This window comes from Kitasatospora sp. NPDC050543 (assembly GCF_044457565.1).
Taxonomy (GTDB): domain Bacteria; phylum Actinomycetota; class Actinomycetes; order Streptomycetales; family Streptomycetaceae; genus Kitasatospora.
Genome location: NZ_JBITGZ010000014.1, coordinates 124,461 through 182,131 on the forward strand (window position 1 = coordinate 124,461; position 57,671 = coordinate 182,131).

General features: G+C 71.0%; 44 protein-coding genes and 2 pseudogenes (1 of these 46 only partly in view). 19 read left to right on the forward strand and 27 right to left on the reverse strand.

What is annotated here, in order from left to right; genetic code table 11:
* Positions 1–239 precede the first annotated feature (239 nt).
* A complete protein-coding gene (locus ACIBH3_RS19230; RefSeq protein ID WP_396313184.1) occupies positions 240–974 on the forward strand; it encodes a MerR family transcriptional regulator in 735 nt (244 codons plus the stop codon).
* Positions 975–1,088: 114 nt separating this feature from the next.
* Here the strand turns inward: ACIBH3_RS19230 and ACIBH3_RS19235 are convergent, their stop codons facing one another.
* The 4 genes from ACIBH3_RS19235 to ACIBH3_RS19250 form a co-directional block, all read right to left on the reverse strand.
* Complete coding sequence (locus ACIBH3_RS19235; RefSeq protein WP_396313185.1) at positions 1,089–3,263, reverse strand: 3-hydroxyacyl-CoA dehydrogenase NAD-binding domain-containing protein; 2,175 nt, start codon at positions 3,261–3,263, stop codon at positions 1,089–1,091.
* Between the two features lie 193 nt (positions 3,264–3,456).
* The gene (locus ACIBH3_RS19240; RefSeq protein ID WP_396313186.1) at positions 3,457–4,674 is read right to left on the reverse strand and encodes an acetyl-CoA C-acetyltransferase; all 1,218 of its coding nucleotides are present in this window, start codon (positions 4,672–4,674) and stop codon (positions 3,457–3,459) included.
* Between the two features lie 68 nt (positions 4,675–4,742).
* On the reverse strand, positions 4,743–5,885 hold the full coding sequence (locus ACIBH3_RS19245; RefSeq protein WP_396313187.1) for an acyl-CoA dehydrogenase family protein: 1,143 nt from the start codon (positions 5,883–5,885) through the stop codon (positions 4,743–4,745).
* Between the two features lie 48 nt (positions 5,886–5,933).
* A complete protein-coding gene (locus ACIBH3_RS19250; RefSeq protein WP_396313188.1) occupies positions 5,934–7,064 on the reverse strand; it encodes a CaiB/BaiF CoA transferase family protein in 1,131 nt (376 codons plus the stop codon).
* 331 nt (positions 7,065–7,395) lie between these two features.
* Between ACIBH3_RS19250 and ACIBH3_RS19255 the strand changes: the two genes are divergently transcribed.
* The 3 genes from ACIBH3_RS19255 to ACIBH3_RS19265 all read left to right on the forward strand — a co-directional run bounded on the left by ACIBH3_RS19255 (position 7,396) and on the right by ACIBH3_RS19265 (position 10,202).
* Positions 7,396–8,658 carry a sensor histidine kinase gene (locus ACIBH3_RS19255; RefSeq protein ID WP_396313189.1) on the forward strand — a complete coding sequence of 421 codons (1,263 nt, stop codon included), beginning with the start codon at positions 7,396–7,398 and terminating at the stop codon, positions 8,656–8,658.
* 98 nt (positions 8,659–8,756) lie between these two features.
* Positions 8,757–9,410: a response regulator gene (locus ACIBH3_RS19260; RefSeq protein WP_396313252.1), complete on the forward strand. Its 654-nt coding sequence runs from the start codon at positions 8,757–8,759 to the stop codon at positions 9,408–9,410.
* Between the two features lie 126 nt (positions 9,411–9,536).
* On the forward strand, positions 9,537–10,202 hold the full coding sequence (locus ACIBH3_RS19265; RefSeq protein ID WP_396313190.1) for a Pr6Pr family membrane protein: 666 nt from the start codon (positions 9,537–9,539) through the stop codon (positions 10,200–10,202).
* A gap of 16 nt (positions 10,203–10,218) precedes the next feature.
* Here ACIBH3_RS19265 and ACIBH3_RS19270 read toward each other — a convergent pair whose 3' ends face one another.
* The 3 genes from ACIBH3_RS19270 to ACIBH3_RS19280 form a co-directional block, all read right to left on the reverse strand.
* Positions 10,219–10,590: a toxin Doc gene (locus ACIBH3_RS19270; protein ID WP_396313191.1), complete on the reverse strand. Its 372-nt coding sequence runs from the start codon at positions 10,588–10,590 to the stop codon at positions 10,219–10,221.
* Entirely contained in the window at positions 10,590–10,817 is a 228-nt protein-coding gene (locus tag ACIBH3_RS19275; protein ID WP_396313192.1) for a hypothetical protein, read from the reverse strand. The genes ACIBH3_RS19270 and ACIBH3_RS19275 overlap by 1 nt, the downstream gene beginning before the upstream one ends.
* Before the next feature lie 161 nt (positions 10,818–10,978).
* The gene (locus ACIBH3_RS19280) at positions 10,979–12,586 is read right to left on the reverse strand and encodes an ABC-F family ATP-binding cassette domain-containing protein (RefSeq protein ID WP_396313193.1); all 1,608 of its coding nucleotides are present in this window, start codon (positions 12,584–12,586) and stop codon (positions 10,979–10,981) included.
* 528 nt (positions 12,587–13,114) lie between these two features.
* Here ACIBH3_RS19280 and ACIBH3_RS19285 point away from each other — a divergent pair.
* Complete coding sequence (locus ACIBH3_RS19285; protein ID WP_396313194.1) at positions 13,115–14,302, forward strand: trypsin-like serine peptidase; 1,188 nt, start codon at positions 13,115–13,117, stop codon at positions 14,300–14,302.
* A 260-nt stretch (positions 14,303–14,562) separates the two neighbouring features.
* Here the strand turns inward: ACIBH3_RS19285 and fabV are convergent, their stop codons facing one another.
* Positions 14,563–15,768, reverse strand: coding sequence for an enoyl-[acyl-carrier-protein] reductase FabV (gene fabV, locus ACIBH3_RS19290; RefSeq protein ID WP_396313195.1), 1,206 nt, complete (start codon positions 15,766–15,768; stop codon positions 14,563–14,565).
* A 396-nt stretch (positions 15,769–16,164) separates the two neighbouring features.
* Between fabV and ACIBH3_RS19295 the strand changes: the two genes are divergently transcribed.
* Positions 16,165–17,802 carry an ABC-F family ATP-binding cassette domain-containing protein gene (locus ACIBH3_RS19295; protein ID WP_396313196.1) on the forward strand — a complete coding sequence of 546 codons (1,638 nt, stop codon included), beginning with the start codon at positions 16,165–16,167 and terminating at the stop codon, positions 17,800–17,802.
* Between the two features lie 243 nt (positions 17,803–18,045).
* Positions 18,046–18,627, forward strand: a complete 582-nt coding sequence (locus tag ACIBH3_RS19300; RefSeq protein WP_396313197.1) for a GNAT family N-acetyltransferase — start codon at positions 18,046–18,048, stop codon at positions 18,625–18,627.
* A gap of 79 nt (positions 18,628–18,706) precedes the next feature.
* Here the strand turns inward: ACIBH3_RS19300 and ACIBH3_RS19305 are convergent, their stop codons facing one another.
* Complete coding sequence (locus tag ACIBH3_RS19305; protein ID WP_396313198.1) at positions 18,707–19,663, reverse strand: aldo/keto reductase; 957 nt, start codon at positions 19,661–19,663, stop codon at positions 18,707–18,709.
* A 137-nt stretch (positions 19,664–19,800) separates the two neighbouring features.
* Complete coding sequence (locus ACIBH3_RS19310) at positions 19,801–20,451, reverse strand: LysE family translocator (RefSeq protein WP_396313199.1); 651 nt, start codon at positions 20,449–20,451, stop codon at positions 19,801–19,803.
* Positions 20,452–20,789: 338 nt separating this feature from the next.
* On the opposite strand from ACIBH3_RS19310, the gene ACIBH3_RS19315 reads away from it, so the two are divergent.
* Positions 20,790–21,392, forward strand: a complete 603-nt coding sequence (locus ACIBH3_RS19315) for an NUDIX hydrolase (protein WP_396313200.1) — start codon at positions 20,790–20,792, stop codon at positions 21,390–21,392.
* Between the two features lie 93 nt (positions 21,393–21,485).
* Here ACIBH3_RS19315 and ACIBH3_RS19320 read toward each other — a convergent pair whose 3' ends face one another.
* Together ACIBH3_RS19320 and ACIBH3_RS19325 are read right to left on the reverse strand one after the other, a co-directional pair.
* Positions 21,486–24,011, reverse strand: a complete 2,526-nt coding sequence (locus tag ACIBH3_RS19320; protein WP_396313201.1) for a Tex family protein — start codon at positions 24,009–24,011, stop codon at positions 21,486–21,488.
* 472 nt (positions 24,012–24,483) lie between these two features.
* Positions 24,484–25,243, reverse strand: a pseudogene (locus tag ACIBH3_RS19325) (transposase); the annotation flags it as partial.
* A gap of 33 nt (positions 25,244–25,276) precedes the next feature.
* On the opposite strand from ACIBH3_RS19325, the gene ACIBH3_RS19330 reads away from it, so the two are divergent.
* Positions 25,277–25,501, forward strand: coding sequence for a helix-turn-helix domain-containing protein (locus tag ACIBH3_RS19330; protein WP_396313202.1), 225 nt, complete (start codon positions 25,277–25,279; stop codon positions 25,499–25,501).
* A complete protein-coding gene (locus tag ACIBH3_RS19335; protein ID WP_396313203.1) occupies positions 25,501–26,808 on the forward strand; it encodes a tyrosine-type recombinase/integrase in 1,308 nt (435 codons plus the stop codon). The genes ACIBH3_RS19330 and ACIBH3_RS19335 overlap by 1 nt, the downstream gene beginning before the upstream one ends.
* A gap of 135 nt (positions 26,809–26,943) precedes the next feature.
* On the opposite strand, the gene ACIBH3_RS19340 is transcribed toward ACIBH3_RS19335, so the two are convergent.
* The 4 genes from ACIBH3_RS19340 to ACIBH3_RS19355 form a co-directional block, all read right to left on the reverse strand.
* Positions 26,944–27,333, reverse strand: coding sequence for a hypothetical protein (locus ACIBH3_RS19340; RefSeq protein WP_396313204.1), 390 nt, complete (start codon positions 27,331–27,333; stop codon positions 26,944–26,946).
* A gap of 1,279 nt (positions 27,334–28,612) precedes the next feature.
* A complete protein-coding gene (locus ACIBH3_RS19345; protein WP_396313205.1) occupies positions 28,613–28,948 on the reverse strand; it encodes a hypothetical protein in 336 nt (111 codons plus the stop codon).
* A 179-nt stretch (positions 28,949–29,127) separates the two neighbouring features.
* Positions 29,128–30,354, reverse strand: a complete 1,227-nt coding sequence (locus ACIBH3_RS19350) for a helix-turn-helix domain-containing protein (protein WP_396313206.1) — start codon at positions 30,352–30,354, stop codon at positions 29,128–29,130.
* Between the two features lie 111 nt (positions 30,355–30,465).
* Positions 30,466–31,359 carry a GntR family transcriptional regulator gene (locus tag ACIBH3_RS19355; RefSeq protein WP_396313207.1) on the reverse strand — a complete coding sequence of 298 codons (894 nt, stop codon included), beginning with the start codon at positions 31,357–31,359 and terminating at the stop codon, positions 30,466–30,468.
* A gap of 203 nt (positions 31,360–31,562) precedes the next feature.
* Here ACIBH3_RS19355 and ACIBH3_RS19360 point away from each other — a divergent pair, with 203 nt between their 5' ends.
* The 4 genes and pseudogenes from ACIBH3_RS19360 to ACIBH3_RS19375 all read left to right on the forward strand — a co-directional run.
* Complete coding sequence (locus ACIBH3_RS19360) at positions 31,563–31,892, forward strand: hypothetical protein (RefSeq protein WP_396313208.1); 330 nt, start codon at positions 31,563–31,565, stop codon at positions 31,890–31,892.
* A gap of 2 nt (positions 31,893–31,894) precedes the next feature.
* The gene (locus ACIBH3_RS19365) at positions 31,895–32,287 is read left to right on the forward strand and encodes a hypothetical protein (RefSeq protein ID WP_396313209.1); all 393 of its coding nucleotides are present in this window, start codon (positions 31,895–31,897) and stop codon (positions 32,285–32,287) included.
* Positions 32,284–32,745, forward strand: coding sequence for an FtsK/SpoIIIE domain-containing protein (locus tag ACIBH3_RS19370; RefSeq protein ID WP_396313210.1), 462 nt, complete (start codon positions 32,284–32,286; stop codon positions 32,743–32,745). Before ACIBH3_RS19365 ends, ACIBH3_RS19370 begins: the two co-directional genes overlap by 4 nt.
* Positions 32,746–33,196: 451 nt before the next feature.
* Positions 33,197–34,420: pseudogene (locus ACIBH3_RS19375) on the forward strand (tyrosine-type recombinase/integrase); the annotation flags it as partial.
* Positions 34,421–34,499: 79 nt separating this feature from the next.
* Here the strand turns inward: ACIBH3_RS19375 and ACIBH3_RS19380 are convergent.
* Positions 34,500–35,042: a hypothetical protein gene (locus ACIBH3_RS19380; RefSeq protein ID WP_396313211.1), complete on the reverse strand. Its 543-nt coding sequence runs from the start codon at positions 35,040–35,042 to the stop codon at positions 34,500–34,502.
* Positions 35,042–42,652 (reverse strand): polymorphic toxin-type HINT domain-containing protein, encoded by a 7,611-nt coding sequence (locus ACIBH3_RS19385; protein WP_396313212.1) that lies wholly within the window; start codon positions 42,650–42,652, stop codon positions 35,042–35,044. Before ACIBH3_RS19385 ends, ACIBH3_RS19380 begins: the two co-directional genes overlap by 1 nt.
* Positions 42,653–43,201: 549 nt before the next feature.
* Here ACIBH3_RS19385 and ACIBH3_RS19390 point away from each other — a divergent pair.
* A complete protein-coding gene (locus tag ACIBH3_RS19390; RefSeq protein WP_396313213.1) occupies positions 43,202–47,449 on the forward strand; it encodes a ricin-type beta-trefoil lectin domain protein in 4,248 nt (1,415 codons plus the stop codon).
* Between the two features lie 87 nt (positions 47,450–47,536).
* Here the strand turns inward: ACIBH3_RS19390 and ACIBH3_RS19395 are convergent, their stop codons facing one another.
* Positions 47,537–48,436: a carbon-nitrogen hydrolase family protein gene (locus tag ACIBH3_RS19395; protein ID WP_396313214.1), complete on the reverse strand. Its 900-nt coding sequence runs from the start codon at positions 48,434–48,436 to the stop codon at positions 47,537–47,539.
* A gap of 219 nt (positions 48,437–48,655) precedes the next feature.
* Between ACIBH3_RS19395 and ACIBH3_RS19400 the strand changes: the two genes are divergently transcribed.
* On the forward strand, positions 48,656–49,324 hold the full coding sequence (locus ACIBH3_RS19400; RefSeq protein ID WP_396313215.1) for a hypothetical protein: 669 nt from the start codon (positions 48,656–48,658) through the stop codon (positions 49,322–49,324).
* A 95-nt stretch (positions 49,325–49,419) separates the two neighbouring features.
* Here ACIBH3_RS19400 and ACIBH3_RS19405 read toward each other — a convergent pair whose 3' ends face one another.
* Positions 49,420–49,758 carry a DoxX family protein gene (locus ACIBH3_RS19405; protein WP_396313216.1) on the reverse strand — a complete coding sequence of 113 codons (339 nt, stop codon included), beginning with the start codon at positions 49,756–49,758 and terminating at the stop codon, positions 49,420–49,422.
* Between the two features lie 197 nt (positions 49,759–49,955).
* Between ACIBH3_RS19405 and ACIBH3_RS19410 the strand changes: the two genes are divergently transcribed.
* Positions 49,956–50,690, forward strand: a complete 735-nt coding sequence (locus ACIBH3_RS19410) for a maleylpyruvate isomerase family mycothiol-dependent enzyme (protein WP_396313217.1) — start codon at positions 49,956–49,958, stop codon at positions 50,688–50,690.
* 87 nt (positions 50,691–50,777) lie between these two features.
* On the opposite strand, the gene ACIBH3_RS19415 is transcribed toward ACIBH3_RS19410, so the two are convergent.
* Together ACIBH3_RS19415 and ACIBH3_RS19420 are read right to left on the reverse strand one after the other, a co-directional pair.
* Entirely contained in the window at positions 50,778–51,728 is a 951-nt protein-coding gene (locus tag ACIBH3_RS19415) for a hypothetical protein (RefSeq protein ID WP_396313218.1), read from the reverse strand.
* Between the two features lie 93 nt (positions 51,729–51,821).
* Positions 51,822–52,535, reverse strand: a complete 714-nt coding sequence (locus tag ACIBH3_RS19420; protein ID WP_396313219.1) for a TetR/AcrR family transcriptional regulator — start codon at positions 52,533–52,535, stop codon at positions 51,822–51,824.
* A gap of 75 nt (positions 52,536–52,610) precedes the next feature.
* Between ACIBH3_RS19420 and ACIBH3_RS19425 the strand changes: the two genes are divergently transcribed.
* Positions 52,611–54,293: an FAD-dependent monooxygenase gene (locus ACIBH3_RS19425; RefSeq protein ID WP_396313220.1), complete on the forward strand. Its 1,683-nt coding sequence runs from the start codon at positions 52,611–52,613 to the stop codon at positions 54,291–54,293.
* 58 nt (positions 54,294–54,351) lie between these two features.
* On the opposite strand, the gene ACIBH3_RS19430 is transcribed toward ACIBH3_RS19425, so the two are convergent.
* The 5 genes from ACIBH3_RS19430 to ACIBH3_RS19450 form a co-directional block, all read right to left on the reverse strand.
* On the reverse strand, positions 54,352–55,014 hold the full coding sequence (locus tag ACIBH3_RS19430; RefSeq protein WP_396313221.1) for a hypothetical protein: 663 nt from the start codon (positions 55,012–55,014) through the stop codon (positions 54,352–54,354).
* Between the two features lie 91 nt (positions 55,015–55,105).
* Complete coding sequence (locus tag ACIBH3_RS19435; RefSeq protein WP_396313222.1) at positions 55,106–55,261, reverse strand: hypothetical protein; 156 nt, start codon at positions 55,259–55,261, stop codon at positions 55,106–55,108.
* Positions 55,262–55,358: 97 nt separating this feature from the next.
* Positions 55,359–56,423: a helix-turn-helix domain-containing protein gene (locus ACIBH3_RS19440; RefSeq protein WP_396313223.1), complete on the reverse strand. Its 1,065-nt coding sequence runs from the start codon at positions 56,421–56,423 to the stop codon at positions 55,359–55,361.
* Positions 56,424–56,540: 117 nt separating this feature from the next.
* The gene (locus ACIBH3_RS19445) at positions 56,541–56,978 is read right to left on the reverse strand and encodes a hypothetical protein (protein ID WP_396313224.1); all 438 of its coding nucleotides are present in this window, start codon (positions 56,976–56,978) and stop codon (positions 56,541–56,543) included.
* The gene (locus ACIBH3_RS19450) at positions 56,975–57,421 is read right to left on the reverse strand and encodes an ATP-binding protein (RefSeq protein WP_396313225.1); all 447 of its coding nucleotides are present in this window, start codon (positions 57,419–57,421) and stop codon (positions 56,975–56,977) included. The genes ACIBH3_RS19445 and ACIBH3_RS19450 overlap by 4 nt, the downstream gene beginning before the upstream one ends.
* 139 nt (positions 57,422–57,560) lie before the next feature.
* On the opposite strand from ACIBH3_RS19450, the gene ACIBH3_RS19455 reads away from it, so the two are divergent.
* Positions 57,561–57,671, forward strand: the start of a protein-coding gene (locus ACIBH3_RS19455; protein WP_396313226.1) for a Scr1 family TA system antitoxin-like transcriptional regulator. Its footprint extends 1,002 nt past the window's final position; only the first 111 of its 1,113 coding nucleotides appear in the window; the start codon lies at positions 57,561–57,563; its stop codon lies off the right edge, out of view.

Consider the following 57,671-nt stretch of genomic DNA (forward strand, 5'->3'; position numbering starts at 1 on the left):
GCGCGGGGGTGGCGCCTCCGCGTCATACCGCCCCCCGCCCCCCCCCCGCCCCCGCCCGCCCCCCCCCCCGCGGGGGGGGGCCCCCCACGCCGTTCACCGCCCAGGCGCGCACACGCCCACCCACCCGTCAGCCCGCGCGCTCCCCGTGGAGTGGACCGCCGCGGAGCGTCACTGTCACACTGTTGCTGTCACAGCAGGAGTGCTACGGCACCATCCCCGACCGGCGGAGGCGCCGCACCATGACAGCGACAGCGGGAGCGACCCCGCCCAGGCTGACGGTGGACGAACTGGCCGCGCGCGCCGGGGTCACCGTCCGCACCCTGCGCTTCTACAGCACCCGGGGCCTGCTCCCACCGCCCGAGCTCGGCCCGCGCCGGGTCGGTCTGTACGGGGTGGAGCACCTGGACCGGCTGGAGCTGATCGAGGAGCTCCAGCGGCAGGGCCTCACCCTGGCCGCGATCGAGCGCTACCTCGCCCAACTCCCGGAGGACATCAGCTCCCTGGACCTGGCCATCCACCGCGCCCTGGTGGCGTCCTGGACGCCGGAGGCCGCCGAGGAGGCGAGCCGGGCGCAGCTGGAGCGCCGGGCCGGGCGGGCGCTGTCGGACGCGGACCTGGACCGGCTGGCCGCGATGGGCGCCCTGGAGCGGACCGCCGACCCGGAGCTGTTCCAGGTGGACCCGGGGCTGCTGCCGCTGGGCGTACGGGTGCTGGACGTGCCGATCCCGCTGGAGACGCTGGTGGCGACCCGGGCCGTGGTCCGGCGGCACAGCCAGGCCACGGCGCACGAGCTGCACCGGCTGTTCCGCGAGACGGTGTGGAAGCCGTACCGCGAGAGCGGGCCGCCGCCGGAGGAGCTGGAGCGGATGAAGGCGCTCACCGACCACATCCAGCCGATGATCGCGCAGGCGCTGGTGACGGCCTTCCAGCGTTCGCTGCGCGAGGAGCTGGGCGGGGCCGCCCGCGGCGAGTAGCCCGCCCCGCCCGCGGAACTCCACCCCCGGACCGCCCAGAGCACCGCCCCGGAGCCGCCACGCCCGTCGGCGCCGCGCACCGGGAGCAGCCCCCGGTGCGCGGCGTCGGCCAGGTCAGTCGGTGAAGCGCCCGCCCTCGGCGGCGAGCCGCTCCAGCAGCGCCGGCGGGGCGAAGCGCTCGCCGTACGCCGCCGCCAGCTCGCGGGCCCGGGCGGTGAAGCCGGGCAGGCCGCCCTCGTACCCGTTGATGTACTGGAGGACGCCGCCCGTCCAGGCCGGGAAGCCGATGCCCAGGATGGAGCCGACGTTGGCGTCCGCGACGGAGGTGAGCACGCCCTCCTCCAGGCAGCGCACCGAGTCCAGTGCCTCCGCGAAGAGCATCCGCTCCTTCATGTCCTCGAACGGGATCTGCGCCTCGGCCTTGGTGAAGTGCTCGCGCAGGCCCGGCCAGAGGCGGGTGCGGCGGCCGTCCTCGCCGTACTCGTAGAAGCCGGCGCCGCCGCTGCGGCCGGGGCGGGCGAACTCGTCGACCATCCGGTCCACCACCGCGTCCGCCGGGTGCGCGGTCCAGCTGCCGCCGGCCTCCTCGATGGCACGCCGGCCCTCGTTGCGGATCTTGCGCGGCAGGGTGAGGGTGAGCTCGTCCAGCAGCGAGAGGACCTTGGCGGGGTAGCCGGCCTGGGCCGCGGCCTGCTCGACGGAGACCGGGTCGACGCCCTCGCCGACCATCGCGACGCCCTCGTTGATGAACTGGCCGATGACCCGGGAGGTGAAGAACCCGCGCGAGTCGTTGACCACGATGGGCGTCTTGGCGATCTGGCGGACCAGGTCGAAGGCGCGGGCCAGCGCCTCGTCGCCGGTCTCCGGGCCGCGGATGATCTCCACCAGCGGCATCTTGTCCACCGGGGAGAAGAAGTGCAGGCCGACGAAGTCGGCGCGGCGGGTGACGCCCTCGGCGAGCAGGCCGATCGGGAGGGTGGAGGTGTTGGAGCAGAGCAGGGCGTCGGGCGCCACCACCTCCTGCACCTCCTGGAACACCTTGTGCTTGAGCTCCGGGTTCTCGAAGACGGCCTCGATCACCGCGTCGCAGCCCGCGAGGTCCGCGGCATCGGCGGTCGGGGTGATCCGGGCCAGCAGCTCCTCCCGCTGGGCCTCGGTGGAGCGGCCGCGGGCCACGGCCTTGTCCAGCAGGCCCGCTGAGTAGGCCTTGCCGCGCTCGGCGGCCTCGGCGCTGACGTCCTTCAGCAGCACCTCGATGCCGGCCTTCGCACAGGCGTAGGCGATGCCCGCGCCCATCATGCCCGCGCCCAGTACGGCCACCTTGCGCACCCGGCGCGCGGGAACGTCCTTCGGGCGCCCGGCGCCGGAGTTGACTGCCTGCATGTCGAAGAACAGCGCCTGGATCATGTTCTTGGAGGTCTGCCCGCAGGCCAGCTCGGTGAAGTAGCGCGACTCGATGCCCATCGCGGTGTCCACGTCCACCTGGGCGCTCTCCACGGCCGCGGCGAGCACGTTGCGCGGCGCGGGGTAGGGCGCGCCGGCGAGCTGCTTGCGCAGGTTGGCCGGGAAGGCGGGCAGGTTGGCGGCCAGCGCCGGGGTGGCGGGGGTGCCGCCGGGGATCCGGTAGCCCTTGACGTCCCAGCGCTGCACGGACTGCGGGTTGGCGTCGATGAACGCGCGCGCCTTGGCGAGCATCTCCTCGCGGGTGCCGGCGAGTTCGTCGACCAGGCCGACCTCCAGCGCCTGCGCCGGGCGGTACTGGCGGCCCTGGAGCAGCACCTTGAGCAGGGCGTCGGCGATGCCGAGCATCCGTACGGTGCGGACGGTGCCGCCGCCGCCCGGGAGCAGGCCGAGGGTGACCTCGGGCAGCCCGATCTTGCTGCCGGGCGCCTGGAGCGCGATCCGGTGGTGGCAGGCGAGCGCGATCTCCAGGCCACCGCCGAGCGCACTGCCGTTGATCGCGGCGACGACCGGCTTGCCGAGCGTCTCCAGGGTGCGCAGGGCGCGCTTCATCCTCATCGAGGAGTCGAAGAGCTCGGCGGCGTCCTCGGGGCGGGCGGCGGACAGCAGCCGCAGGTCGCCACCGGCGAAGAAGGTCTTCTTCGCCGAGGTGACGATGACGCCGCGGATGCCCTCGGCCTCGGCGGTGATCCGCTCGATGACGGTGTCGAGGGCGTCGCGGAAGGCCGCGTTCATGGTGTTGACGGACTGCGCGGGGTCGTCGAGGACGAGCGTGACCACGCCGTCCTGGTCCTGCTCCCAGCGGATGGCGGGGGTGTTCTCGGACATGTGAGGTTCTCCAGGAAGCCGGAATGCCGGGCGGCCGCAGGTGCTGTGCTGGCACGGCCGGAAGGACTGGGTGGTCGCGCGGACTGGAACGGCCGGGATGTCGGGGCGGGCCGGAGGGCGGGCGGGCCGCCGGGGCCGGGCCGGCCCCGCCGCTCGGGCCGGGACCCGAGGTCGGGTAGGGCCGGGGGTGAGGTCAGGTGAGGCGCTCGACGACGGTGGCGACGCCCATGCCGCCGCCCACACAGAGGGTCGCCAGGCCGTACCGCAGGTCGCGCCGCTCCAGCTCGTCGATCAGGGTGCCGAGGATCATCGCGCCGGTCGCACCGAGCGGGTGGCCGAGCGCGATGGCACCACCGTTGACGTTCACCTGGTCGTGCCGGAAGCCCAGTTCGCGCATGAAGCGCAGCACGACGGCGGCGAAGGCCTCGTTGATCTCGACCAGGTCGATGTCCGCGGCCGTCAGCCCGGCCTTGGCCAGCGCCTTGTGGGTGGCGGGGGCCGGGCCGGTGAGCATGATGGTGGGCTCGGAGCCGGAGACGGCGGCCGAGACGATCCGGGCGCGCGGGCGCAGCCCGTACCGCTCGCCGATCTCCGGCGAGCCGATGGCGACCAGTGCGGCGCCGTCGACGATGCCGGAGGAGTTGCCGGCGTGGTGGACGTGGTCGATGGCCTCCACCCAGTGGTACTTCTGCAGGGCGACGGCGTCGAAGCCGCCGGCCTCGCCGATGGCGGCGAAGGAGGGCTTGAGCCCGGCGAGGGTCTCCACGGTGGTGCCGGGGCGGATGAACTCGTCGTGGTCCAGGATGACGAGTCCGTTGCGGTCCCGGACCGGTACGACCGAGCGGTCGAACAGGCCGTCGGCCACGGCCTTGGCGGCGCGGGCCTGGGACTCGGCGGCGAAGGCGTCCACGTCGGTGCGGGTGAGGCCTTCGAGGGTGGCGATCAGGTCGGCGCCGACGCCCTGCGGGACGAAGCCGGTCTCGTAGCTGGTCATCGGGTCCATCGCCCAGGCGCCGCCGTCGGAGCCCATCTTCACCCGGGACATCGACTCGACGCCGCCGGCCAGGACGAGGTCCTCCCAGCCGGAGCGGACCTTGGCGGCGGCCAGGTTGACGGCCTCCAGGCCGGAGGCGCAGAACCGGTTCTCCTGGACGCCCGCGACGGTGTCGGGCAGGCCGGCGGCGATCGCGGCGATCCGGGCGATGTCGGAGCCCTGGTCGCCGATCGGGCTGACCACACCGAGCACGATGTCGTCGACGGCGGCGGGGTCGAGGCCGGGCAGGCGGCGGCGCAGCTCGTGGATCAGGCCGACGACCAGGTCGATCGGCTTGGTGCCGTGCAGCGAGCCGTTGGCCTTGCCCCGGCCACGCGGGGTGCGGATAGCGTCGTAGACGTACGCTTCGGTGGTCACGGTGGGTGCCTTTCGAGGGGTTGTCCGAGGGCTGGGTGGGTGAGGGGGAGCCGGGGTGGAGGGGGTGCTCAGCCGAGCAGGGAGCGGCCGATGATCTCCTTCATGATCTCGGTGGTCCCGCCGTAGATGGTCTGGATCCGGCCGTCGGCGAACGCCTTGGCCACCGGGTACTCGGCCATGTAGCCGTAGCCGCCGTGGAGTTGGAGGCAGCGGTCGGCGGTGCGCTTCTGCAGTTCGGTGGCCCACCACTTGGCCATCGAGGCGTCCACCGGGGTGAGCGCCAGGCGGTTGTGCTCGGTGATGCAGCGGTCGACGAACGCGCGGGTGACGGCGCACTCGGTGGCGAGCTCGGCGATCTCGAAGCGGATGTGCTGGAGCTTGGCGAGCGGACGGCCGAAGGCCTCGCGCCGCTTGACGTAGTCGGTGGTGATCTCGACCAGGTGCTCGGCCCCGGCGATCGCGGCGACGGCGATGGCCAGCCGCTCCTGGGCGAGGTTGCGCATCAGGTAACCGAAGGCGGCGTTCTCCTCACCCAGCAGGTTGGCCTTGGGCACCCGTACGTCGGTGAAGAACAGCTCGGCGGTGTCCTGGGCCTTCTGGCCGATCTTGTCGAGATTGCGGCCACGCTCGAAGCCGGGCATGCCGCGCTCGACGACCAGCAGGCTCAGGCCGTGCGCGCCGCCCTCGGGGGTCGTCCTGGCCACGACCACCACCAGGTCGGCGAGGATCCCGTTGGAGATGAAGGTCTTGGCGCCGTTGAGCAGGTAGTGGTCGCCCCGGTCGACCGCGTGGGTGCGGATGCCCTGGAGGTCGGAGCCGGTGCCCGGCTCGGTCATCGCGATGGCGGTGATGAGCTCGCCGCTGCAGAAGCCGGGCAGCCAGCGCCGGCGCTGCTCCCCGTCGGCGAAGGCGGTGAGGTACGGGCCGATCATGTCGTTGTGCAGGGCGAGGGCCAGGCCGGAGGCGCCGGCCCGGGTGAACTCCTCGGCGAGGACGGCGCTGTAGCGGAAGTCCGCGCTGCCCCCGCCGCCGTACTCCTCGGGGACGGCCAGGCCCAGCAGGCCCTGCCGCCCGGCGGCGAGCCAGGCGGAGCGGTCGACGATGCCCTCGCGCTCCCAGCGGTCGTGGTGCGGGAGCACCTCCTTGGCCAGGAAGGCCTGCACGCTCTCGCGGAAGGCCTCGTGCTCCCGGGTGTAGATCTCGCGTTGCACCGGTCGTCTCTCCTCTGCGATCTGCGGTCTGCGATCAGCGGTCGGCAGTCAGCGGTCCAGCCCGGGTACGGACCAGTCGCGGGCGACCTCGGCGGTGTGCGCGCCGGGCCGGGCCGGCGGGCGGCGCAGCGTCCCCGGGGTGGCGGAGAAGCGCGGGGCGGGGGCGGGCTGGGTGATGCCGTCGATCTCGGCGTAGGTGCCGCGCGCCACCAGGTGTTCGTGACCAGCGGACTGACGCAACGTCAGCACGGGCTCCACGCAGGCGTCGGTGCCGGCGAAGACGGCCGTCCACTCGGCCAGCGTGCGGGTGGCGAACCGGGCGGCGATCCGGGCCCGCAGTTCGGGCCAGCGGGCGGTGTCGAACTGGCCGGGCGCCTGCGGGTCCAGCTCCAGCAGCCTGGTGAACTCGGCGTAGAACTGCGGCTCCAGCGCGCCGACCGCCAGATGCCCGCCGTCGGACGCCTGGTACACGGCGTAGCAGGGCGCGCCGCCGTCCAGCAGGTTGACGCCCCGCCGGTCCTGCCAGAGCCCGGCGGCGAGCAGCCCCCAGAGCATGGACGTCAGGTGGGCGGCGCCGTCCACGATGGCGGCGTCGACGACCTGGCCGGTGCCGCTCTCGCGGGCGTGGTGCAGGGCGGCGAGCAGCCCGACGACCAGGTAGAGGGAGCCGCCGGCGTAGTCGCCGAGCAGGTTGGCGGGGATGGCCGGCGGCCCGTCGGGGCGGCCGGGCTCGCCGATCAGGCCGAGGACGCCGGCGACGGCCGAGTAGCCGATGTCGTGGCCGGCGGTGGGGGCGAGCGGCCCGTCCTGGCCCCAGCCGGTCATCCGGCCGTACACCAGGGCGGGATTGCGGGCGAGGCAGGCGTCGGGGCCGACGCCGAGGCGCTCGGCGACACCGGGGCGGTAGCCCTCGATCAGCAGCTGGGCTCGCTCGACCAGGTCCAGGACGAGCCCCGGCCCGTCCGGGTCCTTGAGGTCGATCAGCACCGAGCGCTTGTTGCGGTTGGTGACGTCGTACGCCGGGTCCGGGCCGAGCGGGGAGGGGCCCGGCCGGTCGACGCGGACCACGTCGGCGCCCAGGTCGGCGAGCAGCATGGCGGCGAACGGCCCCGGGCCGATGCCCGCCAGTTCCACCACCCGCACCCCGGCCAGCGGCCCGGGGCTGGTCGTGCCGTTCACCCACTGCCCCCTTCATCGGTTTGACAGTAAAGCTGTAACACTGGCGATGATAGACAGGCGACCGGCCGGTAACAAGGCTCACCCCGGATCGCCCCAGCCGGCTTCCCGGCCCTCGATCTCAGTCTGCGGCGGTCGCCGGTGGCCAGGTGCGGGGATGAGCGCCCCGGGGCCCGCTCCCCCGCGCGGGGGAGGCGGATCACGAGTCAGGGGGACGACCCGGCGGGGTGCGGCCCGGGAGAGTGGCGGGTATGACGACGACACCCGCCCTGACGGCCGGCGCGATGGCGCCGGTCGAGCGGGCACCCGCCGGTACTGACGTAGAGTCAACCGCGTGAGGGCGGGGATTCGGGGGATCGCGAGCGCACTGCTGGGGCGGCGCGCCCGGCGGCGGTGGGTGCACCTGGTGCTGGGCGGCGCGCTGTTGATGCCGTACTGGCTGCTGTCGACCGTCGTGCTCGGGGTGGTCAGCCCCGGCGAGGGCCCGCTGCACACCGTGGTGCTCCAGCTCGCCGCCCTGGTCACCGCACTGCCGATGGCCGCGGTCACCGCGCTGCTGCCGGTGGTCCGGGTCCTTGAGGGCACTGCGGCCCGGGCGCTGTGCGCGGGCGCGGCCGGGGAGCTGTCCACCGGGCCGTCCCGCTCCTGGGCGGCGCGGCGGCGCACCGCGGCCTGGTACGTCCTGCACCTGTTCCTGGGCGGCGTGGTCAGCGGTATGACGCTGGCCGGCACGCCGGCGGCGGCGGTGCTGCTGCTCCCCGACCGCGGAGTGCTGACGGAGCTGGACACCTGGTGGCAGCAGCACGGCCACGGCATCGAGCTGCCGCCCGCCCCCGTGCTGGGCGCGGCGCTGATCCTGCTGATCATCGGCACCAACGCCGCGGCCGGCTCGCTGCTGGCCCGCTCGGCGCCGGCGCTGCTCGGCCCGACACCGGACGAGCGGCTGCTGGCGGCCGAGCGGCGCGCGACCGTCCTGGCCCAGCGCAACCGGCTGGCCCGGGAGCTGCACGACTCGGTCGGGCACGCGCTCAGCGCGGTGGGCATCCAGGCCTCCGCCGCCACCCGGGTGCTCACCACCGACCCGGGCTTCGCCGCCGAGGCGCTGCACGCGATCGAGGAGACGGCCCGCGCGGCGGTCGCCGAACTCGACGCCGTGATCGGCCTGCTGCGCGAGGAGGACGGCGTCGCGGAGCCCGCCGGGCCGACCCTCGCCGGCCTGGACGACCTGCTGCGTCAGCTGGCCGTGACGGGCGTGCGGGTGGAGGCCTCGCTCGCGCCGGGCCTGGGCCGACTGCCGACGGCGGTGTCACGGGAGGCGTACCGGATCGTCCAGGAGGGGCTCACCAATGTGCTGCGGCACGCCGGACCGGCCCCGGCCGGACTGCGGGTGGACCTGTGGGAGGACCGGCTGGAGCTGGAGCTCACCAACCCGCTGGGCGCCACCCGCCCCAGCCGCCCCGGTGGCGGCCGGGGCCTGCGCGGGATCGGGGAGCGGGCGGCGGCGCTGCGCGGCGGCTACGAGGCCGGGCCGAGCGCCGACGGGACGGCCTGGCGGCTGGCGGTGTGGCTCCCGGTGAGCAGCGCCGGTGCGCGGTGAACGGCGGGCCGGACGGCGGAACAGAGTGGCAGAGCAGCGGGACAGCAGGACACCGGGACACGGAGCATGGGGACGCGGGGAGGCGTGCGGTGACGCAGATCAGGGTGGTCGTCGCGGACGACGAGCGGCTGGTGCGGATGGGCCTGCGGGTGGTGATCGACGCCGAGCCGGACCTGTCGGTGGTCGGCGAGGCGGCCTCGGGCGCGGAGGTCGTGCCGCTGGTGCGCGAACTGCGGCCGGACGTGGTGCTGATGGACGTCCGGATGCCCCAGATCGACGGCATCAGGGCCACCGAGCAGCTGCTCGCCACCATGGCCGACCCGCCGAGGGTGCTGGTGGTGACGACGTTCGAGCACGACGACCACGTGTACGACGCGCTGCGCGCCGGGGCCGCCGGCTTCCTGCTCAAGCGGGCCAGGGCGGAGGAGATGGTGCAGGCCGTCCGGCTGGTGGCGCGCGGGGACTCGCTGCTCTACCCGGCCGCCGTCCGGGAGCTCGCGCTGCGCCAGCTGCCCGCCGCCAGGACGGCCGACCGCGACCCCGGGCCGGTCGGGCGGCTGACCGAGCGGGAGGGCCAGGTGCTGCGGCTGATGGCGGCCGGGCTGAGCAACGGGGAGATCGCCGCCCAGCTGGTGGTCAGCCCGGAGACGGTCAAGACGCACGTCGGCAGCGTGCTGGCCAAGCTCGGGGCCCGGGACCGGACCCAGGCGGTGATCACGGCGTACGAGTCGGGGTTCGTCCTGCCGGGGTGAGCGCACCGAGGAGCTACGGCCGGTCACCTCCCGATCACACCCTGGATGATCATTTCATCTCACCGCTACCAGCTAGTAGAGTGCGTCGATCATTTCCGTCCGATACCTCCGAAACCTGGTGACTCCATGTCAGTCTGGACCAAACCCGCACTCTGGTGGCGCGCGGCCATCGTGCTCTCGGCTTGGCTCGGGCTGACCCTGGGCACAGGGGAACTGGTCTACTTCACCGTCCAGAGCAACGTGATCGTGCTCGGCTACTTCGCCGGCGCCGTGTACTGGATGATCAAGCGCGGCACCACGGACGCACCCGCGCCCCGGCTGCGCGGGGCCGCCACCCTCTACATCGTGATCACCGGGCTGGTCTCGCACGTCCTGCTCCAGCACGGCGCCAACCCGCTGCCCGGCCTCTTCTCCGGCCCGGACCGCCTCCAGCACTGGTCCTCGTTCTTCCTGCACTACACCACGCCGCTGCTGGTGATCAGCGAGTGGCTGGTGCTGCGCCCGCGCAACGCCTCCCGCTGGCGCGACATCCCGCTCTGGCTGGCCTTCCCGCTCGGGTACGCCGCGGTCGTGCTGACCCGCAACGCGCTGTTCTCCACCTACCCGCTGAAGTACCCGTACTTCTTCTTCGACCCGACCACCGAGGGCTACGGCTACGTCTGGGGTCAGATCGCGCTGCTGACGGTCGAGTTCGTGGTGCTGGCGGCGGCCGTGGTCGGTCTCGACCGGCTCGGCACCCTGGTCGCCGGCAAGCTCCGTCCGGCCTCGGCGGCCGAGCCGACGAAGGCGTGAGGGCCGCGGCGGCCGGTCAGATCCGCCAGTCGCGGATCCGGCCGGCCGCCGCGAACACGTCGGCCGCACCCGCCGCCACGTCCCGGGCCAGCTCCACCAGGGCGCCGTACGGCGGGTCGATGCCCTCCTTGGCGGCGTGCATGTACGCCGCCGTCGCCATGCAGGCGTAGAGGTTGTTGCGCACGGGCAGCGGGCGCAGCAGCACGATGGTGTGCATCAGCGTCGCCGCGCACCAGGCGGCGTCCGCACTGTGGCCGAGCTGCGCGGTGTTCACCCGGTGCCGGGCCACCGCCGCCTGGAGCGCCGAATAGTCGCGGACGCTGAGATCCTCCGGCGAGGCCTGCTCCTGGACGTCGAGCAGCCAGCGGATGTCGACGTGCAGGATCATCAGGCGGCGGTGCGCTTGGACGCCGGCGCGTCCTCCGGGAAGGCGGCGTCAAACTCCGCCACGTGCTCGTTCCAGAACGCCACCGCGTGGTTGACGAACGTCCGCCGCTGCTGCTCACGCACGCTGAGGTCGTGGACGTAGGCCTTGACGCTCTTTCCGTCGGCGGCGGCGGCCTCGCGGATCGCGGCGAGTTCGTGCTCCGTGTACTCGATGTTGAGCGCTGGCATGCTGGCGATGGTACCGGAGGGGTACCTGCGCCGGTACCTCCCCTGCACCTCTCCGACACCTCTCCGGCACGCACCAACGGTGCGGCCCCGCCCCGCCGTTGACCGCCCCGCCCCGCCGTCGACCACGCCGACGGCCCGGGTGGTCAACGGCGGAGGTTCCCTCACATCGGATCCACCGCCCGCAGCCCGCCGTCCAGCTCCAGCCAGCGGGTGATGCCCAGCCCGCGCAGGAACGGCAGGTCGTGGCTGGCCACGATCAGTGCGCCCTGGTACGCGGCGAGCGCCTGGGTGAGCTGGCGGACGCTGGCGAGGTCGAGGTTGTTGGTCGGCTCGTCCAGCATCAGCAGCTGCGGCGGCGGGTCGGCGAGCAGCAGGGCCGCCAGGGCCGCCCGGAAGCGCTCACCGCCGGAGAGGGTGGCCGCGAGCTGGTCGGCCCGGGCCCCGCGGAACAGGAAGCGGGCCAGCCGGGCCCGGATCGCGTTCTCCCCCGCCGCCGGGGCGAAGGCCCGGACGTTCCCCGCCACGCTCAGCGAGTCGTCCAGCACGTCGAGCCGCTGCGGCAGGTGGCGCAGCGGGACGGGTGTGCCGATCTCCCCCGCCAGCGGCCGCAGTTCGCCCGCGATGGTGCGCAGCAGGGTGGACTTGCCCGCGCCGTTGCGCCCGACCAGCGCGATCCGCTCCGGGCCCCGCAGCTCCAGGCTCACCGTGCCGCCGTACGCCAGGCGCACGGCGTCCAGGCTGAGCACGGTGCGGCCGGCGGGGACGGCGGTGCGCGGCAGGTCGATCCGGATCTCGGCGTCGTCGCGGACGGCCTCCTCGGCGTTGGTCAGCCGCTGCCTGGCCTCGTCGAGCCGCTCGGTGTGCAGGCCCTGGAGCCGGCCGGCGGTCTCCTGGCCCTGGCGCTTGAGCTTGCCGGAGACGATCTTCGGGTCGTGGCGGCAGATCGAGCGCTTCTTGCCGTAGCTGGCGCTGCGCTCCTGCCGTGTCCTGGCGTCGATCAAGTCCCGTTGCTGGCGCTGGACCTCGGCTTCGGCGGCCCGGACCAGCCGCTCCGCGCTCTCCTGCTGGGCGGCGACGGCCCGCTCGTAGTCGGCGAAGTTGCCGCCGTACCAGGTGACGGCGCCGTCCCTGAGGTCGGCGATCTGGTCGACGTGCTGGAGCAGTTCGCGGTCGTGGCTGACGATCAGCATCACCCCGCTCCAGCCCGCCACCGTCTCGTACAGGCGCTCGCGGGCGGCCAGGTCGAGGTTGTTGGTGGGCTCGTCCAGCAGCAGGACGTCCGGGCGGCGCAGCAGCAGCGCGGCCAGGCGCAGCAGCACGGCCTCGCCGCCGGAGAGCTCGCCGGTGGTGCGGTCCAGGCCCAGCCGGGCGAGGCCGAGCCGGTCGAGGGTGGCGCGGGCTCGCTCCTCGACGTCCCAGTCCTCGCCGACGGCGTCGAAGTGCCGCTCGTCGCTGTCACCGGACTCAATGGCGTGCAGGGCCTCGCGGGCGGCCCGGATGCCGAGTGCCTCGTCGACCCGAAGGGTGGTGTCCAGGGTCAGGCCCTGCGGCAGGTAGCCGAGTTCGCCGCCGACCCGGACGGTGCCGCCGGCGGGGGTGAGCTCGCCGGCGATCAGCCGCAGCAGGGTGGACTTGCCCGCGCCGTTGAGGCCGATCAGGCCGGTGCGGCCGGGGCCGACCGCGAGGTGGAAGCCGTCCAGCACTCGGGTGCCGTCGGGCCATTCGAAGCCGAGGTCGGTGCAGAGGACGGAGGTGGTGGGTTGCGCCATGGTTGGCCTCCCGGGTGGTTGCCGTGGTGGGTGAGGTAGCAACACGGGAGACACCGCGCGGTGCGGCTGGACGACTCGGCGGCTCGGCGGCTCCGGGAGGAGCGCGAGAAGTGGGCGGCCCTGGTACGGGCAGCAGGCTCACCACTGAGGTCGGCACGCACGCTCACACGCCGCGCCCGGACGTCGTCCGGCGCGGGGGGCGGTGTCTCAAGACCTCAGTAGCGCAATGGCCTGCTCCTGCTCTTTCGGTTCCAGGGCCGTGGTCACCACCGTACGGAGCGCCTCCCCGCCCCCGCAAAGGGATTTCCGCGCCGGCGCGCCCCGCCCGGACGCCGTCGGCGCCGAGGCCCGGCCGACCGGGGTCGTGGCGGTCCTGCGGCCTGGTCGTGAAAGGCGTGCGGGCGGGTCATGGAGGGCCGTGAGGACGCGGGGGGTGTGCGCGGCGCGGTGATCAAGCATGGGAGGATCCCTGCTGCCGCGGAAGCGGCAGCGGCCGTACGGCCGTGTTCATCAGGGGGAACTGATCTCATGTCATCCATATCCCGCGTCACGCGCGCCGCGCTGGGCGCCTCCGTCGCCGCGCTGACGCTCGTCGCCGCGACCGGCTGCGGCCCGGACAACTCCTCGCAGGACATCGCGGATCCGGCGCCGGCCACCACCGCCGCTACCACCGCCACCGCCACCCCGGCCGCCTCGGCCTCGGCCACCAAGCCGGGCGGACCGATCCCCCAGCTGCCCAGCCTCGACGAACTGAAGAAGTGGAAGTTCGACGACTGGGACAAGTGGGCTCAGAAGAACATCATCACGCCGGCCGTCAAGGGCTACTGGGACATCCAGCGGATGCTCAACGCCAAGCCGCCCGCGCAGGCGCCGGTGACCCCGCCGTCCCCGACCGCCAAGCCGAGCACCAAGCCCGGGGACGACGGCAACGACCCGATGCCCACCCCGATCGACGCCAAGGCCGAGGCGCACCCGTACACCAAGCAGCTCCACGTCGATGGCAAGATCTTCTTCGAGGCCAACGGCAAGGACTACGTCTGCTCCGGCACGGTGATCTCCGACCCGGCCCACCCCGGCAAGAGCAACCTGGTGTGGACCGCGGGCCACTGCGCGCACGACGGCAAGGGCGCCGGGTTCCACCAGAACATCGTCTTCGCCCCGGCCTTCAACAGCACCGCGACGCTGAGCGGCGGCAAGAAGGGCACCATCGAGCAGGCCGAGCCGTACGGCGAGTGGGGCACCGTCGACGCCGTCACCTCGCCGCAGTGGAGCGCCGAGGCCGACATCCACACGCCCAACTCGGCGGCCCACTACGACTTCGCGATCCTCAAGGTGGCCAACCCAGCCGCGGGCGGCAAGTCGCTGGAGGAGACCGTCGGCGGCTCCGTGCCGGTCTGGTTCAACGCCCCGCGCGAGCAGGTGAGCATCACCGCCTACGGCTTCCCGGCGGGCAAGCCGTACGACGGCGCGGAGCTGGAGCGCTGCGACTCCGGCAAGCCCTCCCGCTTCTCGATGGACCCGGCGCGCCCGTCGATGTACGCCATCGGGTGCACCTCGACCGGCGGGAGCAGCGGCGGCGGCTGGTTCAGCAACCGTGACGGCAAGCCCGCGCTGGTCAGCAACACCTCGGTCGGCAACGACGCCGGCTGGCAGACCGGCCCGTACCTGGACGACGTGGCGGCGCACGCGCTGGACTACCTCTCCAAGAAGAAGTGACACCGAGGGGGCGGTGACCGGCACAGCCGGTGACCGCCCCCGGTCGTGACCCCGGCGGTGCCTGCGGATGTGACCGACGGCCGTGACTGCCGGATGTCACCACCGGGAAGCACCGCCGGATGTCACCGCCCCCGGCGGTGACGTCCGGCGCACGCCCGGCCGGGGTCCCGGGGCCGCAGGCACCACGGCAATGCCGTTGCCTCTGGAGGCCGTCCCGCTGCGCCTCGGCACCCGACCCCGGGCGCTTGGGTCACGTGTGGTCAGGCGTCCGCTGACGGGGAAGCCGGCCACGGAACGGTGGTCTCGGCCGGGGTCACGTAGTCGACGCCGGGGACGTTCCAGCCGTAGAGCTGGCCGACCTGGTCGCGGAACCACTCCGTGTCCGTGCTGACCGCGAGGTCGTCGCTGCCCACCCGGTCCCACACCGCGCGGACGGCCGCCTGGACCTCAGGGTTCATCTCCCAGTCGTCCAGCCGGATGCGGCCCTGGTCGTCCAGGCCGAGGTCCGCATGGCCGGTCATCCGGTTCCACAGCGCTTCGGCCTGGTCAACGGTGGTCTGCCAGCGGTCGGCGGTGACGCGGTGCAGGATGCTGGTGTAGAGCGCGATGCTCGGGATGGCAGTGGATGCCTGGGTGACGGCTGCGCCGGCGACGACGGTGTAGGCGTGACCGACGCCCTTGAGCCGGGTGTTGATGGCGCGGGCGGTGTCTTCGAGGTGCTGCTTGGCCGCGCCGATGGTGCCGGCTCGGTAGATCGGTGCGGTGATGTCGGAACCGACGTAGGACAGCGCGACGGTCTGGAAGCCGTCGGCGAGCAGGCCCTTGGACTGCAGGGCGTTGATCCACATCTGCCAGTCGGCGCCGCCCATGACCTGCACGGTCGCGTCGCGCTCGGCATCGTCGGCCGCCTGCAGGTGCAGTTCGCCGAGCTGCGGGACGCCGTCCTCGAACACGAGGGTCTTGGCCCGGTAGTCGGCGCCGAGCGGCTTGATGACGGAGTGGTGGACCTCGCCGGTCAGCGGGTCGGTGCGGCGCGGGGCGGCGATGCTGTAGATGAGCAGGTCGATCTTGCCGAAGCGGTCGGCGAGCTGATCGGTGGCCGCGTCCTTGACGACGTCCGAGAAGGCGTCGGCGTTGAGGAACGAGAAGGCGGCGCCGGCCTCGGCGGCGAGCCCGGCCGTCCGCGCGGTGCGGTACCAGCCCGCGCCGGCGGTGCGGCGCTCGGTCTCGGCGGACTCGAAGGCGATGCCGAGCCCGCGCATCCTGTGGGCGCGCAGGCCGACCACGGTCGCGGCCAGCCCGTAGCCGGCGCTGGAGCCGATGACCAGGGCGACCGGGCCGGGCTCGTCGGCAGTAGCCTCGGGGATCTGCTGCCACATGCGGTCGACGACGGCCGCGCACCCGGTCGGGTGGCTGTTCACGTACAGGTAGCCGCGGTTGCCGGGCTTGATCTCGCGGATGCTCACTCGTGGGGTCCTTCGGTGCGGGGACGGCGGTGCAGAGCGTGCCCTGCCGGGCGGTGACCCGGCCGGTCCGGGCGGGGCTGTCGACGCCCGGACCTGCTTCGGGTGGGCCCGGTTCACATCCTCGGTGGGCGGGCGCCGGCCGGTGGTGGCGACGTGCGTCAGAAGTCGCGGCGGAATCTTGTGGGTTCGGCCTCGGCCATGGGTGGTGGCTGCCGAGTGCATCACCGTGCGCAGGGCATGGCGGACGGCCGGGAAGGCCCGGACCTCCTGGCAGGTGCCGCCGGCGGTCCGGGAGCGGAGCGGGGGGATTCCGAGGTGGTTCTTGATCTCGTCGAAGGCCGGCCGCACCACGGCCCCGGGACCCTCGCGTCCCGCCCCCGATAGAATCGGCGCATCATGAGCGCCACTCTCGTAGTCAAGGATCTGAGCGCCGGCCACGGCGACCGCACCCTCTTCTCCGGCCTGGACCTGGTCGTCGCCCCCGGCGACGTCATCGGCCTGGTCGGGGCGAACGGGGCGGGCAAGTCGACGCTGCTGCGTCTGCTGGCCGGGCTGGACACCCCCGAGGGCGGCTCGCTGCGCCTCAGCCCGCCCACCGCCAACATCGGGCACCTCCCGCAGGAGCCGGAGCGGCGCGAGGGCGAGTCCGTCCGCGACTTCCTGGCCCGCCGGACCGGGGTGGCCGCCGCGCAGGCGGCGCTGGACGAGGCCACCGAGGGCCTGGTCGAAGGCCGCGCGGGCGCCGACGACGCGTACTCCGCGAGCCTGGACCGCTGGCTGGACCTGGGCGGCGCCGACCTGGAGGAGCGCGCCGAGGAGGTCGCCGACTCGCTGGGCCTCAAGGTCGGCCTCGACCTGCCGATGACGGCCCTCTCCGGCGGCCAGGCCGCCCGCGCCGGGCTCGCCTCGCTGCTGCTCTCGCGCTACGACGTCTTCCTGCTGGACGAGCCGACCAACGACCTCGACCTGGACGGCCTGGAGCGCCTGGAGTCCTTCGTCAAGGGCCTGCGCGCCGGCACCGTGGTGATCAGCCACGACCGCGAGTTCCTGACCCGTACCGTCACCCGGGTGCTGGAGCTGGACCTCGCCCAGCAGCAGGTCAACCTCTACGGCGGCGGGTACGAGGCGTACCTGGAGGAGCGGGCGGTGGCGCGTCGGCACGCCCGCGAGGAGTACGAGGAGTTCTCGGACACCAAGGCCGGCCTGGAGGCCCGGGCCCGGATGCAGCGCGGCTGGATGGACAACGGCGTGCGCAACGCCCGTCGCAAGGCCGGCGACAACGACAAGATCGGCCGCAACATGCGCTCCGAGTCCTCGGAGAAGCAGGCCGCCAAGGCCCGCCAGACCCAGCGGATGATCGAGCGGCTCGACGTGGTCGAGGAGCCCCGCAAGGAGTGGGAGCTGCGGATGGAGATCGCCGCCGCGCCGCGCTCCGGCTCGGTGGTGGCCACCCTGCGCGGGGCGTCGGTGCGGTGCGGCGAGTTCGCCCTCGGCCCGGTGGACCTGCAGATCGACTGGGCGGACCGGGTGGCCATCACCGGCGCCAACGGCGCGGGCAAGTCCACCCTGCTGGCCGCCCTGCTGGGCCGGCTCACCCTCGACGCCGGCAGCGCCGCGCTGGGCTCCGGCGTGGTGGTCGGCGAGGTGGACCAGGCGCGCGGACTGTTCCTGGGCGGCGAGCCGCTGGCGGACGCCTTCGCGGCCGCCGTGCCCGAGCTGTCCCCGGAGGAGGTCCGCACCCTGCTGGCCAAGTTCGGGCTGAAGGCGGCGCACGTGCTGCGCCAGGCCGGCACCCTCTCCCCCGGCGAGCGGACCAGGGCCGCGCTCGCGCTGCTCCAGGCCCGCGGGGTGAACCTGCTGGTGCTGGACGAGCCCACCAACCACCTGGACCTGCCGGCGATCGAGCAGCTGGAGTCGGCGCTCGCCTCGTACACCGGGACGCTGCTGCTGGTCACCCACGACCGGCGGATGCTGGAGGCGGTGACGGTCAACCGGCGGCTGGAGGTCAGGAGTGGACTGGTCCACGAGAGCTGACCGGCCCCATCTCCTGGCGCATCGTCATGTGCTGCGCCGGCACCCACGGTTGACAGCGCTGACAGCACGGCGGCCGGGGCGGAGGAGCGCGAGTTCCACGCCCATCGCGGAGCTCGACGAGGTGCCGATCAGGCTCTGACGGCCGGCTGCCCGCGGGCCGGCCTCCCACGCGCCCCGGGCAGGCCTGCGACGCCACGCCGAATCGGTTGGGCAGTGGCATGACCGGCGGTCATAATCACTGTCATGAGCGATTCACGCAGTGGACCTGTCACGCTCGGCCGTCCGCCAGAGCTGATCCCGCTGGCCGGCGGGGTGTCACTGCAGCGCCGTTCGGTCGCGCACGCGGCGGCCCTGAACGCGACGGTCTGCGCCAACCTGGCGCACCTGCGGCCCTGGCTGCAGTGGGCGGCCCAGGCGCCGAGCCTGGCGCACACCACCGAGCTGGCCGGCGCCGGCGTCGCCGCCTGGGACGCCGGCACCGACTTCATGTACCTGGTCGTCCCGGACGCCGAGCCCGGCAGCGTGGTCGGCGCCTTCGGCCTGCACGGCCGGATCGGCCCGGGCGCGCTGGAGATCGGCTACTGGGTCGGCGCGGACCACGGCCGGCGCGGCATCGCCACGGCCGCCGCCGGGGCACTGACGGCGGCCGCGCTCGCCCTGCCGGGCATCCGGCGGGTGGAGATCCACTGCGACGAGACCAACACCCCCAGCGCCGCGGTGCCGCGCCGGCTCGGCTACCGGCTCGACCGGGTCGCGGACACCGTGGTCCGGGCCCCGGCCGAGACCGGCCGGACGATGATCTGGGTGATGGAGAGCCCGGCGTGATCCGGCCCTCCGGGTGAGGCCCCGGCGGGCCGGGCGGCGCCAGCGGACGGGCCGGGCCCGGCGTCCGGGCAGCCCGCCGTCAGTACCTGGTGCCCGTCGGCGCGGGCAGCGCGTCGAGTTCGGCCAGGTCCTCGGCGCTCAGCGTCACGTCCGCCGCCGCCGCGTTGTCGGCCAGGTACTCGGGTGTCTTGGTGCCCGGGATCGGCAGCACGTACCGCCCCTGCGCCAGCACCCAGGCGAGCGCCACCTGCGCCGGCGTGGCGCCCACCCGCCCGGCCACCGCCCTGACCCGCTCGACGATGGCCAGGTTCGCCGCCAGCGCCTCCTGCTGGAAGCGCGGCAGCGCCCGGCGGAAGTCGTCGGCCGGCAGATCGTCGGAGGAGGCGAAGCGCCCCGCGAGGAAGCCCCGGCCGAGCGGCGAGAAGGGCAGGAAGGCGATGCCCTGCTCCTCGGTGTACGGGAGCACCTCCGCCAGCGCGTCCCTGGTCCACAGCGACAGCTCCGACTGCACCGAGGCCACCGGGTGCACGGCCTGCGCCCGCCGGATCTCCTCGACCGTCACCTCGGAGAGCCCGATCCGCCGGGCCTTGCCCGCCGTCACCGCCTCCGCGAGCGCGCCCCAGGTCTCCTCGATCGGCACCTCGGGGTCGACCCGGTGCAGCTGGTAGAGGTCGACGTGGTCGGTGCCCAGCCGGCGAAGGCTCTCGTCGATCGAACGCCGGACGTGCTCGGGGCGGCCGTCACGCACCACCCGCTCGTCCCCCCGGCCCTCCACCAGGCCCACCTTGGTGGCCAGGAACGCCCGCTCACGGTACGGCCCGGCCAGCGCCGCGCCGACCACCTCCTCGTTGGTGTACGGGCCGTAGACGTCGGCGGTGTCGATCAGCGTGACACCGAGGTCCAGCGCCGTCCGGATCACGGCCACCGAGGTCTCGTCATCCCGCCCGGCGGGGTCGTACGCGAAGGTCATCCCCATGCAGCCGAGGCCGATCACGCCGACCTCCGGGCCACTGCTGCCGAACGTACTGGTGCGCATAGCTGGTGCTCCTTCGACTGTCTCGCTCCTGATGGACCCCAGCCTGCCGCTTGGAGTGCACTCCAGGTCAAGCCGCCGCCCAGGCGCCCCTCCGGCGCCCGTCCGGCACCCCTTCGGCCCGGCGGCTCCGTACCGGCTCAGGGCGCCAGCGCGACGGCCCGCGAGCGGTCGGCGGCGATCCGCAGCGCGAAGCCCGCCAGCGCCATACCCATCAGGTAGCGGTGCACCCTGGCCCAGAGCGGCCGGCCCGCGAAGAAGCGTGACACCGAGCCGGCCGCCAGTACGAAGACGCCGTTCATGGTCAGCCCGACCGCGATCTGGGTCAGCCCCAGCAGCAGGCTCTGCACACCGACGTGTCCCCGTGCGGGGTCGACGAACTGCGGCAGCAGCGACACGTACAGGATCGCGATCTTCGGGTTCAGCAGGCAGGTGAGCAGCCCCATCACGAACAGCCTGACGGGCGGGTCGGCCTTCAACTCGCGCGGCGAGAAGGCGGATTCACCGCCGGGGCGGACGGCCTTCCAGGCCAGCCGGAGCAGGTAGGCGGCGCCGGCCAGCTTGATGGCCAGGTAGACCTCGGGGACGAGCGCGAAGACGGCGGCGATGCCGGCCGTCGCCGCGACCAGGTACGTCAGGAAGCCCACGCCGACACCCGCCAGCGAGATCAGGCCGGCCCGGCGGCCCTGGGCGACCGAGCGGGAGACCAGGTAGATCATGTTCGGCCCCGGTGTGAGCACCATCCCGAACGCCACCACCGCGATACCGGCTATCGCACTCACGTCGATCATCGTGCCTCCCCCTGGGTCGGCGTCCACCGTACCCGGCCCGGTCAGCGTCCCTGTCGGGAGGCCCGGTGATGGTCGCGGTCGGCGCGGGTCAACCGGAGGGTGTCGTCCTGCTGCGCCGCCTTGCGGCGGCGGCGGACGACGTGCCGACCCGCTCGGCAACAGGGTGGCGGCCGCGCGGTCCGCCCCGGCCGGACGCCAACTACCGCCGGATGCCGGGCATTCGACGCCGGTGGCGGCACGCCCGACGCGTTGCACGCCCGCCGCGCCCTTGACACGCTGGAGCCGTCCGATCTCGCGCGCACCACCGCCCCCGCGCCGCCGCGGACTACGATCACCTGATGACGGACACCACGCACACGACGGACACCGACAGCACCGACCTGACGGCCGGCCGCGCCGCCGAACTCGCCGATCTGGCGGCCCGGTTCCCGCACCTGCACGCCCCGCAGCGCTGGGCCTGGGGCGGCTACGACGCCCAGTTCTCGGCGGTGCTGCCGCCGGACGAGCTGATCACCAACATCCATGTGGTGGGCTTCTCCCAAGGCAGAGTGGTGCTCTGCCGGGACGTCCGCGGCCACTGGTTCCTCCCGGGCGGCACCCGGGAGGCGCAGGAGAGCGTCGAGGCCTGCCTGGAACGGGAGTTGCGCGAGGAGGCCGGCGCCCGGCTGACGGGCGGGCCGGTCTGGATCGGCGCGCACCGCTGCGTCACCGACAACCCGGTGCCGTACCGCCCGTGGCAGCCGCACCCGGAGAAGGCCTGGCTGTGGGGCTGGGCCGAGGTCGACGTCGACTCCGAGCCGACCAACCCGGACGACGGCGAGGAGGTCGTCGAGGTCCGCGCCGTCGACCCCGACGAGGCCTGCCGGCTGCTGGTGCGCGACCGCGAGGAGTGGTGGGCCGAACTCATCCACCTCGCCGTGGAGTCGTACGCCCGGCGGTGAGCCCGACGGCTGCGGGCCGGCGGACGTGTCGTCCACCGGCCCGCTGGTTCCGTCGGCTCACCCGATCCTCGGGCTCACACCCCGGGTGATCGCTCAGCGGCGCCCGGACCTGCCACCCGAGCCCGAACCGGAGCCGGAGCCGGCGGCCCCGCCGCCGGCCAGGCCCGCGCGGCGCAGCGCGTCGGCCATCGCGCTGTTGCCGACCGGGGCGGGGGCGCTGCCGCCACCGCCGCCGCCCGAGCCGCGCCGGTCCTGGCGCGGCGGACGGGCCCCGCGGTCGCCACCGCGGTCACCACCGCGCTCGCCACCACCCTGGCCACGCCGTTCACCGCCGCCACCGCCGGCCGGCCGGCCAGCGCCGACCTCGTCGTCCAGGCGCAGCGTCAGCCCGATCCGCTTGCGCGGCACGTCCACCGTGGTGACCCGGACCCGCACGATGTCGCCGGGCTTGACCACCTCACGCGGGTCCTTGACGAAGTTCTTCGACAGCGCGGAGACGTGGACCAGGCCGTCCTGGTGCACACCCACGTCGACGAAGGCCCCGAACGCGGCGACGTTCGTCACCACGCCCTCCAGCACCATGCCGACCTCCAGGTCGCCGATCTTGTCGACGCCCTCCTTGAAGGTGGCGGTCTTGAAGGCCGGACGCGGGTCACGGCCCGGCTTGTCCAGCTCTCCGAGGATGTCGGTGACGGTCGGGATGCCGAAGGTCTCGTCCGCGAAGTCGCCGGGCCGCAGCGCCCGCAGCGCGGCGCCGTTGCCGATCAGTCCGCGCAGGTCCCCGCCGGTGGCGGCCAGGATGCGCCGCACCACGGGGTATGCCTCGGGGTGCACGCTGGAGGCGTCCAGCGGGTCGTCGCCGCCGGGGATCCGCAGGAAGCCCGCGCACTGCTCGAACGCCTTCGGGCCGAGCCGCGCGACGTCCTTGAGCGCCCGGCGGGTGCGGAACGGCCCGTTGGCGTCCCGGTGGGCGACGATGTTGTCGGCGAGCGTGCCGGTGATGCCGGACACCCGGGTCAGCAGCGGCGCCGAGGCGGTGTTCACGTCCACGCCGACGGCGTTGACGCAGTCCTCCACCACCGCGTCCAGCGAACGCGACAGCTTCACCTCGCTCAGGTCGTGCTGGTACTGCCCGACACCGATCGACTTGGGGTCGATCTTCACCAGCTCGGCCAGCGGGTCCTGGAGCCGGCGCGCGATGGAGACCGCGCCACGGATCGAGACGTTGAGCTCCGGCAGCTCCTGCGAGGCGAACGCCGAAGCCGAGTAGACGGACGCACCGGCCTCCGACACCATCGCCTTCGTCAGCTTCAGCTCCGGGTGACGCTTGACCAGGTCCTCGGCCAGCTTGTCCGTCTCGCGCGAGGCCGTGCCGTTGCCGATCGCGATCAGGTCGACGCCGTGCGCCCTGGCGAGCGCGGCGAGGGTCGCGAGCGCGGCGTCCCACTTGTTGGCGGGCTGGTGCGGGTAGATGGTGTCGTGCGCGAGCACCTTGCCCGTCGCGTCCACGACCGCCACCTTCACGCCCGTACGGAAGCCCGGGTCCAGCCCCATCGTGGCGCGGGTGCCGGCCGGCGCGGCCAGCAGCAGGTCGCGCAGGTTCGCCGCGAAGACCCGGACGGCCTCGTCCTCGGCCTCCTGGCGCAGCCGCGTCCGCAGGTCGATGCCCAGCCGCACCAGGATGCGGGTCCGCCACGCCCAGCGGACGGTGTCCCCGAGCCACCTGTCGCCCGGGCGCCCGTGATCGGCGATCCCGAAGCGCGCGGCGATCCGCTGCTCGTAGTCACCGGGACCGGGGAGGTCTCCGGCCGCCTCGCCGTCCTCCGGAGAGAGCTCCAGGTCGAGGATCTCCTCCTTCTCCCCGCGCAGCATCGCGAGGATCCGGTGCGAGGGCAGCCTGGTGTACGGCTCGGCGAAGTCGAAGTAGTCCGAGAACTTGGCGCCGTCCTGCTCCTTGCCCGCCCGTACGGTCGCCACCAGCCGGCCGCGCGTCCACATCCGCTCGCGCAGCGTGCCGATCAGGTCCGCATCCTCGGCGAACCGCTCCACCAGGATCGCGCGGGCCCCCTCCAGCGCGGCGGCCTGATCCGCCACCGCCTCGTTCAGGTACCCGGCGGCCGTCGCCTGCGGATCCAGACCGGGGTCGGCCAGCAGCGCCTGCGCCAGCGGCTCCAGCCCGGCCTCCCTCGCGATCTGCGCCTTCGTCCGCCGCTTGGGCTTGAACGGCAGGTAGATGTCCTCCAGCCGCGCCTTGGAGTCGGCGCCCAGGATCTGCGCCCGCAGCGCGTCGTCCAGCTTGCCCTGCGCCTCGACCGACTCCAGGACGGCCGCCCGCCGCTCCTCCAGCTCCCGCAGGTAGCGCAGCCGTTCCTCCAGCGCGCGCAGCTGCGCGTCGTCGAGCTCCCCGGTGGCCTCCTTGCGGTAGCGCGCGATGAACGGCACCGTCGCACCGCCGTCGAGCAGGTCGACGGCCGCCTTCACCTGCCCGTCCCGGACGCCCAGCTCTTCAGCGATCTTGCGCTCTACTGCCCGCTGGGCCGCCTGTTCGACTGCCGTGCTCACGAAGCCGGTCACCTTCTCCAGAGTTGCCAAGCGGTACTCCCCGCCTACCCCCAGCATTCTGGCAGCTCCCCACCCCACCACCCCGCTCCCCCCAACCCCGGGGGCGTCGCGCCGGGTAACGAGAACACCCGCCCGCCGGCGAGGCCGGCGGGCGGGCGGGTGAGGGGTGACCCCGGCGGTCGTCCAGGATCAGCTGAGTCCGGTGTTACAGCGCCGGCCAGGGGGCGCGGCCCGATTCGGCATGCACACACACCGCACGCGTCCGTTCCGATCTCCCAGACCAGACGGTCGAACCAGGAGTAGACGTGCCCCGACCTGGAGATGTAGATGTGCGCGTTGCTCAGCCATCGGCAGAGCGGTGAGCACTCCTCTCCGAAGAGAGACTCAAGCCGCAGCGCTTCTTCTCAGTGTCGGGCCCCCAGCCTGCCGAGAATTGAACCGGGTCAGGATTCATGAACCTGGCATCCGGATGGTCCACCGGCTGAACGGACAGCCCGTAGACGTTCCGGTAGAGCCCGGCCACCTGCTCGTCGATTCGATATCCGGCTTCCCGGAGAGAGCGCACCACGAGATTGTGGACGTGCTGCCAGCGCTCGCGGGTGGTCTGTTCGCGGATGCCTCCGGGCCGGGCGGGGTTTACGGCGGTAGCCCAGCAGACGGCGTGGGAGCGGACCTCGGCCAGGATCTTGCCGCACAGGTTGGACCACAGGTGCCATCGGTCGCTGACCTGCACCGCTTCGGGGAGGGCCTGGCGGATCGCCTCGCCGTAGGAGCCGGAGCCGTCCCGGCAGACGTACTCGGCCCCGGGGTGCTCGCGCAGCCACGCGACCAGCGTCTGGGCGGTGCGATCGGGCAGGACGTCGATCCGCTCGCCGGTCTCGGCGTCGATGATCACGGTGGCGTAGCGGTGCCGGCGCTTGAGGGCGAAGTCGTCGATGCCGAGCACGCGCGGGACGCGTCGTGGCGGTGTCGCCCTGCGCGTGGTCCGTCAGGCGGTCGGTGCGGCGCTGATAGCGTGCCACGACTCCGGGAACCTGCTCGCGGAACGTCTGCCGCTTGCAGCCCAGCACTGGGCAGGTTAGGCGGCGGACGCGTACTGCCACAAGCACTCGCCGCCCGTCCGCCGGCACGTCCGCCACCGTCCGATGGTGGAAGCCGTGCACCCGGTCCGTCGGCGCTCCGCAGACCGGGCAGGGCACCGAAACGTCCTGGGTTCGGGCCAACACCCGGATCACCTCGCCCTCGTCGAGCACCTCCTCGATCACCAGTGGCGACAGCCCCGAAAACACCGTACCTACAAGCTCGCTGACATCTCGCACACCATGCCAACGAGGCCAGTCACCCTTGGTTACCGCCGATTACAGGCCAGAGCCGAACTGCTGACAGTCCCCCAGGTCATAGCCTGCCTCCAACTCGGCCGCTCAGCCGTCTACGACCTGCTCCGCACCCGACAGCTCGGCTCGATCACCCTCGGCCGCTCCCGCCGCATCCCGACTCACGCCCTCGCCGACTTCATCCGCACCCGCCTCGAACAGGAAGCCGCCTGATGACCACACCCCGCGACACCCCCGCCTCTCGCCGCAGCCGCGCCAACGGGGACGGCACCGTCTACCAGCGCAAGGACGGACGCTGGGAAGCCGCCGGATACGTGCTGGCCGTCGGTGACACCCGCCAGCGCGTCCGCGTCTACGGCACCACCCGCAAGGAGGCGTTGGCCAAGCTCACCGAGAAGGTCGCCACCAGCAACCGCGGCGTCCCCGCCCCCTCCGCGCAGGGCAGCGTCGCCGCGTTCCTCACGTACTGGCTGGAGACCGTCGCCGTCCACCGGCTCCGCGAGAACACCCACACCCGCTACACCGCCTGCGTCCGCCTCTACCTCATCCCCGGCCTGGGACGGAAGAAGCTCTCCAAGCTCACCGCCAAGGACGTCCGCACCTGGCTCGACCAACTCCGCACCACCTGCCAGTGCTGCGCACGCGGCCTCGACACCGCCCGCCAGCAGCCTCACTGCTGCGCGATCGGGAAGTGCTGCTCCAAACGCCTCTCCCCGCTCACGCTCGCCTACGTTCACTCCGTACTCAAGTCCGCCCTGGAGCACGCCGTCCGCGAAGAGGAGATCCCCCGCAACGTCGCCCGCAACGTCCGCATGGGCACCCCGAGGCCCCGCCGCTTCGAACCCCTCACCACCCAGGAGGCCCGCGCATTCCTCGCCGCCACCCACGGCCACCGGCTGCACGCGCTGTTCGAACTCGCCCTGCGCACCGAGCTCCGCAAGGGCGAACTCCTCGGCCTGCGCTGGGAAGACCTCGACCTGGCCGGCGGAACCGCCAGAATCCGCCGCACCCTCCAGCGCACCAACTCCGGCGGCCTGACCGCCCTGCCGACCAAGACCCAGAGCTCCGAGCGGCGCATCGCCCTGCCCACGCCGTGTCTGCACTCACTCGAACAGCACCGCGACCGGCAGCGCCAGGAACGCGAAACGGCGGGCGCGGGCTGGAAGGACAGCGGCTACGTCTTCACCCGGCCCAACGGCGCTCCGATCGAGGGAGCAACACTCACGCGGCACTTCACTGCCCTGATCCGCCGGGCCGGGCTCCGCCGCATTCGGTTCCACGACCTCCGACACTCGGCGGCCACTCTGCTCCTAGAACAGGGCGTCGAACTCGTCGTCATCAAGGAACTCCTCGGCCACGCCCACATCGGCGTCACCGCCACCGTGTACGCCCACGTCCGGCTCCGCCTCCAGCGCGACGCCATCGATCTCCTCGGCAACGCCCTCCGCGACCCCGTCGAGCCCGCCGCCCGGCCCGACGACGGCGACGAACCGCCAGTTTGTGCAGCACCCGTCCGCTGACGTTGCCGTCAACTACTGCCGTCAAAGCACCAAAGACGCCCTCCTGGAACCATTTCCAGGAGGGCGTCTTCATGGCCGAATTGGCAGCCAAGGAAGCCTTAAGTCACCTTAAAGCCTGAATGCGAGTTCCCGATTCTACTGAATCGACAGCGCAAACTCGCCGCCGACCGATCTCACCGAGATGAGATGTTCATCAACTGCGATATCGGCGCCCATGAGAGCTCCGACCTCATCGACCATTGGAGTCACAGAGCGAATCTCCAGCCCATTTTCCGGGATATCAAACCCGACCGACCGCTGAGTATATTCACCCTCTGGCCACAGGTAGTCCGGAATCCCATGGACTGACCTCTTATCAACCAGCAGCGACCAGTCGGTCCAGACCGTGAATACTACGGACGAGCTGTCCGGGAACACAATCTGAAGGGCTTCAACCGCGCCCTCAGTGTCGATAACCTCAAAGACCTCGCGAGCCCTGAGGCCGCCGATGACCAGGGGATCTACCCCTTCAGGTCGAGAACTCACGCTACTACTCCCGTGTCCGCTACATGTTCCATGTTGACCACCCCAGCCTGGCATGTCCTCACTAGCAATTGCATTGGCGTGGAGTCGCCCCGTCCCACCATCCGTTCCCACGCTGGCCGAGCGGGAACATTGTGACGAACGATCCATCTCCCTTAGTGATCAACAGGTCATCGTCCTTGCGGTAGAACCAGTAGTCATTGGCGCCACCGTTCTCGGGATTATACGGACCCTGTCGGACCTCGTCATGCGACCCACGCACCTCGTGAATTCGATTCTCGAACCATTCGCGCGCTGCAGGATCGCCGGGGTTAAGGTCGTAGTCCTTCGAATGCTTTCCCCACTTCTTGCCGAACTGCTTGTCGCCGACCCCTGACAGCGGCGGCCCACAATCACTATTGTGAACGAGAATTGGCGTGGTGCCAGCGAGTACATAGTACGTGTGATAGGCGCCCCCTCCCTGACTGCGTTTTCGCAGGCGAGCGGCAATCTACCGGTCCGTCAACGTGCGTGGAAGTGCGTTGTTGTCCGGGCCCGTTGCCGTCAGCGTTGCCGTCAGAGGTCTACACCACTGGGGCTTTTTTGGCGGGGGGAAGTGAAAGGGCGGTGGAGCGGGCTTTGACCGGTGTCCTGCCCGGATTGGGGTCGGGCATGGCCAGGGGGCCGTAAGCTTGGCCGCGATCTCGGGCAGGCTTTGGGCCTGCCCGCAATTGGCCCGAGTGGCCCCCTGGCCTTGCCCGACGCGGGCCCCGGACCGGGTAGGTGGGTAGAGCACGCTTCGCCGCCCGCCCCGCGCCCGAGTGCCGAGCCCCGCCATGGTGCGTCAGCGTTGGGCCACCCTGCCGACGGCGAGCCCGTCGGCCCTCCCGGTCAGCGCCAACCCGGAGACGCGGCTCGGATGCTGGCCGATCCCGCCTCCCCTGGCTGGCCCCGTCGTTGGCCTGCCGCCAGGCGATCATCGGCCCCTGTCCGGCACACTCTGCTTTTGCGCGCGCAGGTGGCCGGGCCGTCGCGCGGTGAGGCGTAGACGGGAAGCGCGGGGCGGCTCGGCCTGCGGGCGCGCGCGGCCCGCGTAAGCGGGCCGCCTTGAACCCGTAAGGAAAGTTTCGACGCACTCCACCACCGGGGTCGCGTCTTGCTGGGCTGCTGAACTGGCAAGCCCACCAGCGGTGTTCACTGGACTGGCCATGTCCGAGCTGGACTGTGGCACAGCCGATGGCCGAGAGACCCGCTCCCTACGCCCCGAGGCGGCAGCCTTGTGCGAAGACGAAGCCGGGCTGAGTTATCGGGCCCTCACCTCGCTGGCCACGATGATCCGGCCGCCTGCCTTCCTGACGGACCGGCTGACTCGGGCCTTCTCGTCGGGCAGGACGGAGAGCATCTCGCCGGTGGGGACGATGATGGTGTCGGCGTCGCCGTCCAGGAGCATCTGAAGCGCGTAGGTGAGTCCTCGGCGCTGGTCGGGTTCGGTGGCGCCTTCGTCGTCGTGGATCACGCCCGCGAGGTGCAGGCCCGACTCGCGGGCGATCCGCTCGCACATCGCCTGCCGGGTGACGACGGGCTCGTCCTTGGCGGTGCAAAGGTAGACGACGGCGGTGGGCTGCGCGGGCTTGGTCATCTCTTCGTCCCATCTCAGTTCGGCTCGGCGCGGGACCGTTGGTGATGCTGTGTCGGTCCGTGCCATTCGTGCGGTTACTGAGATCGTCGGGCGTCGGCATCGGGTGGCCCAGGAACGTGCGGGGTCAGTTCGCCTGCCGCCCGGTGTGGATCTGATACGTGGTGTCTCTGCCGGGGTGGTCAGAGTTCGACGGCGAGGAAGTCGGCGAGTTCGACGAGCTGTGGGGACAGGCCGCGCTTGCGGCGGGTGACGAGGGTGGTGGCGATGTCGCGGGCATATCGCTGGTAGCGCAGCCATTCGGGGGCGGCCTGTTTGATGCCCATCAGGATGTCGGTGGCCGGCGCGTAGTCGCGCTGTTCGGTGTGGGCGGCGGCGAGGTCGAGCAGGTGGCGGTTGCGGTTGTTGGAGGTGGAGCGTGCGGGTGCGGTGACCTGTCCGGAGAGCTGGAGGGCCTTGCCGTACTCGCGTAGGACCATGGCGTTCTCGACCTCCTTCATGGCCACCGTGTTGGGGCCGAAGGTCGTCCAGTACTCGTGGTAGTCGATCACGTCCCGGCCGACCAGGACGGCGGCGGCCTTGGCCTGCCGGATCATCTCGGACGCCTCCGGAGTGCGGTTGTTGCGCACGGCCGCCGCCGATCCTCGCAGCAGCAGCCAGCCCCAGGTTCCGAGGTGGCTGGCGGTGGAGTGCCGGAAGGACGGCTCGATGGCGTCTGCCGTGGCGACGGCCACGTCTTCGGCCTCGTCGAAGCGGCGCTGGCGAAGCAGCAGCCAGCACAGCGAGACCACCGCGGACGCCCCAAGGACCTGGTTGCCGCTCCGTTCGGCCAGGTCGATGGCCCGGTTCAGCGCCTGGTACGCGAGATCGTCATGCCGCAGGTGGATCAGCGTGGAGCCCGCCAACTGGTAGGCCTGGGCCTGTACTTCCAGTGCCGCCAACCGAGCTTCTCCTTCTGCCAGTTCGGCGACTTGGGCAGCCTCGGTCAGCACGCTCGGCAGAGCTCCGAGCGTGGCCGCGTAGTCGTCACCCTGGTAGAGGCGGTTACCTTCCCGCACCGACGCGCGGACCCCGGCGATGGTCGGGGCATCGTGAACGTCATCAGCATGGGCCACCCGGCCCAGGCCCCGGGCGGGTGTGATCACCCGACGGATCGCCAGAATCCCGGCCGGGTCAACCTCCGGGGCAACCGGAGCTTCGATCGGGCCGGTCTGCATCAGATCCGTCGTCTTCACGCCCAACGCCTGGGCGAGCTGGCGCAACGTACCCATCCGGGCGCTCTCGCGGTCGTTGCGCTCCAGCTTCCGGATGGTCGCCACCGACACCCCGGACGCCTCCGCGAGCTGCTCCTGCGTCATGCCCCGGCGTCGGCGCAACCGCCCGATCCGGTCCCCGATGCTCTCCGCCATGGCCACCCCCGCACCTGCGACTTCGTTCCCCGCCAACGGTACGCCGCCCGCCAAGACCCCGGTGTGAACAGCGGGCGACCGTATCCGACCGGGTGATCCCGCTTGCTGGGTTCAGATGGGCTTCCGCGCGGTGGTCTTCTTCGGCTTGGCGCCGGCCTCCAGGGCTTCGATGCGCTCGCGCATCTCCTCGATCTGCTCCAGCGCATCCTCCAGGACGTCGGCCAGGTGCTGCATGCGCTGGCGCGTCATCAGCTCCTCCGGAGACGGGCCGCTGTAAGTCTCCAGCGCACCCGGGACCGCCGGAAGCTGGCCGACGGCCACGGCCTCCACGACCCTCATCCCGCCCGCCTCGGTGGGGACGCCGCGACGGATACGCGTGCCCTTGCCCTCGACGAGCAGGAGGACGAGCGCGTGGTGTGCGGCCTGCTCGTCGATGCCGAGCATGTCGGCGACCTGCTGATCGGTGAGCTCGGTCCCCTCCTGGAGCGTCCCGTCGGCGATCTTCTTCGCCAACTGCTCGTAGGCGAGCCGGGATGCCATCGTCGGGTCGTCCGCACTCTGCACGAAGACCTCCGGCGTGCTGCCGGACTCGTCGCGGGCAAGCCACCGCTCGTCGAGGAGTTTGCGGATGGCCGCATCGACCGCCGTGACGGGTGCTCCGTACTGCTCGGCGAGGCTTTCGCGTGAGGGCAGTTTGGTCCCGGGTGCGAGGTCGCCGGCGCGGATCTGGCGCTCCAGGTCTGCGCCGATCGTCTGGTAGGCGCGCTCCAGGTCGACGGTCTGGCTGACGAAGGTGCCCTTACCGGGCTTCGAGACCGCCCAACCCTGTTCCCGCAGCAGGGCCATTGCCTTCTGCACCGTCAGGCTCGACGCCTTGTACGTCTTCATGAGCTGGCTCTGCGAGGGCAGCAGCTGTCCGGGCCGCAGGGCGTTGTCCCTGATCTGCTGCTTCAGGTCGTCGGCGATGCGCTCGAAGGTCAGGCGAAGGCCATCGGGCTGGGACACGGGTCCACCTCGGTCGGTCGGCGGTTCGAAGGGCTGGAGCGGGGCCAACCGCATCCGTGGTCACCAGCCTAACGAGCCCATGGATGGGGTGGAAACCACCCGGATAGGGATGGGCTTGGATGGGGTCGGATGGAGTGTGCTAACGTTCCGGCACGTGATCGCACCAGCGGCCACACGAACCCCACCCGTTCCGGGAGGAACACATGCGCAACATCCCCGTCGACACCACCGCCGCCACCGCGATGCTCGGCGTCGTCCGCGACAAGGTGAAGGACTTCCAGACCGGCGAGATCGCCGTCGACAAGGAGACCGGCGCCAAGCTGCTCGTCGCGGACGTGATGTTCGTCCTCGACGGCCGCGCCGAGATGATCTCCGTCACCGTCCCCGAGACCGGCCTCGCGAAGGGCACCAAGCCCGGCGCACTCGTCGCCTTCACTGGCCTCGTCGCCACCCCGTGGGAGAACAACTTCAACGGCCAGGCCCGACACGGCATCGCCTTCCGTGCCTCCGCCATCACCGCGAAGGCGGCCTGACCATGCTGACGACCACTCCGTACATATCGCCCGACACCCTGCTCTGGCTGATCGTCCCGGCCACGGCCCTCCTGCTGGGGCGGATGGTCTTCGTCTCGGTGCGCTGGCTCCGAGCCGACACCGAGACCCGGATCAGCCTCGGCCAGGCACGCCGCATCCGACGCACCTGGAAGCGCCTCGCGCCGATGGCCGAACTCGCCGCCAAGGACTCCACCCCGACCGGCCTGGAGCACCTGAACACCGACGGAAAGGCGGTCAAGCCGAAGATCCGCACCCCCGGATCACCACCAAGGCCGACGAGTTCGGCGTCACCGTCACCGCCACCACCCTGCCCCGCGTCGGCCTCGACGCCTGGCAGGACGCCGCCGACGACCTGCGCAACGGCTGGGGCATGACCCGCGTCAAGGTCACCCAGCCCAAGCCCGGCCAGATCACCGCGCGCGGGTTCCGCCGCGAACCACTCGACACCCTGATGCCCTCGCCGCTGTTCCGGGCCGACGGCTCACTCGCGGTCGAACCCGGCTCGCTCACCACGGCCGACGATGTCCTGTTCGGCTGGGACGAGGACGGTCAGCGCATCCGCCTCAACCTCGCCAAGAGCGCGCACGGCCTCATCGCCGGGGTCACACGGTCTGGCAAGTCGATCACCGTCAACACGCTCCTCGCCTACTCCTCGCTGATGCGGGACGTGCAGCTGATCGTCATCGACCCCAACCTCGCGGCAGCCGCCCCCTGGTGGCGCACGGCCCACAAGGTCTCGGCCTCGGTCCATCCCGACGAGGCGTCAGACGTCCTCGCCTGGGTCCGGGAGGATGGACCGCCGCGAGAAGCTGTTCTGGTCCGCCCGCACTGACCGGATCACCACCTTCAGCGAGGAGCTGCCGCTCTTGGTGGTGGTGATCGACGAGGTCGCCAACTACACCCGGCACGCCGACCGCAAGGCCCGCGAACGGTTCGAGGCCCAGCTGCTGGCGATCGCCAGCCAGGGCGCCAAGTTCGGGATCCGCCTCTGGCTGATCACGCAGAAGCCCTCGGCTGACGTGCTGTCCACGGCGATGCGAACCAACCTGTCAGCCCGTATCTGCCACCGGGTCGACACCGTCGAGGACTTCCTCCACCTCTACCCGGACGGCCGGGAGCTGGAGGTCAGCGCGGCGGACCGTGAGATGCCACAGGGCGTCTCGATCGCCTCGATCGGCGACATGCGCACCCCCGTGCGGATGCGCTCGGTCTACCTGCCCACCGAAGCGTGCTGGCAGATCAGCGAAGCGATGTGCCACGCCGGACTCCAGAGTCGTGATCTGGAAGCCGCCGGCTACGTCCTCGCACCCGGCAACACCCGCAAGCGCGTACGCGTCTACGGCACCACCCGCGCCGAAGCCACCGCCAAACTCACCGAGAAGATCGCCACCAGCAACCGCGGCGTCCCCGCACCCTCCGCACAGGGCACCGTCGGCGCCTACCTGACGTACTGGCTGGAGACCGTCGCCGTCCACCGCCTCCGCGAGAACACCCACACCCGCTACACCGCCTGCATCCGCCTCTACCTCATCCCCGGCCTCGGCCGGAAGAAGCTCTCCAAGCTCACCGCCAAGGACGTCCGCACCTGGCTCGACCAACTCCGCACCACCTGCCAGTGCTGCGCACGCGGCCTCGACACCGCCCGCGACCAGCCCCGGTGCTGCGCCATCGGAACGTGCTGCTCCAAGCGGCTGTCCCCGCTGACGCTGGCCTACGTCCACTCCGTCCTCAAGTCCGCCCTGGAGCACGCCGTCCGGGAGGAGGAGATCCCCCGCAACGTCGCCCGCAACGTCCGCATGGGCACCCCGAGGCCCCGCCGCTTCGAACCCCTCACCGCCCAGGAAGCCCGCGCGTTCCTCGCTGCCACCCACGGCCACCGGCTGCACGCACTGTTCGAACTCGCCCTGCGCACCGGGCTCCGCAAGGGCGAACTCCTCGGCCTGCGCTGGGAAGACCTCGACCTGGCCAGCGGCACCGCCAGCATCCGCCGCACCCTCCAACGCACCAACTCCGGCGGCCTGACCGCCCTCCCGACGAAAACCCAGAGCTCGGAGCGGCGCATCGCCCTGCCCACCCCATGCCTGCGCTCCCTCGCACGGCACCGCGACCAGCAGCGCCAGGAGCGCGAGGCGGCGGGCGCGTGCTGGAAGGACAGCGGCTACGTCTTCACTCGGCCCAACGGAGTCCCTATCGAAGGGGCCACGCTCACCCGGCACTTCACCGCACTGCTCCGCCGGGCCAGGCTCCGCCGCATCCGCTTCCACGACCTCCGGCACTCAGCGGCGACCCTCCTCCTGGAACAGGGCGTCGAACTCGTCGTCATCAAGGAACTCCTCGGCCACGCCCACATCGGCGTCACCGCGACGGTGTACGCCCACGTCCGACTCCGCCTCCAGCGCCAAGCCATCGACACCCTCAGCAACGTCCTCCGAGCCCCTGGAGACGACGGCACCGCCGAACCCGACGACAGTGGCGATCCGCCGCTTTGTGCAGCACCCGTCCGCTGACGTTGCCGTCAACCGTTGCCGTCAAGACGCCAAGAAGCCCCGCCAGAATTCGTTCTGGCGGGGCTTCTTGGTTAGCTACTCACGGAAGTGAAGGAAATACCTCTTCCCATGCTTTCAACCGCCCATCGACCTCTCTGGGCACCAGTCTCGCGAGACTCAGAGCAGGCGAAACGAGATTCTTGACAGCCCGCAGGAGTCGAATCTGCGCAATGTCGAGAGCGCGCCAATCGACCGATAGATCCCGAGCCTCTTCGACTGACATCGGAATCTCTTGAAATAGAAGGTCGACTAGATGGCCCGGATTCAGGATGTCAACCTCAGCATTCAGCGGAACCCGCTGCAGGAGGGCCACAGAGAGATTCAGGCGGCGAATCACGCTCTCACGCTGATCGATAGAGCCCGAGGCCACCGCAGCTTCGAGAGCGTACGAGAGCGCCAACGAACAGGTAGCCCAGGACTCCGCAGGCAAGGAGCCGCACTCGTCAGTCAGGCGCATCGTCATCAGCTCAACGACGCCAAGCCACTGACCGCGCCCCAGCTCAGGGACCGTCGGAGCGTGTGTGGCCAGGATCTCAGAGAGCGACCGCAGGTCGAGCGACGCCAGATTATCGAATTCGTTCATCAGAAATGAACTCCCGCCGCAGCAAATGCATCCCTGCCGATTTGCAGACTCTCACTCGATGGCAGGAAGTGACCACTGTGGTTGTTGATATCCAACCCAAAGAACCCGTCTCCCGATGAGCCAGCAATATCAGCCTCACCGGCCGCGCGAACCGGAGCCCCTCGAGTGAGAGCCGAGTGTGAAATCTCTTGACCATTGACGAACTTCGGCATGACCACGAGGCTTCCGTCCTCCCGAACCGCCCATTTAACCGTCCCGGAACTGACTGCGGAATCAAAACCAGCGGATCCAGCACCAGAAGGCGTAACGCCCATCCTGTCCGCCAGGGCGAGCTCCCTGTCGAGAGTTCCTGGCATTGTATTGGGGAACAGGCCACAACCCGGACCGGTGTTATGCACGAGCACCGGCGTATTTCCGGCGAGTACATAGTACGTGTGCAGTTCGGCAACGGTGAGGTTTCGAGCCTCCCGCGCGGGTGTCTCATAGCTTCGGATCGCCTTGACGATCACTACGTGACCTTCGGGTGAACGAAGTTCGTCACCCACATGCAGATCAGACGCATCGGTCCATCGCTGCGTGGTCTCGTCCCAGAATGGGTGGTGTTGAGTGGAGGTGAGCGAGACTGATGGGCTGCGCTCGTCGTTGACGTACGTCAGGGTGAGCTCAGTGAAGCTTCGGTCATCTGGGGTAACGATTGTCGCTTGGACTGTCTCGGCGGCCGTCTCACTACCCTCTGGATCTGTCGCTACGACGAGGTCCCCGACGCGCACGTCCTCTATCGGCTTGCCACTGCCGTCAGCCATGAGCACCAGCGTGCCGGGAGGAAAGCTGTTACATGCGCCGCCAGGGCGCTCTGCAATCGAGGCTGAATTGCCTTGCTCAGTCTTCTTCGGACTGGATGATCCCTTCGAGGCGAACTTGGCCTCAGCAGCGGCCGCACCTGCCTGCCCCGTACCGAAGAGACCCTCGGCAATGATCATCTTCGGAAGGTTCTTGATCTCCCACTCGGAGAGCATTCCCCAGAGCTCGTCGTAGGTCTTTGAGTGCCAGCACTCCTTGTCGGAGTGACACGCGTTAAGCGCAGCAGCGACATACTCGTGATAGTCGCTCCCAGCACTCTCACCGAAATGGTGAGACTTCTGATGGAGTCGCAGGTTTCGGTCTGTATCTGCCTGTAGCTTCTTGAAGTTTGGTGCTGCGGATACGGTGATCCCACCTGTCAGGACCACCTGGTCACTCTTCTTGACCTCTACAGACCAGTCGCCGCCATGCTGGGGAGCCCAGTTCTCCTGTACGAGGTGTCCGTCCGGGGTCTGACACTGCGCATTGCCGCCGCAGGTACCGTCGGGCCTGAGCCCGCTCGGGTCACTGAGGTTGACGGGGTCGTTGCTGCTGTAGGCGTAGGCGTTCCACTGTTGCGAGTCCGTTGGAACCAGAACAGGGTCAGGGCTGATGAAGCGTCCGTGGGCGGCGTCGTACTGCCGTGCACCGAGGTTGGTGAATCCGGTGCTGCCGTCCTTGAGGCCGCCTACGTAGCCCTTGTCACCGGCCCAGGGGTTGGGGTTGGAATCGGTGGCTCGGGGGTCTCCGAAGGGGTCGGTGGGGCGGCGCGACTCGGTAAGGGTGTTGGCATCAATGGAGAGGGTGCTGGTGCCGTGATGGTCGGCGAGCTGATAGGTCAGCTTTCCGGCACCCTGGCGGACAAGCGTGGTCCCGCCGGGAATGAGATAGTAGCGAGTTCCCGTGAGGGTCTTCGAGTTGGTGTCGTAGGTGAGTTCGTCACCGTCGAGGTTGATGGTGGTCTTGCCGGGGTTGCGGCGGATCAGCTGGTTGCCGTCGGCGTCGTAGACGAAGGTGGTGGTCTCGCTGCCCTGGGTAAGGGTGGCGACCTTGCCCTCGACGTCCCACGTGAAGCTGGCGCCATTGGCCGCGTCGACGGCGTTCCAGGTGTTGGCCGACCAGCGGGACTGCCACCCGGGCGCGTACACGGTGAAGTTGCCATCGTCCTGAACGACTGCGAAGTAGCCGCTACCGCCGCCGGCCCAGGTGCGGGACTCCCAAAGTGCATTGTTGGAGCTGTCGTAGACAACGAAGTTGCCGTCGTCCTGCATAGTTGCCCATGCGTTCGCGTGGCCGGCCGTGTTGCTCGACCACACGACCTGGCCGCTGCGCAGCGAGGACAGTACGAGGTTGCCGTCGCGCTGCATGGTGAGCTGGACGCTGTGGGAGCGGATGCTCTCGCCCGGCCGGATTACAGTGCCGGCGCCCAGGACACGGTTGCCGTCAGCATTCTTGATCTCGGTGGTGTTACCAGCGGCGTCGTACTGGGTGTCGCTGGCGTTCCACCCGGTCGCCTCCCTACTGCTGAGCAGTGCGTGGGGACCGCCGGTGCCGCCCCCGGTGTTCGGGGAGGTGGTGGGCGTGTTCTTCGTGCCGGCAGCGGGGAACGACTGCGTGACGTCAACGTCCTTGGCCGAGTCGCCGCCCGGGTCGCGTTGGACGAACCTGGTGCGATTGCCCGTCAGGTCGTAGCTGTAGTCCTGCCAGTAAGGCGCGTAGCCACCCACGGTGGTTCGGGCGGGCACCTGGGCGCCACTGGTGGGAGTGGAGTTGGCGCAGGTGCCCTGGCCGCCGACAGCAGGGTTGGGCAGCGTGTTGAGGCGGCCGGTGTCGGACCAGGCCGTGGTCAGGCGGCCCAGGTAGTCGTAGCTGAAGCACTGCAGGTCGGTCGCGGAAGGCGTGTTGTTGGGGATCGTGCGGATCGCGGTGATCTGCCCGGCCTGGTTGTACGCGTAGGTCGTGTTCTGGACCGTGCCCGTGGTCGAGGTCTGCTTGTCGATGTACCGCGTGAGCAGCCGGCCGGTCGGCTCGTCGTACGTATTGGTCGTCACGATCTGCGTGCCGTACGGGTTCATCGTCGATCGGATGTTGCGCCCGTACGCGTCGTAGTCCGACTGCAGATCGTAGGTGGCTCCACCGGCCTTCCCGAACAGCGACAGCAGTCCGTAGGTCTCATAGGTGTACGCCACGGTCTCGGCGTACACATCCCCGATCGTGGGGAGCGTGTCCTCCTTCTTGGCACCGGTGTTCGGGTCGTAGTACGCACGACGGGTGTAGGTGTACGGGGCCGTCTGCCCGATCTCGCTGCCGGGGATCGTCGCCGTGGTGGTGGTCGGCCGGTAGGCGGCGTCGATGTCGACAATCGCGCTGGTGTAGGCGGCACCTGCGGCTCCGCCCACATAGCGGGTTGAGGAGGCCGCCATGCCCTTGGCCACGGTGTCGTACGTGTAGCCGGTCAGCTGGTTCGCCGGGCTGACCGAGCCACCGTAGGTCCCCGTCTTTCGGCCCAGCAGGTCGTAGGTCGTGGCAACGCTCTGGCCGCGCGCGTCGGTGGCGGAGGCGAGGCGCCCCGCGCTGTCGTATGTGAGCGTGGAGGTACCCGTGTCGGGGTCGCTCGCGGTGACCTGGCGCCCACGCTGGTCGTAACCGTAGCTCCAGGTGTTCCCGGCGGCGTCCACGAGAGTCGAGCGCTGGCCGCCAGGCGTGTAGGTGTACTTCGCGATGTCGGCGTCATTGCCGTTGCCGGTGGCGGTAGGCGTCTTGTACTGCCACAGCTGGGTGGTGCGCCCGCGCGCGTCGGTGACAGCGCTCGTGGCGGTCGCGCCGGTGGGCGGAGTGACATCCGTGCGGTCGACGCCCGGGTAGGCAGTCGTCGTCGAGCTCTGTGCCACGCCCAGGGCACGGAACTGCGTGGCGGTGGGCCGACCCAGGCCGTCGAAGATGGTGTATGTCTGGTTCGGGACCTTGGGGCTGTCCGGTTCGAAGCGGGTCGTACTCGGTCCGGTCAGGTCGTTGTAGTACGGGTTGTTCACCCAAGCAGCTCGGCCCTGCGAGTCGTACAGGACGTCGCTGACGATCCGGCCGTGGTATGCAGAGATGGCCGGGTGCGATTGGGTCTGCACGACCCGGCCGAGGCCGTCCATGATCTGCGTCGTCACCGCGTACGAGCTGTCCGCCCTCAGCGTCGAACTAGTGGTGTGCGAGGGAGTGCTGCTGCCATTGACGGCATAAGCGAAGGCGTACGAAGCCTTGTCGGCGGTACTGCGGCCCGGCGTCCAGACGGAGGTCAGGCGTCCCAGGGAGTCGTAAGCCCGGCTTACTGTACGCCCGTTGGCATCGGTACTGGTCAACGGCAGAGCACGGGCCGGGTCGAGAGCCACCGTCGAGGTACGTCGGCCGCCTGCATCCGGGGCGCCGGCCGGCGCCGGAGTGCCGGTCAAGGTCTGGTTGGGAAGTTCCCCTGCGCTCGCCGCACCGTAGCTACTTGTGGTGACAGCCCCGTTGGGGTTCGCGCTGTCCGTAACCGTCGGGTCGGTCACCGACTTGGCGCGGCCGTACTCGTCGAACGCACTGGTAGCGACAGTGGTCCAGATGGCCCCGTCACCGTTGTACCGGTCCAGGACCTGAGTTCCGGTCGGCTCGCCGAACTGCTGTGCGGAGCCGAAACCCGCCCCGTCGTAGAGCAGGCGGCTGCCGGAAAGGGTGTTCGCCTCGGTGGGGGTCGCGGTGCAGGCCTGGGGCCCGGAAACGGTGAGAATCTCGTCGGCCAGCATGAGCATCTGTGGGTTGCCGCCGGTGGCGTACGAGGTCCGGGCACAGATGTCCGGGGTGCCGTCGGCCGTGCTCAGCGACGTGGCGACGCGGTTGCCATGGGACGCGTCGGTGTTGGTCACGGCCGCTGTGCTACGCCAGCTCCCATCGGCCTTCAATGCCTTGGTAACGCTCGTGGCGCTCGTGGAAGCGTAGCGGGCGAGCAGGTCCGGAAGACCGGATCCTCGCTTGTGCGTAGCGGTGGTGACAGGTCCGCTGCTGGTGTTGAAGGAGTACGCGATCGGGCGTGTGTCGCCGGCCTTGGCGTAGGTGTCGGACTCCAGGACCCCACCCGAGAGCCAGTCGGAGTCGGTGACCTGTCCGCTCATCGGACCGGACACCTGGCGCGAGCGGGCACTTCCCGAAGCGGTGATGTCACCGTCCATGCCCTGGTAGAACGTCGTTGATGACTGGGACTGGGCACCGTCGGCGCCGGATCCGGACACCGTCGTCACGGACGCGAAACCGCGGAACTGGTCCCAGGTGCGGTCCTTCGCGTCCACCAGCTGACCGTCGGTGCGGTGCCAGGCTGCGTCGCCGTAGGTGTAGCTGGTGGTCTGCGGCAGCGCGCCCTTGATGAGGTCCGACCGCGGGTCGACCGTGACGCTCTTGACGGGGTAGCGCAGGAACCAGTCATCCACCGGGTTCGCCGTCGGCCCGGCGTTGGTCTCGTACCATTTCACGTTGAAGCAAGCGCGCTTGTTGTCGTCAGCCGAGGTCGGCATGACGTGGTTGTCACGCGAGCAGGAGTCCTTGTAGTAGTCGACCCCGATGGTGCCGCCGGTCTCGGTGGTGATCACATCCATGCGAGGGCGGAAGTACGACGGACGGGCGGGCGCGAGTCCATCCACGCGGTTCGGCAGCAGGATGTCGGAGAACGTGACCGCCGGTAGCGTGACCGGCGTCTGGCCATTGGCATTGTCCTTGCCGGTGCGCTGCACCGAGGCGAGCCAGGGAACCTGGGTGTTCTCCGAAGAGTTGAACACCTGCTTGAAGACATGCTTCAGGGCATAGGTGTCGACGTCGCGGTAGCCGTTGCCTGAGCGGATCTGGGTGCTGATCGAGTTCAGCCACTTGGTCGACCAGTAGCTGGGACCGTAGTTCGAGCAGGTGCCGGACTGCTGGCACTGCTTGTCCAGTGGTGCGTCCGGCCAGTTCGCGGCATTGGCGGTGGTGCGCTGGGCGGGGTCGCAGGCGGCGGTACTGGTGACGCAGCGTTCGCCGGAGTCGAAGAGGATCTTCGAAGCCGGCTTGTACGTTCCGTTGGCGCCGAGTTGGTCCGAGAGGCGCTGGCCGTAGCCGATCGAGGCCAGCACTCCCGCGCGGGTGTAGGCGGTGTTGGTGCCGGAGCCCTTGTTCTGGCCACCGCCGCGAGCGTAGTAGTTCGTCTCGGGGGTGTAGGTGTAGGTGGTGAGGTTGCCATGGGTGTCGACGACATAGTCAAGGTTCCAGCGCCAAGCGCTTTGGCACCACGAGCCGTTGCCCTTGATACTGTCGTAGCACGGGTCAGCCGCATTTGGTGAGTACACCGGAACCGTCCACGCCGAGCCCGAGTCAGGACCCGTGGTGGTCGCAGTTCCCGTCGCGGACGGCAGGTGGTTCAGGCCGAAGTAGTAGACCGTGCCAGAGGTGTCCGTCACCTTGAGGTAGGAGCCGTTCCAGGTGCCGTTGGTGGCACCGGTCAGGAACTCGACCTTCGTGCCGTCGTCGCCCTTCAGCCGCCAGGTGCACTTCGACTGCTCGTCCTTCGCCGTGCCGTTCACGCACGACGCGTCGTCCGGGACAAGCTCGCCGGAGTGTCCGCCGAGCGACATCGTCAGGTTCGCACCGCCCCAGCACTGGTCACCCGAGCCGGCGATGCCCGCCTTGGCACAGGGCTTGTACGAACGCTCCACGAAGCCCGCGCCGGAGTCCCAGCCGTCACCGATCCACGATGCCTGTGCGTTCGTCGACGACGTCCTGCCGTCAACCGACGCCGAGTCGTACGCAAGGCTCACCTGCGGCGCGGACCCGCCGAGCGTCGGTGGCGACTGCACCGGGTAGCTGTAGGTGAACGATCCTGATGATCCACCCGACGTCCATGCCTGGCTCGGCGGCAGCGGCGTGGCGCTGTAGGTGCCCGCGCCACCAGCCGCCGGCGCCTCTGCTGCCAGCACCATCGCAGGTGACGAAGAGGGCGCCTTGCCGCTCGGCTCAGCCAGTGACTGCAACTTCAGGCCGGACGGCTCGGCAGGGCCAGAGGCAGGAAGATCGACATCGGCGACCAGGCGATTGGCCTTCGCGTCATAGTGCGACGGCACCGGCGTGCGCTCAAGGCATCCCGCCGCCTCCGGCGTCGTCAGAGCACAAGCCGGCAAAGATGCCAGAGTGGCGCGCTGCGCCCAGTCGCCGCCGAAGGCGGGCGCGAGCGCCTTGATGTCCAGGCCCAATCGCACCTTGACCGCATCCCCCTTGTCGGCGGGGGTAAGAGAGACCACGGCTCCCTGGACTCCCGTGCTGGCGGCGGTTCTGGGATCCGCCACCTCAACACGCACGGGTGCGACCACGGGGGTTGCGGGAGTCGCAAAGGCCTCAGCGACCACAGTGCCGCCGGCCTCGGTCTTCGATGCCTTCGCCGCGTCACCCGCGACCGAGGCGAGCCAGACTGGGAGAGCCGCCGCCTGCACCGCCGGCCCGGACGCGGGCGAGCCGTTGCTGTCCGAGCCGGGCAGGGTGGTGCCGGACGCCGGTGGCTTGGGGAGCTTGACCACGGCGGAGCCGCTCGGCGGCGAGCTCGGAGCCTTCGGGGGCACCCAATCAGGAGTTCCGCTGCTCGGCCCGGTGGCCGTGCGCGCTGCGGCGTTCCTCCCCGGCACGGAGGCGGTCTTCGGCAGCGCGGTGTTCGGTGGCGACCAGATCTTGTTCTTGTCCGGGGCCAACGCGAAGGCGGGCGCCGTGACCGGCACCAGCAACGTGCTCACCGTAACGAGCGCACTGACGAACGCCACACGGGAAAGCCCTGGATACCCCCGATCATGCGACCGAGCCGAACGAGCAGGACGTAGAGACACCGCGAACCCCCCATGGGCACGCCCATGCCTCAAGGCACGGAGCAACGGATCAAATCGCGGTGACTCTACGGACCTGTCTACATAGGTGTCGATCCGAGAATTGCGTCGGAGAAGCGTGATCCATCTCACCCGGCATCCCATACCGGCGGTCCTGACTACAAACCAGGACATCCTATGAACAACAGATTTGACGTTTCATCAATCTGCGGGAGAAGTTGCGCTCGTTCTGTGCGCATCGGCGAAGACCCGGCTGTGCCTGTACCAGTCATCACTCCCGGGGGAGGCCCCGTCATGCCTGAATGTCCATCTCGGCAGCATCCACGAACGCAGCGAGGACTGAACTCACCTCTGCGATTCACCGCCGCAAGCGTCGGCATCGCGCTGTCCCTCTCGCTAGCCGCTCCCGCAGCCCTTGCAGACACCTCCGGGCGGAGGTCGAGCGGACCAGCAGCCGAGATCATGTCCGAGGCTGACGCGGCACACTCAAAGGACCGCCCATCGGCGACCGCGGCTGAGAAGGCCATCGCCGAGGCCAAAGCCACCAACAAGCCTGTGCCGATCAATGAGCTCACCGACGAGTTCAGTGAGACCGTCGCGACACCCGCGGGCCACTTCTCCAAGACGCAGCACCCGGATCAGCAACGGGTCAAGCAGAACGGCATCTGGGTCACGCTCGACGAGAGCCTCGTCGCCGACCCCAGGGGCGGGTTCACTCCCAAGGCGTCCGCAGCCGGTGTCCACCTCTCCGCCGGAGGCTCTGGCGCCCTGGGCACACTCACCAGCCCCGATGGCAAGACGCTCACCATCGACTCACCGTTCCCGCTGACGACCCCCACCGTCGACGGCAACGCACTGCTCTATCCAAATGTGGCACCCGGCATCGACCTCAGGGCCACCGCCACCAAGTACGGCGGTCTGAGCACCGTTCTGATCGTCAAGACCGCATCGGCCGCCGCCAACCCACAGCTCAAGACCGTTCACTTCGGCACCAAGACGGACGGCGTCACGATCAAGGCCGATGCCGACCACAACCTATCCGCCACCGCCGCCGACGGCACGCTGCGCTGGCATGCACCTGCGCCTCAGATGTGGGACAGCTCCACCGCAGCAGCGTCTCCCCAGGCCCCGGTCCTCACATCGGCGAAGTTCGCCGCACAGGCGGCACCTGCAGCACTCTCGGCTGAGCCCTCTCCCGAGCCCGGCAGCCCCGGCGCACCGACGAAGTCCTCGACGGGCAGCGCGCCGGATGGGCCTGGGAAGGACGCCAAGAGTGCGGTCATGCCGACCACTGTCACCAAGGACGGCATCGACCTGACACCGAATCAGGACATCCTCGGCAAGGGCCAGGGGCCGTGGTACATCGACCCAGGCTGGATCTACGACGGCCGCTCCGGCTACGGCTGGACCTGGACCCAGCAGGCGTACCCGACGACGAACAACTACCTCAAGACTCCCGACAACGGCGGTGACAAGTACTCCCACCCCGGCGTCGGATACCAGGGCTACCAGGTCAAGAAGGGCATTGAGCGAGCGTTCTTCCAGATCGACACCCAGGGCTTCGGCGGCGCCGTCATCAACAAGGCGACCATGAGCGTCTGGGAATACGAGTCCGCCGACTTCTCCTGCACCACCGCGTACCCCCTGGACCTCTATCTCGCCAACGCACCCATCGGCTACGGCACCACCTGGAACAACGCGCCCGGCCACACCGGCGGGTCACTCGGCCGGGACATGGTCCCAGGATCCGGCGCGAAGGACTGCCACGACAACATCGAGTTCAAGTACAACGTGACCTCGGCCTACCAGGGCTATGCGACCACTAACCCCTGGCTCACCTTCACCCTCGAGTCCGGTGACGAGAGCAACGCTCTCGCGTTCAAGCGCCTCGACTACAAGCCGTACGTGGTCGTCGAGTACGACCGGGCCCCCAACACGCCCACCAACCCAAACACCTACCCGACCCCGCACACCGCGTCGCCCAGCCGCTACACCCAGGGCTGCGACGGTGCGGACTGGGGCTGGCTCGGAGCCGGATCCGACATCGGCAACGTGACGCTGAACGCAACCGTCAGCAGTCCGGCTCAGGGCCAGCTGTACTCCTGGAGCCACATCTGGGACTACAACCTTCCCGGTGCTCCCAATGTTGCCGACGGCTACTCGGCTCTGGTCTCGAACGGTAGCAACGCCTCGTTCACCGTCCGCGGGGACGTCATCAAGGACGGCCACCTCTACGGCTACGGCATCCATGCCTCCGACCAGCTCGTCGGCATGTCCGCCTCCACCCCGACCTGCCGGTTCGGCGTCGACCTGACCCCGCCCACGCTCAGCGTGCCCAACGTCTACGACCAGATTGCCGAGAAGGACCTGAGCTGGCAGTTCCCGCCCTCCGGCAACGGCCAGAACTCCGGTATCCGCACCTGGCAGACCGGCTACATCCCCTACACCCCTTCGGACCCGGCCCCGGCCGGCGGCTCGCCCTCCGGCGTCGCGTGCGTCAGGTGGGGCTGGGACCCACAGCTCTCCGACGCCTCCTGGCAGTGCGGCAACGCGATGCCCAAGAACGCCCTCCCGGTCGTCGCCGGGCGCTGGGGCACCAACATCATCTACATCCAGGTCCAGGACGACGCCGGCAACGTCTCGCCGGTCACCAACTACGCCTTCTACGTGGCGTGGAACCCGGACGGCCCGCCGCCGGTCTTCGGTGACGTCAGCGGCGACGGCGCGCCCGACATCCTGGCCCCGGACCAGGCCGGCAACCTGCGGGCCTACAACGTGCCCGGCAACTCGCTCGCCAAGAGCCCGATGGCCGCGCTCGCCGCCAAGCCCGCCGACTCGCCCACTGGTCAGAGCTGGGGGAGCAATATTCAGGTCGCGCACCGCGGGGCGCTGACCGGTGGCAAGAATGTGGATGATCTGATGGCTCACCCCGCCGGAGACAAGGACCTCTTCGTCTACGGCAATCCCGGCAACACTGGGTACCCAGGCCGATTCGACAGCAAGGCCACCCTCGCCAAGCCCGAATGCGTGACGCCACCGGGCGACAGCTCATACTGCACCGGGTACGCCTCCGACTGGTCCACTACTCTGCGCATTGCCGCACTCGGAGACCCTGCGCACACCGACCTGGATTACCGGCTGAAGTTCAAGAACCAGACCGGTCTACTCACCGTTGAAAGCATTGCTAACGGTGCCAACGGCGTGTTGTGGTTCTACCCCTCACTTGGTGCGAGGAAGCTCGGCCCACCCGTCCGCCTCGCGGCCGGCGGGTGGAAGGACTTTGAGCTCATCGCCCCTGGCGACTGGGCCGGGCAGGGGCATCCCGGGCTGTGGATGCGCAACCTGACCAACGGCGAGGTCTGGGCCTACACCTTCAACACCGGCACCCTCAGCCCCACCGATCGCTACGGCAACCCGCTCCTCGACGACTTCGGCAAGCCCGTCTCCGTCCCCACCCTGACCGGGATCGCCACCAGTACCTGGATCGGCAACGTCCCCGTCGGCAGCTGGCCCGTGCTGGGGTCGGACGGGGACCTGACCGGTAACGGCGCGCCCGCGCTCTGGGGGCGCAACTCGGACGGGGGGATCCACATCTGGTGGGGCCACCGCACCGGTGACGCCGGCAGTCCGGGCTTCGCGTTCGACGCCGGGCCGGTGAAGGTCGCCGACACCGGGGTCGGCCCGAACTGGTGGGCGCTCGACGGGAAGACCGAGAAGGTCGTCGACAGTTCGGCGGGCAACGCGCTGAACGCGATCGGCGGCCCGGGCCGTACCGGCGACCACAACAACGTCGCCAACGCCGCGGCCGCGCTCAACGGCGGGAGCTACTACCGCACCAGCCAGTCCCCCGGCATCGACACCAGCCAGAGCTACAGCGTCGCCGCCTGGGTCAAGCTCAACAACGCCGGTGGCTACCAGACCGCCCTGTCCCTGGTCGGCAACCAGCGCAGCCCGTTCTACCTCCAGTACTCCGCCGCCTACGGCACCTGGTCCTTCACCGTCTCCAAGGACGACAACCTCCACACCGACTACTACGCCGCGCACGACAGGGAGGGCGTGACGCCGGCGGTGGGTGTCTGGACGCACCTGGTCGGTACGTACAACGCCGAGACCGGCAACAGCACCCTGTACGTCAACGGCCGGGCCGTCGGTTCGAGCTGGGCCCCGCGTGGCTGGAAGACGGACGGTGCGCTGAACATCGGCATGGAGACCACGCGCCAGCTGGCGGACACGTCCGGCCTCAACGGGGCCATCGGTGACGTCCGCACCTACCCGTACGCGCTCACCGGCCAGCAGGCCGACAACCTCGCCACGGCCAACTCCCGTGTGCAGGTCCGCAGCGCCTACAACACCGGCAAGTGCGTGGACGACTTCGGCGGCGACGCGACCGGTGGGGCGATCGCCCTCCACGACTGCTGGAACGGCGAGAACCAGCACTTCACCTTCACCGCCGACAACACCATGACCGTCTACGGCAGGTGCGTCGGCACCGTCGGCAACGGCACCGCGAACGGCACCCAGCTCGTCCTGCGGGACTGCAACCCCGCCGAGGGCGGCCAGGAGTGGCAGCGCCGCTACGACGGGAGCATCTACAACCCGCAGTCCGGCCGCTGCCTCGAACTCCCGGGCTGGGCGACCGACAACGGCACCCGCCTCGGGATCTGGGACTGCACCGGAGGCCCGAACCAGCGCTGGTTCCTCACGGTCTGATCGCGCAGAGCAGTGGCTGAGGTCCCGTTCGATCCACCGGATCGGACGGGACCTCTCGCTTTGCGGGCTGTCACCGCGCGGTCGACGTCAGCCCAACCGGTGCTGGGATCGGGGGCCCGGTGTGGTGTGGAGGGTGGGGAGGGTGGCGAAGTCGTGGAGCATGGGCTCGGCGGCGCGGAGGGTGTGGAGGGTGGCCGGGTCGAGGTCGGCGAGGGCGAGGCCGGGGTGGTCGGGGGTGGCTTCGGCGGCGAGGCGGCCGTCGGGGGACCAGACGGCGCTGGCGCCGCAGGTGTTCCAGCCGCCGGTGCGGCCGATGTGGTTGGCGAGGACGGTGTAGACGGTGTTGTCCAGGGCCCGGGCCGGGAACCAGGTGCGGGACTCGTGGTAGCCGCTGCCGACGCCGAAGAGGGCGCCGACGAGGTAGGCGTGGCAGCCGTCGAGGGCGGCGGCGCGGGCGTGTTCGGCGAAGCCGGAGTCGTAGCAGATGCCCAGGCCGAGGCGCCAGCCGTCCAGTTCGAGGGTGCAGCCGAGCGTGCCCGCGCGGTAGACCTCGCGCTCGGCCTTGAAGAGGGCCTGCTTGTCGTAGCGGGTGACGTAGGCGCCGTCGCGCCCGAAGACCAGGGCGGAGACGTACAGGTCGCCGGCGTCGAGGACCGCGGCGCCGACGACGGCCACGGTGGCGGTCTCCCGGCAGGCGGCGGCGATCGGGGCGAGCCGCGGGTCGTCGTCGCCGCCCGCCTGGACGGCGCAGCGCGTGGGGTCGGCCTTGATGAGGTCCGGCTCGTAGCCGCTGAGGAACTTCTCGGGGAAGACCACGAGTGCGGCGCCGTCCCCGGCCGCCTGACGGATCATCGCCGCGACCGTCGCCGCGTTCGCCTCGATGTCCCCCGCCACGGCCTGTGCCTGCGCGGCGGCCACCCGGAGCGGACGGGCGGGGAGGGGGTGGGCGGCGGTCGGCGTGTGGGGCTGCTCGGCGCTGGTCGTCATGTAGGTCGATGCTATGGGAGTGGTACCGGTGTCCGGCGGGTGGGTACTGCTTGTACGGATGTCGGACGTGACTTGTACGCTGGCGGGCGGCTGCGGCGAGATCTCCCAGCTCGGAGGACTTCGAACTTCCGCCGTCCACACCGGCTTTCCCGACCTGCCGCTCGCGTGCGTCGAGCGGGCGCGCGACGCCGATCCCCATTGCGGAGCACAGCACCTCAGATGACGACCAGCGATCCGGGTACCCAGCGGGACTCCGACACGGGTAGCAATGAGCGGTCCACGCCCCCTCTCGACATGCTGGAGTCGCGTTCGGACGGCCCGGCGGCGCTGCCGTGGCACCGGCGCGTCTCAAGGCGCGTGCTGATCATCGCGGCCGCCGTGGCAGTGGTTGCGGCCGGCACGGCCGGGGTGGTCGCGTGGCAGGGCGGCGCGGAGGAGCCGGGACGGGCGCAGCCGCTCTGCGGACTCTCCGCCGGCAGCGGCACTCCGCTCGGGCGGCTGCTGCCGAGGGACGGACAGGCCGGGGAGAAGCGCGAGGAGGCCGAAGGTGAGGGCGGGGGCCGCGGCCGTCGGTATGCCTGCACCGTCACCGTCGACGGGCGGGACGCCGTACGGATCCTCATGTCGAGCACCGACCCGGACCAGCCGGCGGGCACCGGCGGCAAGACCCTGCGCGCGCGGCTCGACCAGGGCCTGACGGCCACCCCCGACGGCAGGTCCGCGATCGGGTACTGCACCGACAACCACGCCCTGGCGGTATTGGTCACCACCTTCCCGGGCGAGGCGGCCGCGGAGCCCGGCGAGGCGCAGGCGAGCAGCTTCAGAGCCGACTTCGGGGCCATCGCCCGGTCGGTGCTGGCCGAGCAGCAGCACGAGGTGTGCGGGTAGGAGCAGGTAGCAGCAGGTACGCAGGGAAGCGACGGCACGGCCACCCGGTGCTCGTCGAGCACCGGGTGGCCGGGGCGGAGCCAGGGCGGTGGCGCTCAGGCGCCCAGTACCAGGGCGCCGACGACCGGCGCCATGTACACCAGCGGGAACGGGATGTGGGCGTAGCACCGGGCCCGGGCCACGGCGATGACGGCGCCGGCGAAGTACAGCACCAGGCAGATCCCGGCGGCGAGGCCGATCGCCGGCACGAGCAGGCCCACCAGCAGGCCCACCGCCCCGGCCGCCTTTGCGGCGCCGAGCCACGGCAGCCAGGCCAGCGGGACGCCGTAGGCGGCCATCGGCTCCATGACCCACTTGGCGCGGAGGAAGACCGAGGTGGCCGAGAAGCCCGCCAGTGCGGCGGCAAGGACGGTGACGACGACGTAGGCGGACATCAGGTGCTCCCATCGGGTGGCTGCCGGTGCGCACTCGCCCCGGCCGGATCTTGCGTGCTCATCCCTCTGACCCGCCGCCCCGCGCGAATGTGACACGTCCCTGGAATCAATCTGCGGCGCGGGAGACACCTCGTTCGGGGAGAACCGGTCGGAAGGGGAGGAGCGGCGATCCTCCCCCGGCGCTAACGTCGTTGCACATGGACAAGACTGACTATGTATCCGCCCTGCGCCGTGATGCCGCCCGGATGGTGGCGTGCTCCGCCGGCAACCTCGGGGCGCGGGTGCCGAGTTGCCCCGAGTGGACTGTCGCCGACCTGCTGTGGCACACCGGTGAGGTGCAGCGGTTCTGGACGCGGATCGCGAACGGCGAGCTGAGCGGTCCGGAGGCGTACGTGGAGCCGGAGCGGCCGGCGGACGGGGAGTTGGCCGGCTGGTTCGCCGAGGGCGCCGAGCTGTGCGCGGCGACGTTGGAGGGGCTGGACCCGGCGCTGCCGAGGTGGTCGTGGTCGGACCGGCAGGACGCGGGGTTCATCCAGCGGCGGATGGCGCACGAGACGGCGGTGCACGCCTGGGACGCGCTGCTCGCGGCCGGGCGGGAGGAGCCGATCGAACGGGCGCTCGCGGTGGACGGCGTGGACGAGTTCCTCGCGCACTTCCGCTCCGCGACCCCGCCGCCCGCCGACCTCGCCGAGGGCGGCCTGCACCTGCACGCGACCGACGGGGCCGCCCATGGCGACGGCGAGTGGCTGATCCGGGCCGTGGACGGGGCGTGGCGGGTGCGCCGCGAGCACGGCAGGGGCGCGGTGGCTGTCCGGGGCAGCGCCAGTGACCTGCTGCTCCTGCTCTGGGGGCGGCGGCCGGTGGAGCGGCTCGAAGTCATCGGCGACGGGGACGCGTTGAAGGCGTACCTGGCCGCGTTCGACCGCGACTGACGCAGGGCCCCGGCGGCAGATGTCCGGCCCAGCCCCCTCCCGCCTCTTCCCCCCGGCGCGAGGGAGGAGGCGGGGCCGGACTCGGGCTCAGTGCCCGGTCTCGTACGCGAAGACGTTCTTCGAGACGCTCTGGAGCAGCGGCTGGAGGCGGTCGCCCAGCTTCTGGTAGTCGGCCACCCGGCCGTCGGACCACTGGCCCAGGCCGACGACCATGGCCCGGCCACCACCGGCGAAGGCCTGGACCAGGCCACTGTCGGCGGGCAGGGTCGGCAGGCCGGAGCCGGGCGGCGGGGCCTGGACGCCGACCTCGTAGTCGTCGAAGGCCATCGATAGACGGGTGACCAGGTGCACCACGTCCTTCGGGTCCTTCATGGTGAAGACGGCCAGGTTGAACTGGTTGTTCTGAGCGTCCTTGTAGAGCGCGAACCGGAGGTCGGCGCAGCCGTGGCTCCTGGCGATCAGCTCGGCGAGGCCCGGGCCGACCGAGTCGGACGGTGTACAGCTCGCCGCGACGGCGGCCCCCAGCCTGGTGAACCTGGCGCCGGACGCGTCCACGACCTCGGCCGGGAACGCCACGTCCAGCGGGACGGCGGGATCCGAGCCGGAACGGGCGGCCGTGGCCTGGCCCGTGGCCGGCGCGGTCGCCATGTCCGCCGCCGACCCGGGCGAAGCGGGCAACGCAGGCGGGGCGGGCGAAGCGGTGGACGTGGGCGCCGTCACCGTGACGGGCGCGGAAGCCCCGGCGCCGGACGGCGCGTTCAGGATCCCGAAGACGCCGAACGCCAGCACCACCGCGCAGAGCGCCAGCGGCACCCCGAGCGCCAGCCGCCGCAGCCAGAGCCGCCCGACCCCCGGACCACCCGACCCACCGGGACCGCCGGACCAGCCACCTGGCCCGCCGACCAGCCGCAGTCGGGCACCGGCCGAGGGCTCCGTCACCGTCGCGCGACGGACGAAGTCCTCGTCGAACACCACGTTCCACTGGCCGCCGTCGTCCGGCCCGTTCTGACCCGGCAGGGTTCTGTCACTGTTCGACACGCTGGAACCATAGTGATCATTGGGCCCGAACCGAAATGCCCGCAGCTCACATCCTGATCGCCACCCGGGCCACCACCCCGGTCGCCGCCCCCGTCACCCGCCTCCGAGCCGCCCCGCGATGCCGTCCAGGACGCAGGCGAGCCCGAAGCCGAAGAGCTCGTCGAAGCTGCGGTCCTGCGCCTCGATGACCCGCCGTGCGAACTGCGGATAGGTACCGCTCGCGACGACCTCGCGGATGTACGGCCCGATGCTCTCGCGCCACTCGTCCTCGGTCTGGCCGGTCCGCCGCTGCACCTCCTGCTCGGCCAGCTCCCGGGAGACGGTGCCGAAGACGTAGTGCGTGACGAGGGCGATGACATCCGAGGCGAGCGTGATGTCGGGGGTCAGCGCGGCGGCTGCGGCGAGGGCGTGGTCGATCTGGCGCAGCGCGTTGGGGCCGAGGGCGGGACGGGTCGACATGACGCCGCCGAGCCAGGAGTGGCGCAGCAGGACTGCGCGTTGGCGGCGGGCGACGTCCCCGAGGTCGGCGCGCCAGTCTCCGGTGAGTGGTGGCGGTGCGTCCTCGCCCTGGACGGCGTCGATCATCAGGTCGAGCAGTTCGTCGCGGCCGGCCACGTGGCGGTAGAGCGAGGTGGTGCCGGAGTCGAGGTCGGTGGCGACGCGTCGCATCGAGAGGGCGTCGAGTCCCTCCGCGTCGGCGATGGCGATGGAGATCTCGACGATCCGTCCGAGGTTCATGGTCTGCCGCCGGGGGGTGCGCGGCCCTCGGGTCCACACCAGTGCCGGAACTGCCTTCTCGTCGCCCATGGCGCTCATCCTACTCATATGGCTACAGTGTTCCCACTTGCGGGAACACTGTTCCCGCCAGAGGGAGGGAGAGTCATGACCGAAGTACTGATCGTCGGTGGAGGGACCGTCGGCCTGAGCGCCGCGGTGTTCCTGGCGCACCACGGGGTACAGGTGCACCTCGTGGAGCGCCAGGACGGGCCGCAGGTCCACCCCCGCGCGACCGGCGTGGGCATGCGGACGGTGGAGCTGCTGCGCGAGGTGGGCCTCGCGGACGCGGTGAACGAGGTCGCCATCGACATGACGGCGGGCAACCTCGGCAAGATCAGCGCCGAGACCCTGGCGGCCGCAGACCTGCCCGCCCGCCCCAAGGGCCCCGCCCACCCCAACGGCCGCGGCCGCACCCGGACCAGCGCCCGGAGCGGCGCCGACACCCCGTACACCCCGGCCGCCCTGCGCGGGACCTGCCCGCAGAACCGGCTGGACGCCGTACTGCTGGCGGCCGCCCGCGAGCGCGGCGCGGTCGTGGAGTACGGGGCCGCCCTGGTCTCCTTCGAGCAGCGCGGCGCGGTCGAACAGCGCGGCGGCTTCGAACAGGACGGCGCCGACGGTGTGACGGCCGTGCTCTCGGACGGCCGGACGCTGGGCGCCGACTACCTGGTGGCCGCCGACGGCGCACGCAGCCAGGTCCGCACCGCGCTCGGCATCGGCACCTCCGGGCCCGGGAACCTGGGCGAGCCCCTGACGAACACCCTGTTCCGCGCGGACCTCGATGCTCTGACCGGAGGCCACAGCTTCGTCGGCTGCGATCTCACCCACCCCGACGCGCCCGGCATGCTGATCACCGTCGACGGCTCGAAGGAGTGGGTGCTGCACACCGCCCGCGACCGGATGCCCACACCCGACTACATCCGAACGGCGCTCGGCGCACCGGAGCTGGACGTCGAGATCATCAGCACGCTGCCGTGGCGGGTGCGGGGCCAGGTCGCGGACCGCTTCGCCGACGGAGGCCGGGTCTTCCTGATCGGCGACGCCGCGCACGCCGTACCGCCGCTGGGTGCCTTCGGCATGAACACCGGCATCGCCGACGCGCACAACCTGGCCTGGAAGCTCGCCCTCGTCCTGCGCGGCGAGGCCGGCGCCGCGCTGCTGGACAGCTACCAGGCCGAGCGCCGCCCGGTCGCGCTGCTCACCCTGGATCAGGCGGTGCGCCGGTTGGCGGACCCGCGCCTGCACTGGGGCTCCGGGCCGGGTGCCGCGAAGGCGCGCGCGGCGGCGGGAGTGGTCAACGCACCCGTGGTGCACCTCGGCTACCGCTACGACTCCACCGCGGTGATCGACGCCCGGCCCGAGCTGCCGTCGACCGAACAGGTGACCCTCGACGGGGCCCCGGGCTCCCTCCTGCCGCACGCCTGGCTGGGGGACGGCGTCTCGACGCTCGACCTGGTGAACTCCCGCTTCACCCTCTTCACCCGCCGTCCGGACGCCGCGGGACCGCACCGGCCCGACGCCTGGCGGAGCGCCGCCGAACGCCTGGGCCTGCCCGTGCACGAGGTCGACCTGCCGGAGATCCCCGTAGGCGGCGCACTGCTGGTACGCCCGGACGGCTTCATCGCCTGGCGGACCGAGGCGATCGCCCCGCCCTCGCCCGATGCCACGCCCAGGACCGCGCCCGCCGAAGCCCTCGACGAGGCCCTCACCGAAGTTCTGAAGGCAGCACTCGGCCGCGTACTGAGCCGTCCGCTCGGTCAGCTGCCCGACCCCTGTACGGGCAGCTGACCGACGGCGGCGACCACCCCGGCGCTCCGACCCGACCCCCACCCGCGGACCGGGCCGGTCAGTGGAACACGATGGCCCGCCCACCCGCGATGCTCGCCAGGCACGCCCGGTAGAGCTGGTGCCAGGCGTACGTCTCCCTGCCGAACGGGTCGCTCGGCGCGTCGGCCGCGCGAGCCGGCTCGTCCTCGCCCACCGAGCCGTCCGGGCCGCGCCGGACACCGATGGCGGGTGCGAAGCCGACCAGTTCGGCAAGCAGCTGCTGGCTGGAGCCCACCATCCCGGCGCCCGCCACCGACCTGTCCGCGAGGAAGAGCGGATCGTCGAAGTCGACGGGTATGTAGTAGCCCGCGTTGTCCGAGTGGCAGAGGAGGTGCGAGGAGAACATCGACGTCTGGTCGTCGATCCTGGACTGGTCGAGCTCGTCCTGCCGGCTTCCGGGTTCCGGCGCCGGTGTGACGGGTTCGCCCCAGGCCGCCAGCACGAGGACGCGCCGCAGGAGGCTCAGGTCGCTGTAGGCGATCCGCCCCGCGAAGCGGTCGACCGCCTCGGGCCGCCCAGTCACCTCGGGCCCGGCCGGCTCGGGCTCGCGCCAGGTGACGCCCTCCTCCGCCAGCGCCCGGCTGAGGAGGGCGAACTCCTCCCGGCACGTCTCCGAGGAGAGGTGCTCCGCGCCGTTGTCCATCAGTTCGTCGAGCATGCCGACCGTGATCGCGAGTCCCATGCCCGGAAGGCTAGGTGCCCGCTCTGACAATCACGGCGGAGCCGGTCCTCATCAGCTCATCAGGTCATGTGCTCATCGGCGCATCGCCTCATCACCGGCCCGGACGCCTGAGCTCAGGTTCGCTCTGCGCCTCGTCCCAGTTGGTCCAGGACGAATCGAAGGGTGCCCCGGCCGCGGCGGCGGGCACGACCCCCGCGGCCGTGATCGCGAGACCGGCAGCCGCGGCGCAGGCAAAGGACTTCTTCATCGGATCCCCTGAGAGTGACGAACGGTCGGCTCGGACCGCTGAGGCGATCCGGTCCACGGCGAATCGGCGGGGGCAGCGCGACGAGGGCCGCCGCCGTTCACTCCCGGATGATCCGGCTCGTCAGCCTAGGGCGGGACGGCCACCCGGGACTGTGCCCAGCGCGCAGGATCGTGTGACGATCCGTGCAGTCGGGCGTGCTCACCGCCAGCCTGCGGAAGTCCCTGGGCGGGATGCCGTACATGTCGCGGAAGGCCCGGCTGAAGACGGCGGGCCCGGTGAACCCCCAGTGCGCGGCGATGGTGTGGACGGGGAGGGTGAGCAGGTCCCGCCGGGCGAGGTCGGCGCGGGCCTGTTCGAGCCGGCGCCGGCGGATGAAGGCCGAGACGCTCTCCCCCTCCCCCCGGAACAGCGCGTGCAGCGAGCGCACCGAGATGTGGTGGCGAGCGGCGACGGCGGACGGGGTCAGGTCGGGATCGCCGAGGTTGTGCTCGATGAACGCCTTGACGCGCTCCAGCATGGCCTGCCGCCGTGCCTCGACCGGGAGTTCGCCGTACGTGCCGGCGTGCTGGGCCAGGCAGGCGGCGACCAGGTCGAGCAGCACGCCACCGAGCCGGCCCAGCTCGTGTTCGCCGCACTCGCGGGCATGGGCTTCCAGCGTCCCGATGAACTGGACCAGGATCGCCCCCATCCCGGCCCCCGCCGGGATCCTGCGGGCGAGCAGGCGGTCGACCCGGCCGGCCCGGATCGGCAGCACCTCGCGGGGCACCTGGATCATGACGGCCCGCGTGATCGCGCCCGGGTCGTCGACCGCCCCCGCCTCGAACGGGTGGGACGTGTCGTAGAGCACCAGGTCATCGGAGACGAGACCCGAGTCCTGGCCGTTCTGCGAGACCCACATCGGGTTACCGGTGACGAAGGCCAGCTGGTACTGCTCCGGGTCGCTGTGCCGCACGAGCGCGGGCGGGCGACGCGACCGTACGGGGGAGTGCAGGAAGGTGGACATCTGGACGGCGCCGAGGTCCAGTGCGGCGACCTCCGCCAGGAAGTCGGCGGCGTGCGAGCTCTTGATCGCCGTGGGCACCAGTGCGCGGGCCACGGTGTCGGAGAACCACTCGAACCTGTCCTCCACCGGCAGAGCGGCGGCGGACTCCTTGGACCACATCCCGGAAGTCCCCCTTCACCACGGTCGGCCCCGACTTCCGGGACGACGGATGGTCCCAGTCTCCCCTTCCCGCCGTCGCGGACGACCGGCGGGCACCCCGCCCACCCCGCCCGACCTTCAGCCGGACTCCGGTTCCAGGGCCTGCAGTTCCACCCGGAACCGCACCGACGAGCCGTCCGGGCGGCCGGCCTCCCCCTCGAACACCGAAGCCCCGCTGAAGGGTTCGTCGGTGTCGAACGCCCAGAGCAGGTGGGCCCGTACCGGCGCGAGCGCCTCGGAGAGGGTACGTGGACGAGGGGCCGCACCGGTCAGCGCACGCTCCACCGTGTCCAGGACGTACGCGAGCCCGGCGACGTGCCGAAGGGCCCGCCTCGTCGTGGCGAGCAACTCGGCCGGTGCCAGGTCCGCCAATGCCGGGCCGCCGCCCTCCCCCTCCCCCTGCACTGCGGCCAGCCAGGACCGCGCCTCCTCCCGGCGCGCCCGGCCGAGCTCCGACGCGATCCTCGGCCAGCGCGCCGCCAACGCCACGTCCGTCCCCGCCGCCTCCGCCGTCACGCCGGGACCTCCTCGTCCACCGGCCCGACCAGCACCCACACGCACTTCCCGATCCCGCCCGCACGCGGCCGGCAGCCCCACGCGGTGGACAACTCCCTTACGAGCAGCAGGCCCCGGCCCGACTCGTCCTCGCCGGTCGTGCCCACCAGCACGGTCGGCCGGTCGTCACTCGCGTCGTGCACCTCGATCCGCAGCCAGTCCGCCCCCAGCTCGAACCGGACCTCGATCAGCCGACCGGCCGGCACGCGGGCGTGCTCGACGGCGTTCGTCACCAGCTCGCTGATCAGCAACTCACCGACCTCGGCGTACCGTTCGCCGCCGTCGAGGTCGGCGAGGAAGGCGCGCAGCAGCCGACGGGCCGTGCCGGCCGAGCGGCGGTGACGCGGCAGCCAGCAGGCGTGTGCACCCGCCAACGCGGGCGGTCTGTGCAGGGTTTCGGGCATGGCGAAGCCACCTCCGGGTGGGGTCGACTGGTTCGACTGATTCGGAGACCGAAGAGGGGGCGCACGGACCTCCGGCGCACTCACGCACAGCGAGCAGCCCGCTTCGTTCCGCCACCAATCATCGGCGCACGGAGCTACGGTGGCGAGCAATCAGCCAGTGCCAGCGAGGTTCTTGGTACCAAGGGGGCAGACCATGACCCGTCGGAAGTCCACCGATCCCAACCTGCGGTCGAGCGCCGCCTCCCTGTTC

Bases quoted from the DNA above. Each gene is read 5' to 3' on its own strand.
- ACIBH3_RS19295 (WP_396313196.1), top strand. From the start codon at position 16,165: ATGAGCGCCACTCTCGTAGTCAAGGATCTGAGCGCCGGCCACGGCGAC.
- ACIBH3_RS19315 (WP_396313200.1), top strand. From the start codon at position 20,790: ATGACGGACACCACGCACACGACGGACACCGACAGCACCGACCTGACG.
- ACIBH3_RS19395 (WP_396313214.1), bottom strand. From the start codon at position 48,436: ATGACGACCAGCGCCGAGCAGCCCCACACGCCGACCGCCGCCCACCCC.
- ACIBH3_RS19370 (WP_396313210.1), top strand. From the start codon at position 32,284: ATGACCCGCGTCAAGGTCACCCAGCCCAAGCCCGGCCAGATCACCGCG.
- ACIBH3_RS19380 (WP_396313211.1), bottom strand. From the start codon at position 35,042: ATGAACGAATTCGATAATCTGGCGTCGCTCGACCTGCGGTCGCTCTCT.
- ACIBH3_RS19320 (WP_396313201.1), bottom strand. From the start codon at position 24,011: ATGCTGGGGGTAGGCGGGGAGTACCGCTTGGCAACTCTGGAGAAGGTG.
- ACIBH3_RS19390 (WP_396313213.1), top strand. From the start codon at position 43,202: ATGTCCGAGGCTGACGCGGCACACTCAAAGGACCGCCCATCGGCGACC.
- ACIBH3_RS19365 (WP_396313209.1), top strand. From the start codon at position 31,895: ATGCTGACGACCACTCCGTACATATCGCCCGACACCCTGCTCTGGCTG.
- ACIBH3_RS19405 (WP_396313216.1), bottom strand. From the start codon at position 49,758: ATGTCCGCCTACGTCGTCGTCACCGTCCTTGCCGCCGCACTGGCGGGC.
- ACIBH3_RS19400 (WP_396313215.1), top strand. From the start codon at position 48,656: ATGACGACCAGCGATCCGGGTACCCAGCGGGACTCCGACACGGGTAGC.
- ACIBH3_RS19350 (WP_396313206.1), bottom strand. From the start codon at position 30,354: ATGGCGGAGAGCATCGGGGACCGGATCGGGCGGTTGCGCCGACGCCGG.
- ACIBH3_RS19360 (WP_396313208.1), top strand. From the start codon at position 31,563: ATGCGCAACATCCCCGTCGACACCACCGCCGCCACCGCGATGCTCGGC.
- ACIBH3_RS19310 (WP_396313199.1), bottom strand. From the start codon at position 20,451: ATGATCGACGTGAGTGCGATAGCCGGTATCGCGGTGGTGGCGTTCGGG.
- ACIBH3_RS19270 (WP_396313191.1), bottom strand. From the start codon at position 10,590: ATGATCCTGCACGTCGACATCCGCTGGCTGCTCGACGTCCAGGAGCAG.
- ACIBH3_RS19285 (WP_396313194.1), top strand. From the start codon at position 13,115: ATGTCATCCATATCCCGCGTCACGCGCGCCGCGCTGGGCGCCTCCGTC.
- ACIBH3_RS19330 (WP_396313202.1), top strand. From the start codon at position 25,277: ATGCCAACGAGGCCAGTCACCCTTGGTTACCGCCGATTACAGGCCAGA.
- ACIBH3_RS19305 (WP_396313198.1), bottom strand. From the start codon at position 19,663: ATGCGCACCAGTACGTTCGGCAGCAGTGGCCCGGAGGTCGGCGTGATC.
- ACIBH3_RS19235 (WP_396313185.1), bottom strand. From the start codon at position 3,263: ATGTCCGAGAACACCCCCGCCATCCGCTGGGAGCAGGACCAGGACGGC.
- ACIBH3_RS19265 (WP_396313190.1), top strand. From the start codon at position 9,537: ATGTCAGTCTGGACCAAACCCGCACTCTGGTGGCGCGCGGCCATCGTG.
- ACIBH3_RS19440 (WP_396313223.1), bottom strand. From the start codon at position 56,423: ATGTGGTCCAAGGAGTCCGCCGCCGCTCTGCCGGTGGAGGACAGGTTC.
- ACIBH3_RS19230 (WP_396313184.1), top strand. From the start codon at position 240: ATGACAGCGACAGCGGGAGCGACCCCGCCCAGGCTGACGGTGGACGAA.
- ACIBH3_RS19420 (WP_396313219.1), bottom strand. From the start codon at position 52,535: ATGGGCGACGAGAAGGCAGTTCCGGCACTGGTGTGGACCCGAGGGCCG.
- ACIBH3_RS19300 (WP_396313197.1), top strand. From the start codon at position 18,046: ATGAGCGATTCACGCAGTGGACCTGTCACGCTCGGCCGTCCGCCAGAG.
- ACIBH3_RS19345 (WP_396313205.1), bottom strand. From the start codon at position 28,948: ATGACCAAGCCCGCGCAGCCCACCGCCGTCGTCTACCTTTGCACCGCC.
- ACIBH3_RS19430 (WP_396313221.1), bottom strand. From the start codon at position 55,014: ATGGGACTCGCGATCACGGTCGGCATGCTCGACGAACTGATGGACAAC.
- ACIBH3_RS19450 (WP_396313225.1), bottom strand. From the start codon at position 57,421: ATGCCCGAAACCCTGCACAGACCGCCCGCGTTGGCGGGTGCACACGCC.
- ACIBH3_RS19275 (WP_396313192.1), bottom strand. From the start codon at position 10,817: ATGCCAGCGCTCAACATCGAGTACACGGAGCACGAACTCGCCGCGATC.
- ACIBH3_RS19410 (WP_396313217.1), top strand. From the start codon at position 49,956: ATGGACAAGACTGACTATGTATCCGCCCTGCGCCGTGATGCCGCCCGG.
- ACIBH3_RS19280 (WP_396313193.1), bottom strand. From the start codon at position 12,586: ATGGCGCAACCCACCACCTCCGTCCTCTGCACCGACCTCGGCTTCGAA.
- ACIBH3_RS19425 (WP_396313220.1), top strand. From the start codon at position 52,611: ATGACCGAAGTACTGATCGTCGGTGGAGGGACCGTCGGCCTGAGCGCC.
- ACIBH3_RS19335 (WP_396313203.1), top strand. From the start codon at position 25,501: ATGACCACACCCCGCGACACCCCCGCCTCTCGCCGCAGCCGCGCCAAC.
- ACIBH3_RS19435 (WP_396313222.1), bottom strand. From the start codon at position 55,261: ATGAAGAAGTCCTTTGCCTGCGCCGCGGCTGCCGGTCTCGCGATCACG.